Annotated in this window: 44 protein-coding genes and 1 pseudogene (1 of these 45 only partly in view); 27 read left to right on the top strand and 18 right to left on the bottom strand. The window is 65.5% G+C overall.

Annotation, left to right across the window (positions count from 1 at the left end):
* Window positions 1-164: 164 nt before the first annotated feature.
* Together LXM88_RS31570 and LXM88_RS31565 are read right to left on the bottom strand one after the other, a co-directional pair.
* Window positions 165-1,037, bottom strand: coding sequence for a nucleotidyl transferase AbiEii/AbiGii toxin family protein (locus LXM88_RS31570; protein ID WP_262543353.1), 873 nt, complete (start codon window positions 1,035-1,037; stop codon window positions 165-167).
* Window positions 1,025-2,104, bottom strand: a complete 1,080-nt coding sequence (locus LXM88_RS31565) for a type IV toxin-antitoxin system AbiEi family antitoxin (RefSeq protein WP_262543351.1) — start codon at window positions 2,102-2,104, stop codon at window positions 1,025-1,027. Before LXM88_RS31565 ends, LXM88_RS31570 begins: the two co-directional genes overlap by 13 nt.
* A 510-nt stretch (window positions 2,105-2,614) precedes the next feature.
* On the opposite strand from LXM88_RS31565, the gene blaOXA reads away from it, so the two are divergent.
* Together blaOXA and LXM88_RS31555 are read left to right on the top strand one after the other, a co-directional pair.
* Window positions 2,615-3,436 carry an OXA-1043 family class D beta-lactamase gene (gene blaOXA / locus LXM88_RS31560; RefSeq protein ID WP_412524148.1) on the top strand — a complete coding sequence of 274 codons (822 nt, stop codon included), beginning with the start codon at window positions 2,615-2,617 and terminating at the stop codon, window positions 3,434-3,436.
* The gene (locus LXM88_RS31555; protein WP_262543349.1) at window positions 3,433-4,572 is read left to right on the top strand and encodes an acyltransferase family protein; all 1,140 of its coding nucleotides are present in this window, start codon (window positions 3,433-3,435) and stop codon (window positions 4,570-4,572) included. Before blaOXA ends, LXM88_RS31555 begins: the two co-directional genes overlap by 4 nt.
* Before the next feature lie 153 nt (window positions 4,573-4,725).
* Here LXM88_RS31555 and LXM88_RS31550 read toward each other — a convergent pair whose 3' ends face one another.
* The 5 genes from LXM88_RS31550 to LXM88_RS31530 all read right to left on the bottom strand — a co-directional run bounded on the left by LXM88_RS31550 (window position 4,726) and on the right by LXM88_RS31530 (window position 10,341).
* The gene (locus tag LXM88_RS31550) at window positions 4,726-5,481 is read right to left on the bottom strand and encodes a hypothetical protein (RefSeq protein ID WP_262543348.1); all 756 of its coding nucleotides are present in this window, start codon (window positions 5,479-5,481) and stop codon (window positions 4,726-4,728) included.
* A gap of 37 nt (window positions 5,482-5,518) precedes the next feature.
* Entirely contained in the window at window positions 5,519-6,910 is a 1,392-nt protein-coding gene (locus LXM88_RS31545) for an alkaline phosphatase (protein ID WP_262543346.1), read from the bottom strand.
* A gap of 32 nt (window positions 6,911-6,942) precedes the next feature.
* Window positions 6,943-8,376, bottom strand: coding sequence for an alkaline phosphatase (locus LXM88_RS31540; protein ID WP_262543345.1), 1,434 nt, complete (start codon window positions 8,374-8,376; stop codon window positions 6,943-6,945).
* A 154-nt stretch (window positions 8,377-8,530) separates the two neighbouring features.
* Window positions 8,531-9,121, bottom strand: coding sequence for a class I SAM-dependent methyltransferase (locus LXM88_RS31535; protein ID WP_262543344.1), 591 nt, complete (start codon window positions 9,119-9,121; stop codon window positions 8,531-8,533).
* Window positions 9,122-9,357: 236 nt separating this feature from the next.
* Window positions 9,358-10,341: an aldo/keto reductase gene (locus LXM88_RS31530; protein ID WP_262543343.1), complete on the bottom strand. Its 984-nt coding sequence runs from the start codon at window positions 10,339-10,341 to the stop codon at window positions 9,358-9,360.
* Between the two features lie 120 nt (window positions 10,342-10,461).
* Between LXM88_RS31530 and LXM88_RS31525 the strand changes: the two genes are divergently transcribed.
* Complete coding sequence (locus LXM88_RS31525) at window positions 10,462-11,379, top strand: LysR family transcriptional regulator (RefSeq protein ID WP_262543342.1); 918 nt, start codon at window positions 10,462-10,464, stop codon at window positions 11,377-11,379.
* Between the two features lie 133 nt (window positions 11,380-11,512).
* On the opposite strand, the gene LXM88_RS31520 is transcribed toward LXM88_RS31525, so the two are convergent.
* Window positions 11,513-12,040, bottom strand: coding sequence for an Lrp/AsnC family transcriptional regulator (locus LXM88_RS31520; RefSeq protein WP_047901851.1), 528 nt, complete (start codon window positions 12,038-12,040; stop codon window positions 11,513-11,515).
* Window positions 12,041-12,187: 147 nt separating this feature from the next.
* On the opposite strand from LXM88_RS31520, the gene mdeB reads away from it, so the two are divergent.
* Window positions 12,188-14,911: an alpha-ketoglutarate dehydrogenase gene (gene mdeB, locus LXM88_RS31515; RefSeq protein WP_262543339.1), complete on the top strand. Its 2,724-nt coding sequence runs from the start codon at window positions 12,188-12,190 to the stop codon at window positions 14,909-14,911.
* Between the two features lie 146 nt (window positions 14,912-15,057).
* Here mdeB and LXM88_RS31510 read toward each other — a convergent pair whose 3' ends face one another.
* A complete protein-coding gene (locus LXM88_RS31510) occupies window positions 15,058-15,558 on the bottom strand; it encodes an Lrp/AsnC family transcriptional regulator (protein ID WP_262543338.1) in 501 nt (166 codons plus the stop codon).
* 197 nt (window positions 15,559-15,755) lie between these two features.
* Here LXM88_RS31510 and LXM88_RS31505 point away from each other — a divergent pair, with 197 nt between their 5' ends.
* From LXM88_RS31505 to LXM88_RS31415, 19 genes and pseudogenes are all read left to right on the top strand, one after another.
* A complete protein-coding gene (locus LXM88_RS31505; protein WP_262543336.1) occupies window positions 15,756-16,772 on the top strand; it encodes a 1-aminocyclopropane-1-carboxylate deaminase in 1,017 nt (338 codons plus the stop codon).
* A gap of 610 nt (window positions 16,773-17,382) precedes the next feature.
* Window positions 17,383-18,795 carry an undecaprenyl-phosphate glucose phosphotransferase gene (locus LXM88_RS31500; RefSeq protein WP_262543335.1) on the top strand — a complete coding sequence of 471 codons (1,413 nt, stop codon included), beginning with the start codon at window positions 17,383-17,385 and terminating at the stop codon, window positions 18,793-18,795.
* Window positions 18,796-18,847: 52 nt separating this feature from the next.
* Window positions 18,848-19,999 (top strand): polysaccharide biosynthesis/export family protein, encoded by a 1,152-nt coding sequence (locus LXM88_RS31495; protein ID WP_412524147.1) that lies wholly within the window; start codon window positions 18,848-18,850, stop codon window positions 19,997-19,999.
* Window positions 19,996-20,493 carry a low molecular weight protein-tyrosine-phosphatase gene (locus LXM88_RS31490; RefSeq protein ID WP_262543334.1) on the top strand — a complete coding sequence of 166 codons (498 nt, stop codon included), beginning with the start codon at window positions 19,996-19,998 and terminating at the stop codon, window positions 20,491-20,493. The genes LXM88_RS31495 and LXM88_RS31490 overlap by 4 nt, the downstream gene beginning before the upstream one ends.
* A complete protein-coding gene (locus LXM88_RS31485; protein WP_262543333.1) occupies window positions 20,490-22,787 on the top strand; it encodes a polysaccharide biosynthesis tyrosine autokinase in 2,298 nt (765 codons plus the stop codon). The genes LXM88_RS31490 and LXM88_RS31485 overlap by 4 nt, the downstream gene beginning before the upstream one ends.
* Window positions 22,784-24,031, top strand: a complete 1,248-nt coding sequence (locus LXM88_RS31480) for a glycosyltransferase family 4 protein (RefSeq protein WP_262543332.1) — start codon at window positions 22,784-22,786, stop codon at window positions 24,029-24,031. The genes LXM88_RS31485 and LXM88_RS31480 overlap by 4 nt, the downstream gene beginning before the upstream one ends.
* Window positions 24,028-25,200, top strand: coding sequence for a polysaccharide pyruvyl transferase family protein (locus LXM88_RS31475; RefSeq protein WP_262543331.1), 1,173 nt, complete (start codon window positions 24,028-24,030; stop codon window positions 25,198-25,200). Before LXM88_RS31480 ends, LXM88_RS31475 begins: the two co-directional genes overlap by 4 nt.
* Window positions 25,194-26,486 (top strand): lipopolysaccharide biosynthesis protein, encoded by a 1,293-nt coding sequence (locus LXM88_RS31470; protein WP_262543330.1) that lies wholly within the window; start codon window positions 25,194-25,196, stop codon window positions 26,484-26,486. Before LXM88_RS31475 ends, LXM88_RS31470 begins: the two co-directional genes overlap by 7 nt.
* Entirely contained in the window at window positions 26,476-27,606 is a 1,131-nt protein-coding gene (locus LXM88_RS31465) for a hypothetical protein (RefSeq protein ID WP_262543329.1), read from the top strand. Before LXM88_RS31470 ends, LXM88_RS31465 begins: the two co-directional genes overlap by 11 nt.
* Window positions 27,599-28,636 (top strand): acyltransferase family protein, encoded by a 1,038-nt coding sequence (locus tag LXM88_RS31460; RefSeq protein WP_262543328.1) that lies wholly within the window; start codon window positions 27,599-27,601, stop codon window positions 28,634-28,636. Before LXM88_RS31465 ends, LXM88_RS31460 begins: the two co-directional genes overlap by 8 nt.
* 710 nt (window positions 28,637-29,346) lie before the next feature.
* Entirely contained in the window at window positions 29,347-29,919 is a 573-nt protein-coding gene (locus tag LXM88_RS31455; RefSeq protein ID WP_262543327.1) for a fimbrial protein, read from the top strand.
* A 113-nt stretch (window positions 29,920-30,032) separates the two neighbouring features.
* Window positions 30,033-30,773: pseudogene (locus LXM88_RS31450) on the top strand (fimbrial biogenesis chaperone).
* Window positions 30,774-30,904: 131 nt separating this feature from the next.
* Entirely contained in the window at window positions 30,905-33,622 is a 2,718-nt protein-coding gene (locus LXM88_RS31445; RefSeq protein ID WP_262543326.1) for a fimbria/pilus outer membrane usher protein, read from the top strand.
* An 83-nt stretch (window positions 33,623-33,705) separates the two neighbouring features.
* On the top strand, window positions 33,706-34,830 hold the full coding sequence (locus LXM88_RS31440; protein WP_262543325.1) for a fimbrial protein: 1,125 nt from the start codon (window positions 33,706-33,708) through the stop codon (window positions 34,828-34,830).
* Window positions 34,831-35,088: 258 nt separating this feature from the next.
* The gene (locus LXM88_RS31435; protein WP_262543324.1) at window positions 35,089-35,868 is read left to right on the top strand and encodes an acyltransferase family protein; all 780 of its coding nucleotides are present in this window, start codon (window positions 35,089-35,091) and stop codon (window positions 35,866-35,868) included.
* Between the two features lie 316 nt (window positions 35,869-36,184).
* The gene (locus LXM88_RS31430) at window positions 36,185-36,781 is read left to right on the top strand and encodes a fimbrial protein (protein WP_262543323.1); all 597 of its coding nucleotides are present in this window, start codon (window positions 36,185-36,187) and stop codon (window positions 36,779-36,781) included.
* 22 nt (window positions 36,782-36,803) lie between these two features.
* Window positions 36,804-37,571 (top strand): fimbrial biogenesis chaperone, encoded by a 768-nt coding sequence (locus tag LXM88_RS31425; RefSeq protein ID WP_262543322.1) that lies wholly within the window; start codon window positions 36,804-36,806, stop codon window positions 37,569-37,571.
* Between the two features lie 117 nt (window positions 37,572-37,688).
* Window positions 37,689-40,178 (top strand): fimbria/pilus outer membrane usher protein, encoded by a 2,490-nt coding sequence (locus LXM88_RS31420; protein ID WP_262543321.1) that lies wholly within the window; start codon window positions 37,689-37,691, stop codon window positions 40,176-40,178.
* 162 nt (window positions 40,179-40,340) lie between these two features.
* Complete coding sequence (locus LXM88_RS31415) at window positions 40,341-41,375, top strand: fimbrial protein (protein WP_262543320.1); 1,035 nt, start codon at window positions 40,341-40,343, stop codon at window positions 41,373-41,375.
* A gap of 239 nt (window positions 41,376-41,614) precedes the next feature.
* Here LXM88_RS31415 and LXM88_RS31410 read toward each other — a convergent pair whose 3' ends face one another.
* From LXM88_RS31410 to LXM88_RS31380, 7 genes are all read right to left on the bottom strand, one after another.
* Window positions 41,615-44,665, bottom strand: a complete 3,051-nt coding sequence (locus LXM88_RS31410; RefSeq protein WP_262543319.1) for a hybrid sensor histidine kinase/response regulator — start codon at window positions 44,663-44,665, stop codon at window positions 41,615-41,617.
* A 174-nt stretch (window positions 44,666-44,839) separates the two neighbouring features.
* The gene (locus LXM88_RS31405) at window positions 44,840-45,514 is read right to left on the bottom strand and encodes a response regulator (RefSeq protein WP_262543318.1); all 675 of its coding nucleotides are present in this window, start codon (window positions 45,512-45,514) and stop codon (window positions 44,840-44,842) included.
* 404 nt (window positions 45,515-45,918) lie between these two features.
* Window positions 45,919-46,191 (bottom strand): hypothetical protein, encoded by a 273-nt coding sequence (locus LXM88_RS31400; protein WP_412524146.1) that lies wholly within the window; start codon window positions 46,189-46,191, stop codon window positions 45,919-45,921.
* 25 nt (window positions 46,192-46,216) lie between these two features.
* Entirely contained in the window at window positions 46,217-49,279 is a 3,063-nt protein-coding gene (locus LXM88_RS31395; protein ID WP_262543317.1) for an ATP-binding protein, read from the bottom strand.
* A 364-nt stretch (window positions 49,280-49,643) separates the two neighbouring features.
* Window positions 49,644-50,666: a hypothetical protein gene (locus tag LXM88_RS31390; protein WP_262543316.1), complete on the bottom strand. Its 1,023-nt coding sequence runs from the start codon at window positions 50,664-50,666 to the stop codon at window positions 49,644-49,646.
* Between the two features lie 115 nt (window positions 50,667-50,781).
* Window positions 50,782-51,609: a penicillin-binding protein activator LpoB gene (locus LXM88_RS31385; protein WP_262543149.1), complete on the bottom strand. Its 828-nt coding sequence runs from the start codon at window positions 51,607-51,609 to the stop codon at window positions 50,782-50,784.
* A gap of 116 nt (window positions 51,610-51,725) precedes the next feature.
* Window positions 51,726-52,313, bottom strand: a complete 588-nt coding sequence (locus LXM88_RS31380) for a tetratricopeptide repeat protein (protein WP_262543148.1) — start codon at window positions 52,311-52,313, stop codon at window positions 51,726-51,728.
* 370 nt (window positions 52,314-52,683) lie between these two features.
* Between LXM88_RS31380 and LXM88_RS31375 the strand changes: the two genes are divergently transcribed.
* From LXM88_RS31375 to atsR, 3 genes are read left to right on the top strand one after another with little or no spacing between them, the layout of a single operon-like run.
* Window positions 52,684-53,556: a response regulator gene (locus LXM88_RS31375; protein ID WP_262543315.1), complete on the top strand. Its 873-nt coding sequence runs from the start codon at window positions 52,684-52,686 to the stop codon at window positions 53,554-53,556.
* A 42-nt stretch (window positions 53,557-53,598) separates the two neighbouring features.
* Entirely contained in the window at window positions 53,599-54,102 is a 504-nt protein-coding gene (locus LXM88_RS31370; RefSeq protein ID WP_262543314.1) for a molybdopterin-dependent oxidoreductase, read from the top strand.
* 1 nt (window position 54,103) lies between these two features.
* Entirely contained in the window at window positions 54,104-55,924 is a 1,821-nt protein-coding gene (atsR, locus tag LXM88_RS31365) for a hybrid sensor histidine kinase/response regulator AtsR (RefSeq protein WP_262543313.1), read from the top strand.
* 78 nt (window positions 55,925-56,002) lie between these two features.
* Here atsR and LXM88_RS31360 read toward each other — a convergent pair whose 3' ends face one another.
* Window positions 56,003-56,422 (bottom strand): secondary thiamine-phosphate synthase enzyme YjbQ, encoded by a 420-nt coding sequence (locus tag LXM88_RS31360; RefSeq protein ID WP_262543312.1) that lies wholly within the window; start codon window positions 56,420-56,422, stop codon window positions 56,003-56,005.
* A 10-nt stretch (window positions 56,423-56,432) separates the two neighbouring features.
* Window positions 56,433-56,759: a thioredoxin family protein gene (locus tag LXM88_RS31355; protein ID WP_262543311.1), complete on the bottom strand. Its 327-nt coding sequence runs from the start codon at window positions 56,757-56,759 to the stop codon at window positions 56,433-56,435.
* A 297-nt stretch (window positions 56,760-57,056) separates the two neighbouring features.
* On the opposite strand from LXM88_RS31355, the gene LXM88_RS31350 reads away from it, so the two are divergent.
* Window positions 57,057-57,671, top strand: the 5' portion of a protein-coding gene (locus LXM88_RS31350) for an RNA-guided endonuclease InsQ/TnpB family protein (protein ID WP_262543309.1). The gene runs 594 nt beyond the window's last position; 615 of the gene's 1,209 nt are visible here — the first part of the coding sequence; the start codon lies at window positions 57,057-57,059; its stop codon lies off the right edge, out of view.

Here is a 57,671-nt window from a genome sequence, read left to right as displayed (position 1 = left end):
GTGTCTTTGCCCGCCCGCAAGCGCAAGCCTGCCGGCGGGCTTTTTCGTGGATGCGGCAATCGTCCGGAATTGCAGCCTGCCGCAAGCAGTAGCCGGCATCTTTCGATCCCGTGCCGAGAGGTTCCAGCAGTGTGCGAAGTTGCGCGTAGTCCATCGAGCACGACTCAGTTTCGCAGCGCCATCGCGCGCAGCAGCGCATCGATCTGCCCGAACGCGTCCTGCTGCCACTGCTCGGGCGTGCGATCACCCAGCGCATGCGTGTCTTCGACGAAGCGCCTCACGCAGGTGGGACCGTATCCGTCGAAGGTATCGAATTTCTCGGCGATGTGCCGAAATCCGCGTTCGCCGCTTGCATGCCCCAGGAGCGGGAGACATTCTTGTGCAAGCGCCTCGATCTCGCCGGGGTAGTTCCGCACGCAGTAGTAGATGTCGTAAGCGTCCTTCTGCTTGTAGCGGCCCGCCAGCGCATGGCCTTTCATCGCTAGCAACGCAGGAATCGAGCACACCGCGATCTCCACGCGGTTCGTCCCGCCGTCCGGCATCGCCCCAGCCACCGCCACGAGTTGATAGAACCGCATCGCCAGGTCTGCACCATCCGCCCGTTGCACGGCGAAGTCGCTGATCAAGGGTGGATGGTTCTTGACGATTTCCGCGTCGCGCGGCATCAAGAAATCGACGACGACATCGATCGCGTCCCCGCCATCTCGCGCGGGAACCTTGCGAACCAATTGGAAGCGCCGAAGCCCCTCGCGCTGGGCGTATCCATGGCCTTGAAGCGCTCCGATCAAGGTCGCGTACTCACCGTCGCCGAGTGCTTCCGCATCCAGCCCGACGTCCACGTCGAGCGTGCCGACGTGGGGCATGTCCTCGTTGGCCAGCAGCAGCCAGGGAACCGCGCCGCCGATGATGGCGAACTTGCCCTTGAAACTGCCGAGGATCTGGCCGATCTCGATCAGCACGGACTTCACGGCCTCGGTCGTGCGGTCGTCGTATTCGGCGGCCGACTGTGGTTCCTGAGATGGTGTTATGTGGACCATGAGAGCCTTTCCTGGCGTAAATGATCGGCGGCCTCGGCGCCGCGTTCACCGGCAATGGAGAGGTCGAGGTAGGTCTGAATCGGACTCGTGCAGACCGCGCCCGGTGCAGGTTCGACTGCGTCGGCGAGCAGACCCAGGTCCTTCGGGACGGTCACAACCACGTTCTCTCCCTTCGATGCGACCGCAAGCTTCAACGCTGTCTGGAGCTTGCTCAGGCCTTCCTTGTCGGCGAAGAAGTAGTGCGTGCCGGTGCGCCCGTACGGAGAAAGCCACTGCGCTGCCGAGAATGATGCGAAGGCCGCACGTACCGGCCCCTCTTCGACGCGCAGTGCGCTTCGGGCAGCATGTTCGAACGCGCTGCCATGCAATGGGGTGTAGAACCGCAACCGCTCACCAGGCGGTGCCGTGTAGCTGTCGCGCCATGCGTCCAGTAGTGCGTCGGGCGCCGAGAGGACGAGGCCACTGTCCGACACACACGCCCACTCCCGATCAATCAAGCCGGTGCGCACGTTGCTGACGTGTCCGAGACTGACGCCGGAGATGTCCGACAACTCCGTGACTCGCCATGCACGGCCGGGCTCGCGCAGCATTACGCGCAGCACTTGCGCAGATTTCGGCTTGAACAGCGACCTGAGTTCGCGTTGTTCGGACACGGGCTTGTCCGCGACCATGCGTTCGATGAACACGCCATCGAAAGCGATTCGGGCGTTTCCCTGCAAGTCGAGATAGCCGACGCCTTTCTCTTCGCACATCTGCTTCACTGTGGGAGAGAGATAGGGGGCGATGAAGACAGGCGTCGCCTCGGGGGCTCGGTGCGCAATGTAATTCCGCAACTCCAGCAGCGCCGAGCGGGCGTACCGCGGTTGCCCGTTGGACTTGTACTCGCAGATGAGTAAGTGCTGCCGACCGTCCACGCGTAGCCGGGCGATCAAGTCCGGCTGCCAATCGCCGGACACGGCTTCGGCATCGATGCCTTCGACCCGAAGGATCGGAATCTTCTCGAGCAACCCGCGTAGCACATCACCAGCAAGAGTTTCGTCTTTCATTGAATGCGGCCCTTTCAGCATTTCTTGAAAATATCACACTCCCTGAAATAGGAAGCACATATTTCACTGAAAATAATAATTTCAGCAAATGCTGAAAGTTACTTATTTACTGAAATTCTTGAGTGAGGGAGCGCCCTAGCTCACGCCCAGATCAACAACCGAGTTCAGCCAGACTGGGCGTCGGTACCAGGCTTGAGCGGATCTCCGACGACTTATCTGCCCCCTATTTAACTCGAACTGATACCGGTAGGAGCGTCGATTTGAGGAGGAGGTGGACACGGCACGATCAGCCTTCTGTTGCCACAACTGTCCGCAGGCGCGCTTCGGCGTGCGCCTTACCCCGGGCAGCAGCGACGTCATGGCGTCGACAAGATCACAGCTTCCGGCAACCACGGCCAGTCGCCTCGCAGCGGATACACTGTGTGCCGCCTCAACGATCCGCTCAGGCAATCACCGTCTATCACCCTGTCCCATTGCCTGCGCCCTGTCCTCATGAACCCGTGGCCGGTCGGCCTGGCGCATCCTGATCCAATGGAGTCCCGCTTGAAACACTGGCCGCGCACTCTGGTTGCATTCACCACCGCCCTCCTGGCCGCTGCATCCGCGCATGCCCGCCCCGTCTGTATCGTGGTCGCCGATGCAACCACCGGCCAGATACTCGTGCAGCAAGGCGATTGTGCGACCCGCGTCACGCCTGCGTCGACGTTTAAAGTCGCGATCAGTCTGATGGGTTTCGATGCGGGCATCCTGAAAGACGAACACACGCCGACGCTCGACTTCCACGCCGGCTACCCCGACTGGGGCGGTGCGCCCTGGCGCGAACCGACCGACCCGGCGCGCTGGATGAAGCTGTCGGTCTTCTGGTATTCGCAGCAGATCACACAGGCGCTCGGGCAAGCGCGCTTCCAGCAGTACACGAGCACATTCGGCTACGGCAACGCGGACGTCACCCGTCAACTGGGCGAATCGAGCGGTGTGATGGGCGCCTGGGTCAATTCGTCATTGCGGATCTCGCCGCTCGAACAAATCGGCTTCATGCGCGGGATCGCGAACCGGACGCTGCCGGTCAGCGCGCACGCGTATGACATGACCGAGCGGATCACGCTGATCGACAGGCAGCCGGACGGCTGGATCGTGCACGGCAAGACCGGCACGGGATCGCCGGGGCTCAAGTACGAAGCGTCGCACGCATACGGCTGGTTCGTCGGCTGGGCGGCGAAGGGGCCGCGCAAGCTCGCGTTCGCGTACCTGATCCAGGACGACAAGCGGCAGGCGCCGAACGCCGGGCTGCGCGCACGCGACACGCTCCTCGACGCGCTGCCGGCGCTCGCCGAACCGGAGCAGCCACGGTGAGCACCATTCCGCGCAACGCGCGGATCGACCTGCTGCGCGGCGTGTCGATCCTGCTCGTCCTGCTGCATCACTTCAACATCGCGTATCCGCTGCGCGACACGGCGCTCGCGCGCGTACTCGGCTGGGACACGGTCCATGCGATCGTGCGCAACGGCAACTATGGCGTGACGATGTTCTTCGCGATCTCGGGCTACCTGATCACGTCGAATGCGCGCCGCCGCTGGGGCAGCCTCGGCGCGCTCGACGTGCGCGCGTTCTACGTGTCGCGCGTCGCGCGCATCGTCCCGTGCCTGCTCCTGCTGCTCGCGCTCGTCAACGGCCTCGCGGCGGCCGGCGTGCCGATCTTCACGAACCACGCGCCGCAGGGCATCGCCGTGTCGTTCTGGCTCGTGAATCTCGCGTCGCTCACGTTCTGGATGAACGTGCTGATCGGTACGTACGGATGGGTCAACTACGCGCTCGGCGTGCTGTGGTCGCTGTCGGTCGAGGAGGTGTTCTACCTGTCGTTTCCGCTGTTGTGCATCGCGCTGCGCCGCGACACGCGGCTGTTCGCGTTCTGGCTGCTGATTGCCGCGATCGGCCCTGTGTACCGCTTCACGCATCCGGGCGACGAAGGCGGATTCCTCTATGCGTACTTCGCGTGTTTCGACGGCATCGCGATCGGCTGCTGCACCGCGTTGCTCGCCGAACGCGCGCGCTGGCAGGTGCTCGCGGCCGCGCCCGTGCAATGGCTCACGGCAGCGGCGATGACGGCGCTGTACCTCGCGTGGCCGATCGCGGAAAGCCATGTGATCGGGGTATCCGCGATGGCGCTCGGCACCGGCGTGCTGCTGATCGGCGCGCATGCGGAACGCGAACGCGCACACGGCCGCGTGCTCGCGCCGCTGCGCTGGAGCGGGCGGCTCAGCTACGAGCTGTATCTGTTCCACCTGATCGTGCTCGGCGCGCTGCGCACGTTCTGGCCGCCGTCTGCCACGCACGGCGACGGCAAGCTGGCGTTGCTCGTCGCGTATCTGGTGCTGTCGGCCGGCTTGAGCGCGCTGATCGCTCGCGGCTATGCGACACCGCTCGACCGCTTCGTCAAACGGATCGCGTCGCGGCCCGCCGCGCGCGTGCCGGACGGCGCGCGCTTCTAGCGCTTCATCGGCAATCGCTGCCGGGCGGCGGCGGGACACAAAAAACCGGCCAGGGCCCCGCCGTATCGCACGACGGTACCGGCCGGCCTGACCGCAAGCCCCGCTTACCCAATGTCGATCGACCGCGCGACCGCGTCGTCGGTCGCGCGTCGGTCAATCCAGATAGTCCGCGTATTCCTTGTGCGCATAGCCGGCAAGCGCCTGCCACGGCAACGGCTCGCGCCGCCCGGCCGGTGCCTGCGTCAGCGTCAGCTTGCGCACGACGCGGCCGTCGGCGCTCCGGTATTCGACCGACAGCGGCGCCTGCAGCCGTTCGCTCCACAGGATCCGGTTCACGCCGCGCGCACCGGGCGACTCGACCGCCTGCTCGTACCAGCGGGTGCCGGGCGCGTCGCCGGGCTTCGCCGCGCCGAGCCGCTTCAGTTGCGACGGCGGCGTCACGTAGTACGCGTTGTCCCACGAGCCGTCGAAGCCCGTGGTTTCGTACTCGGCCGGCGGCACGCTGACGATCGTCCGGTTCGCCGCGTCCACATACTCGATACGCACCGTCTTGCCGTCGTACGTGACGTGCCGTGCAGCCGCCTGGAAGTTGAAGTGCTTGTGTCCGGCATGGGCGGCGGCCGGCTGCACACCGGCGCGCGGCGGGTCCCGGCGCACACGGCCCGCGTCGTGGTCATGGTCGTGATCGTCGTCATGCCCGCCGCCCGCCGCCGCGACGGGCAGCACACGCTCGACCCACACATGCCCGTCGCGCCGAACCATCCGTTCGCGATACATCGTCGTGCGCGTCACGCCGTCGGCCGTCACCGTGCGGCTTTCGTGCAGCAGCACGGCGTCGAGATCCGCCGCCGCAAAAGCGGGGAGCGCGATCAACCCGCAAGCGAGCGCACCGAGAAGCTGGCGTTTCATCGAGGATTCCCGTTCGTCATGAAGGAAGCCGCCGGCATCAGAAACCGAACGCCGAGCGCACGAGACCGAACACCTTCGTGTTGTCGATCGTCCCCTTGAACGCCTTCGCGTCCGCGCCGTCGGCAAACAGCATCACGTCGCCGCCGCCGTGCGTCTCCGAACCCGCGCTACCCATCCGCACGCCGACTTCCTGCAGATACGCTTCGTTCATCGCGGTGGCCGAATCGACCGATGCGCGCACGTTCGGCCGGTTCGCGCCGTTGCCGAACACCAGCGTCGTATAGGTATTGCCGTCGGCATCCTTGCTCGGCTGGCCGTCGCGATAGTTGCGGCTGATGTCGAGAATCGGATTGCCGCGCTTCGAATAGCCGTTGATCGTCATCGTGTGGTCGTGGTCGGCCGTCACGACGATCAGCGTGTTCGACAGGTCGACCTTCGACAGCGCGACGCGGATCGCGTCGTCGAATGCCGCCGTATCCTCGAGCGCGCGCTTCGCGTTGGTGCCGTGCAGCGCGTGATCGATCCGGCCGCCTTCGACCATCAGGAAATAGCCGTTCGAGTTCTTCGACAGCACGTCGATCGCCTTCGACGTCATGTCCGCGAGGCTCGGCTGCGACGGCCCTTCGCCCTTGCCCGCGACGCGGTCCAGCTCGTACTCGAGATGGCTCGTCGAACTGAACAGGCCGACCAGCTTGCCGTTGCCGGCCTGCGCGAGCTGGTCCTTCGTGGCCACGACCGTGTAGCCCTTCGTCTTCATCTCGTCGAGCAGGTTGCGCCCGTCCGCGCGCCCGCGCTTGTTCGCGACCGGATCGAACGGCGTCCAGTGATTGCGGCCGCCGCCCATCAGCACGTCGACGCCGTCGCCGAGCGCCGCGTTGTAGCCGGCTCCGCCCGGCGCCGCCTGCGCGGCGATGTCGTACTGCGCATCGCGATGGCAGATGTGCGAATAGGTCGCGGCGGGCGTCGCGTGCGTGAGCTCGGTCGTCGTGACCGCGCCGACCGCCTTGCCGCGCGCCTTTGCCAGTTCCAGCAGCGTCGCGACCGGCTGGCCGTTGCCCGGCGCGCAGTTGTTGACGGTCTTGTTGCCGTTGACGTCGCTGCCCGGCGCGACCGCGCGCGTGTCGGACGACATCGACAGCACCTCGTTGTTCATCTTCACGCCGGTCATGTACGCGGCCATCGACGGCGCGCTGTCGGTGGTCTGTGCGTCGTTCGAGAAGGTCTTGACGCGCGCGGTGCGTGCCAGCTTCTCCATCGTCAGTTGTCCCGACTCGCCGACCTTGTAGATCCGGCTCGCCGTCACGGTCGTCGGCCCCATGCCGTCGCCGAGAAAGAAAATCACGTTCTTCGCCTGGCCGGCGGCGTGCGCCGGGCCGCATGCGAAACCCACGACGGCCAACGCCGCCGCGATGCACTTGATGGTCGACATCCTGTATTCCCCTGTACCCGTGTTGTCGGCGCTCAAAGCTGCACCGCGTTGCGCACCAGCTCGAAGACCTTGTTGTTCTCGATCACGCCGTGGAACGCATCCGCGCCGCGGCCGATCGCACCGAGGAACACATCCGTGCCGCCGTGCGTCTCGCTGCCCTTGTCCATCCGCACGACCGCCTCCTGGCGATAATCGTCCGCGCCCGTCACCGCGTCGGTGAGCGCGGTGCCCGCGCGGCTGCCCTGCACGCGGTTCTCGCCGTTGCCGAAGCCGATGATCGTGTACGGCGCGCCGTCCGCGTCCTTCGCGACCGCGCCGGTCTGGTAGCTGCGCAGCACGCCCAGCACGCCGGGCTTGCCCGACTCGGTCTTGCCGGTGCGCGCCGCATAGCCGTTCAGCACCAGCGTGTGATCGTGATCGGCCGTGACGACGATCAGCGTGTTCTTCAGATCAGGATCGGTCTTGCGCACCTTGTCGAGCGTCGCCTTGATCGCGTTGTCGAATGCGACCGTGTCCTGCAGCGCGCGCTTCGCATTGGTGTCGTGCAGCGCGTGATCGATCCGGCCGCCTTCGACCATCAGGAAATAACCGTTCGGGTTGTTCTGCAGCACGTCGAGCGCGCGCGTCGCCATGTCGGACAGGCTCGGTTCCTTCGTCGCGCCGCGATCGAGGTCGTAGCTCATGTGGCTCGACGAAAACAGACCGACCAGCTTCCCGCTCTTCGTCGCATCCGCAGCGAGCAGATCGTCGCGGTTCTGCGCGACCGCGTAGCCCTTCGCCTTCAGCTCGTTGACCAGGTTGCGGCCGTCGGTGCGCTTGCCGCCGCCGTCCTTCGGTACGAAGAATTGCGTGCCGCCGCCGAGCACGACGTCGACGCCGTCGCCGAGCGCGCCGTTGTAGCCCGCGCCGCCCGGCACGAGCTGGGCCGCGATGTCGTTCTCGGCATCGCGATGGCACACGTGCGCGTAGGTCGCGGCAGGCGTCGCGTGCGTGACGCGCGTGGTCGTCACGACACCGGTGGCCATCCCTTTCGCCTTCGCGATCTCGAGCAGCGTCGATACCGACCTGCCGTTGTTCGCGCCGCAGTTGCCGGTGAGGCCGGCGGTCGGCTCGAGCGCCTTCGTGTCGGGCGACATCGAAATCACTTCGTTGTTGGTCTTGACGCCAGTCATGTACGCCGACATCGACGGCGCGCTGTCCGTCACCTGCGCGTCGTTGGAATAGGTCTTCACGAACGCGGATTCGGGCAGCGTGTCGATCGTGAGCGCGCCGTCTTCACCGACCGCATAGATGCGCGCGGCCGTCAGCGTCGTCATCCCCATGCCGTCGCCGAGGAAAAAGATCACGTTGCGCGCCGCCGCCTGCACCGGCGCGGGCGTCGAGCTGGTCGGCCCGTCGTCGCTGTTGCATCCGGCAAGCGCAAAGGCGCCGGCACACAGCAGCGCCGCCATTTTGATTCGATTCATGTTGCGGGTTCCCCCCGGTGTTACTGCTTTCGAAATGAAAGGCGATGGTAGGAACCCGATGTGACGGCAATATGAATGGAAATTGGAAGGATCGGTATGGCTTATGAAAGCAAACGGCGCGGCGCCGTGCCCTGGCGCCCAGCGCGCGGCCGCGTCAATCGGCGGGTTCGTTAGCGGCGCTGTGCACGGTCACGATGCGCGCAGGCGGAATATTTGCCCAGACGATACGGCTGCCGCTGGCAACAAATGCCGAATCGCCCAACGGATGACGGCGGGGCGAGCGCAAGTCGTACGTGAATTGAATCATCACGCCGTCGGCCGACAGCACGCGACGGCATTGATCGACGATGGCCGTCACGTCCTCGCGCGGCAGCGTGCGCAACGGCAGGCACGACACGATCGCATCGATCCGCGCGGCGGGCGGCAGCAGCCGTTCGAGCTGCCGCGCATCGCCCCACACGATCGACACATCCGGAAAGCGTCGCCGCAGGTGCTGCACGAACGCCGGCGAACGCTCGACCACGACGAGGCGCCGCGGCGCGACGCCGCGTTCGAGCAACGCCGCGGTGATCGCGCCGGTGCCGCCGCCGAGTTCGACGACCAGCCCGTCGCCGTCCGGCACCGCGTCGGCCATCTCGCGCGCCAGATGCCGCGAACTCGGACACAACGCGCCCACCGCGGCCGGGCGGCCGACCCACTCGCGCACGAACAGTGCCGAGACACGCCACGCGTTCGGCCAGATCATTGGCCGGCCTTGAGCGGTTGCGCCGTCGGCTTCGACGTGCCGATGACTTCGTGGAACAGGGCTACGGCGACACGGGGCCTTTTCACGTGCATCCTCCTGGACGAATCGGTCCGCCGCAGGAAGAGCGACGATCAAATCGATTCTAGGAAACGCAAACTTAAGGCGACGTGAAGATTGTCCCTAGTACGCGGCGGCGCGCACCTGTGCTGCGCGCCCCATGCCCGCCCCGTGCCGGATCAGCGATCGACGCGCTGCTGGAAGGCCGCCGGATAGCGCTCGCCGACGATCCTGATCTGCTGCAGCGCCGCCTCGATCGCGGCGAGATCGTCGGCCGTCAGCACGACGGCGGCCGCGCCCAGGTTCTCGTCGAGCCGATGCAGTTTCGTCGTGCCCGGAATCGGCACGATCCACGGCTTGCGCGCGAGCAGCCACGCGAGCGCGATCTGCGCGCGCGTCGCGCCCTTGTCGGTCGCGATCCGGCCCAGCAGATCGACGAGGCCCGCGTTCGCGTTGCGGTTTTCTTCCGAGAAGCGCGGCACGATATTGCGGAAATCGTTCGCGGCGAACGTCGTGCCCGCATCGATCGCGCCGGTCAGGAAGCCCTTCCCGAGCGGGCTGAACGGCACGAAGCCGATGCCGAGCTCCTCCAGCGTCGGCAGGATCCGTTGTTCCGGCTCGCGCCACCACAGCGAATACTCGCTCTGCAGCGCGGCGACCGGCTGCACCGCGTGCGCGCGGCGAATCGTCTGCTCACCGGCTTCCGACAGCCCGAAATGCGCGACCTTGCCCTCGCGGATCAGGTCCTTGACCGTGCCCGCCACGTCCTCGATCGGCACGTCCGGATCGACGCGATGCTGGTAGAACAGATCGATGCGATCGATCTTGAGCCGTTTCAGCGCCGCGTCGGCCACTTCGCGGATATGCGACGGCCGGCTGTCGACGCCCTTCATCGGCTCGGCGTTCTCGAAACCGAACTTGGTGGCAATCACGACCTGATCGCGAAACGGCGCCACCGCCTCGCCCAACAGTTCCTCGTTGACGAACGGGCCATACGCTTCCGCGGTATCGAAGAACGTGACGCCGCGTTCGAACGCCGCGCGAATCAGCGCGACGCCACTCGCCTTGTCGACGGCGGGGCCGAGGCCGAAACTCAATCCCATGCAGCCGAGCCCGATTGCCGAGACTTCGAGGCCGCTCTTTCCAAGCACGCGCGTTTGCATGAATTTCTCCTGCAGAAAGGTGAAGACGATCGACCGAATGCCGAGGAAACCAGTGTAGGTTGATGGATACTTCTCAACAATCGGCGTACCATTTCATGCGTGATTGAGGAAATCTCATCAATGCGACGCACCGACATCGGCGAACTGACGACCTTCATCACGATCGCGGAACAGCACAGCTTCAGCGGCGCGGCCCGGATTCTCGGCGTGTCGCCGTCGGCGCTGAGCCATACGATCCGCCACCTCGAAGCGCGGCTCGGCGTGCGGCTGTTCAACCGCACGACGCGCTCGGTCGCGCTGACGGAGGCCGGCGAACAGTTGCTGCTGCGCGTGCGGCCCGCGGTGGCCGATCTCGAGGACGCGCTGAACGACGCCGCGACCGCCCGCAACCGGCCGTCCGGCCAGATCCGGATCAGCGCGTCGGAGGCCGGGGCGCGTCCGTTGATCCGGCATGTGCTGCCGGCCTTCGTCGCCCGCTACCCGGACATCCACGTCGAATTCGTCGTCGATTCGCGGCTGATCGACATCGTCGAGCACGGTTTCGACGCCGGCGTCCGCGTTCACGAAGACGTGCCGCGCGACATGATCGCCGTGCGCTTCGGCGGCCCGATGCGCTTCGTCGCGGTGGCCTCGCCCAGCTACCTGACGCGGCACGCGCCGCCGGAAAGCCCGCAGGACCTCTTGCGTCACGCGTGCATCCGCTTCCGCTTCGAAAGCGGCGCGCTCTATCGCTGGGACCTGATGCGCGACGGCAAGCGCGCGAGCGTCGACGTCGACGGGCCGTTGACGCTCGGCAACCAGACCCTGATGGTCGACGCGGCACTGACCGGTATCGGGATCGCGTGGGTCGCGGAAGCGCGCGCCGCCGACCATCTGGCGTCCGGTCGACTGGTGCGCGTGCTGCCCGAGTGGGGCCAGACTTTCGACGGCCTGTGCCTCTACTATCCGGCGAACCGGCATCCGCCGGCCGCGTTGCGGCTGTTCGTCGAGGCTGTACGCGAATGGGCGGCCGCCGCGCGCGAAGCGGCGCTGGATTGACCGATCGGGAATGTACGGCAAGCCGCGCGCGCTACACGCCGCATTGCGCACGGCATCCCATCAGCGCAGGTTGGTTCGCGCCTGTTGTCGCCGTTCCGTCGGAAAGCGGATTGTTTCGCCCGCGACCGTGCGCTCAGCTCCAGTCGGACGCCGACTCGTCCGGATCGACGAGCGTGAGCCCCGCCGCCGGCAGCGGCAGCGCGGTCTTGTAGCGCACCTGTTTCAGCGCGAAGCTCGAGCGGATGTTCGACACGCCGGGAATCGTCGTCAGCCGCTCGATGATGAAGCGTTCGAGCGTACGCATGTCGGGCATCACGACGCGCAGCAGATAGTCGGCGTCGCCCGACATCAGGTAGCACTCCATCACCTCGGGCCGCTGCGAGATCGCCTCCTCGAAGCGCTGCAGCGCGTCCTCGACCTGCTTCTCGAGGCTGACCTGGATGAACACGTTGATCCGCAGGCCGAGCGGCTCGGGATCGAGCAGCGTGACCTGCTGCCTGAACAGCCCGAGCTTTTCGAGCGCGCGCACGCGGTTGAAGCACGGCGTCGTCGACAGGTTCACCGCGCGCGCCAGTTCCGCGTTCGTGATCCGCGCGTTCTGCTGAAGCTGGTTCAGGATGCCGATGTCGATGCGGTCGAGCCGTTTCGGGGAAGTGCTCATGGTCTGACTATTCCTTTTCTCGCGACGATTCCGGAATATTTACACTATCCGGCAGCAAATTCCCAATGAAATCAGACGCATATTCTGCCGATCGGCGCGTAGCATGAGTCCCGTTGATGCGTGCCGCCGGCGCGCGGGGAGACTGGCATGACGGATCTGTCGAACGGTATCGAACACGCGCAGCGCGCGGCCCTCGCGCGCGTCGATGCGGACCCGGAAGAAACCGCCGAATGGCTCGACGCGCTCGACGCGGTGGTCGCGCACGTCGGCCGCGACCGCGCGCAATACCTGTTCGACCGGCTTGCCGAGCATGCGCGCGCGACCGGCCTCGCGTCGCCGCGCACGCCCGTCACGCGTTACCTGAACACGATTCCGCTCGCCGAGCAGCCGCCGTATCCGGGCGACCTCGACCTGGAGGAACGGCTGTCGGCCGCGTTGCGCTGGAACGCGCTCGCGATGGTCGTGCGCGCGAACCGCGCGTACGGCGAACTCGGCGGCCACATCGCGAGTTATGCGTCGGCGTCCGACCTGTTCGAAACCGGCTTCAACCACTTCTTCCGTGCGGCGTCGCCGGCGAACGGCGATGCCGGCGGCGACCTCGTGTACTTCCAGCCGCATTCGTCGCCGGGCGTCTATGCGCGCGCATATCTCGAAGGCTTCCTCACCGAGGATCACCTGAAGCATTACCGCCGCGAAATCGCCGGCCCGGGCCTGTGCTCGTATCCGCACCCGTGGCTGATGCCCGATTTCTGGCAATTCCCGACCGGCTCGATGGGGATCGGCCCGATCAACGCGATCTACCAGGCGCGCTTCATGCGCTACCTGCAGCATCGCGGCCTCGCGAACACCGCGGGCCGCACCGTGTGGGGCTTCTTCGGCGACGGCGAGATGGACGAACCCGAATCGCTCGGTGCGCTGTCGCTCGCCGCGCGCGAGGGGCTCGACAACCTCGTGTTCGTGATCAACTGCAACCTGCAGCGGCTCGACGGCCCGGTGCGCGGCAACGGCCGCGTGATCGACGAACTCGAAGCGCAGTTCGCGGGCGCCGGCTGGAACACGATCAAGGTGCTGTGGGGCTCCGACTGGGATCCGCTGTTCGCGCGCGACCACGCCGGCGCACTCGCTCGCGCGTTCGCCAATACGGTCGACGGGCAGTTCCAGACTTTCTCCGCGAACGACGGCGCATACAACCGCGCGCGCTTCTTCAGCCAGGATCCCGCCCTCGAAGCGCTCGCCGCGCAGCTCACCGACGCGGAGATCGACCGCCTGCGCCGCGGCGGCCACGACGCGCGCAAGCTGCATGCCGCGTATGCGCGTGCGCTCGCGCACCGCGGCCAGCCGACGGTGATCCTCGCGAAGACGATGAAAGGTTACGGGATGGGCACGGCCGGCCAGGGCCGGATGACGACCCATCAGCAGAAGAAGCTCGACGTCGACGATCTGAAGGCGTTCCGCGACCGCTTCCGGTTGCCGCTGTCGGACAGCGACGTCGAGCAACTGAAGTTTTACAAGCCAGCGGAAGACAGCCCGGAAATGCGTTACCTGCATGCCCACCGGGCTGCCCTGGGAGGCTATCTGCCCAGAAGGCGGATAGCGGCATCGAAGGGGCTGACCGTCCCTTCGATGCCGGCCTGGGGAGCGTTCGCGCTGGACGCGGCCGGCCGCGAGATGTCGACGACGATGGCGCTCGTGCGCATGCTCGCCGCATTGATCAAGGATCGCGACCTCGGCTCGCGCGTCGTGCCGATCGTGGCCGACGAAGCGCGCACGTTCGGCATGGCCAGCCTGTTCCGGCAGGTCGGCATCTACTCGCCGCTCGGCCAGCGCTACGAGCCGGAAGATCTCGGCTCGATGCTCTATTACCGCGAGGACACGCGCGGCCAGATCCTCGAGGAAGGTATTTCGGAAGCGGGCGCGATCTCGTCGTGGATCGCCGCCGCGACAGCGTACAGCGTGCACGACCTGCCGATGCTGCCGTTCTACATCTACTACTCGATGTTCGGCTTCCAGCGCATCGGCGACCTGATCTGGGCCGCCGCCGACCAGCGCTCGCGCGGTTTCCTCGTCGGCGCGACGTCCGGGCGCACGACGCTCGGCGGCGAGGGCCTGCAGCACCAGGACGGCAGCAGCCACCTCGCCGCGTCGACGATTCCGAACTGCCGTGCGTACGATCCGGCGTTCGCGTACGAAGTCGCGACGATCGTCGATGCCGGCATGCGCGAGATGGTCGAGCAGCAGCGCGACGTGTTCTATTACGTGACCGTCACGAACGAGAACTACGCGCAGCCGTCCGCGCCGGACGGCGATCCGCACGCGCTGCGCGACGGCATCCTGAAGGGCATCCATCGGCTGCCGGCCGAATCGAATGCGGATGCGCGCGTGCAGTTGCTCGGTGCGGGCGCGATCCTCGGAGAGGTACTCGCCGCGCAACGGATGCTGAAGGACGACTGGGGAATCGACGCGGCCGTGTGGAGCGTCACGAGCTTCTCCGAACTGCAGCGCGACGGGATGGAGGCCGAGCGCCGCACACGTCTTGGTGAGGATACCGACACAATTCCTTACGTCACCGCCGCGCTCGCCGCAACGCGCGGGCCCGTGATCGCCGCGACCGACTATGTGCGCGCGGTGCCCGAACTGATCCGCGCGTACGTGCCGCGCCGCTACGTGACGCTCGGCACCGACGGGTTCGGGCGCAGCGATACGCGCGACGCGCTGCGCGCGTTCTTCGAGGTCGACCGCGCGAGCATCGTGCTCGCCGCGCTGAAGGCGCTTGCCGATGATGGCGAGCTCGACGCAGCGATCGTACGCACCGCGCGCGAACGTCTCGGCAAGACTGTGCAGCAGCCCGGCACGGCGCCTTGGCAACGCTAGGCACGCAAGTCATTTCCGCCACGATGCGCTGCACGGTCAGGCAGCGCCACCCGCCCTCCCCGCTCCCGTCGTTTTCGCCGGTGCGCCGCTGATGCGGCGTGCCCGGCCCGGCCACGCGTCACGCGCCGCTCGTCGCGCGCGCTCCACTACACCGGCAGCGCGTGCGTCGACAGGATCTCCTTGAGCACCATGAACGAGCGCACCTGCCGCACGCCCGGCAGGTAGATCAATTGCTCCGCGTGCAGCCGGTTGAAACTCTCGTTGTCGCGCGTGCGCACCAGCATGAAATAGTCGAACTCGCCGGTCACGACGTGGCATTCGACACATCCCGACACCTTCTGCGCGGCCTTCTCGAACGCGGCGAACGCCTCCGGCGTCGAGCGATCGAGCACGAAGCCGATCACGACGAGCATGCCGGCGCCGAGCGGCTTCGGGTCGAGCAGCGCGACGATCCCGCGAATCATCCCCATCTCCTTGAGCCGCTCGACGCGCCGCAGGCACGCCGGCGCACTCAGCTTCACCTTCGCGGCGAGGCTCACGTTCGAGATCGATGCGTCCTGCTGAAGCTGCCTGAGGATCGCGCGGTCGATGCGATCGAGCGTGGGCGCGGCATCGGGTGCCGCCGTCGATCGGCTGCCTAATTTCATTGCGTCTTCCTCCATTCAAGAGAACTTGTATTGCGCCATTGGCGATTTCAACTTCATCAACGTAGGCCAACGATATTTATTTCGCAAGCTCATTTCTCGTCTGCTTGCCTATCATTTTTCCATCGGATGCCGGCATGCGTGACGGCCCCGAGCGAACCGATTCCCGTGCGACCCAAGACTTTCCGGAGACCGACCCGATGAACCTGCAACGCTTCCCCCGCTATCCGCTGACGTTCGGCCCGACGCCGATCCAGCCGCTCAAGCGCCTGAGTGCGCATCTCGGCGGCAAGGTCGAGCTGTATGCGAAACGCGAGGACTGCAACAGCGGCCTCGCGTTCGGCGGCAACAAGACCCGCAAGCTCGAATACCTGATCCCCGACGCGCTCGCGCAGGGCGCGGACACGCTCGTGTCGATCGGCGGCGTCCAGTCGAACCAGACGCGCCAGGTCGCGGCCGTCGCCGCGCACCTCGGGATGAAATGCGTGCTCGTGCAGGAGCACTGGGTCAACTACGACGATCCCGTGTACGACCGCGTCGGCAACATCCAGCTGTCGCGGATGATGGGCGCCGACGTGCGGCTCGTCGCGGACGGCTTCGACATCGGCATTCGCCGCAGCTGGGAAGAGGCGATGGAAAGCGTGCGGCAGGCGGGCGGCAAGCCGTATCCGATTCCGGCCGGCTGCTCCGAGCATCCGCTCGGCGGGCTCGGCTTCGTCGGCTTCGCTGAAGAAGTGCGCGCACAGGAAGCCCAGCTCGGTTTCAAATTCGACTACATCGTCGTGTGCTCGGTGACGGGCAGCACGCAGGCCGGCATGGTCGTCGGCTTCGCGGCCGACGGGCGCGCGGATCGGGTGATCGGCATCGACGCGTCGGCGACGCCGGAGAAGACGCATGCGCAAATCACGCGCATCGCGCGGCACACGGCTGAAATCGTCGAACTCGGACGCCGCATCGACGAACAGGACGTCGTGCTCGACACGCGTTATGCGGGCCCGGAATACGGGCTGCCGAACGACGGCACGCTCGAAGCGATCCGGCTGTGCGCACGGCTCGAAGGCATGCTGACCGATCCCGTCTATGAAGGGAAATCGATGCACGGGATGATCGACAAGGTGCGGCGCGGCGAATTCGAGCCGGGGTCGAAGGTGCTGTATGCGCATCTGGGCGGGGTGCCGGCGTTGAGCGCTTACGCGGAGATTTTCCGCAACGGGTGACGCGCACCCGCTCGCAGCCCGGCGCGCGCGCCTGCGCACGCCGTCGCGGCACCGGCCCAGTCGACGACCGTTGACGTCGGGCCGGCGCCGCTTTGTCCCATACCCCGCACCCTGCCATCCACCTGCCCACCGTTCGCCGCGCGCCGCTCGGTCGCGTCACGCCCCCCCTTTCCCCCTGCGCATCCAACTACCGCCGCCACCGGGTTCAAGCGGCTTCGCGCGTCTTGACGCACGTCCGTGCCGAACGGGACTCGTCCGCGTCGACACATTGACGCTACGACGCAGTCTTGAATCATTCGTACGCGTACGAGTCTATGAGCGCCTCATTTAGTAGGCGTTCTATTTAAATCGCCCCTCTGCTTGCCGAAAATTGACCGGGTCGAGTCGATTGCAACGTTTCGCAAACATTCGCCCGCAACGGCACGGTTGAAACCGCCGATGCGAGACGCGCGACCGTCCGGCCAATCAAGCAGCGTCATCGTCCAGCGATTGCCCATCCCACGCATTGGAAGCAGCAGCGACACCCGGCCCGGTCCGGGTGCGCCGTGCTGCGCCGCGTCGGGACAACGGCCGACGCTACCCATCCGACAGAACGACAGCAACGGGGCATATGGATACGTCATTCGAAGTCCGGCACACGCAGGTGTCGTCAATCACGGGGGGATCGATCGCACGCGCGTCCGATGTCGCGCTGATCTCGATCGGTGCGCTCGCCGCGGCGTTGGTCCTGCCCGACACGCGAATCGACCGTTCGCCCGAATTGACCGCCGTCGCATGCGCGGCAACGTTCGCCCTGGTGCTGTTCCCCGCATTCGGCATCTACCGGATGCCGCGCGGCCGTTCGAAACGACGCGCCACCGTCCTGACCGCGCTCGCGTGGCTGCTCGCGCAAGCCTGCGCGGCGCTCGTGATGCGCGCGCTGTCGCCCGCGTCGAGCACGCCGTCGAACTGGTATCTGCTCTGGACGGTGACGAGCGGCGTCGCGCTCTGCGTAGCGCGGCTCGTCGCCAGCCGGACGCTCGACCGGATCGGTCGTCCGCCCGAAGGCGGCTACCCGGTCGCGATCGTCGGCACCGGTGCGCATTGCGACGCCGTGCGCGACCGGATCGCCGGGATGCCGTCGGCAGGCTTCCGCGCTGTCGCCACGTTCGACCCCGGCGTCGCATGCCGCGAAGGCCACACCGACGTGCCGCACTTCGATGCGCTGGACGCTTTCGCGCGTCATGTGCGAACGCATGCGATTCCGGAAGTCTGGCTCGCGCTGCCGATCGGCGACGCGCGCACCGTGATGGCCGTGATCGATGCGTTCCGCAACGATCTCGTCAACATCCGGCTCATGCCCGACGTCAGCACCGTGTCGATGTTCGACACCGGCATGGTCGACCTGGTCGGCGCGCCGGCGATCAACCTCGTCGCGTCGCCGTTGTCGTCGCAAGCGCTGCTTCAGAAAGCCGTGTTCGATCGTTTGTTCTCGGCGGCCGTTCTGGTCGGTACGGCGCCGCTGCTAGTCGCGATCGCGGCGGCGGTCCGGCTGTCGTCGAAAGGCCCCGTGCTGTTCCGGCAGCAGCGCCAGGGCGCGAACGGCAACACCTTCACGATCCTCAAGTTCCGCACAATGCGGCTTCACGACGACAGCCGCGAAGTCCGGCAGGCCACACGCGACGATCCCCGCGTGACCCGCATCGGCGCGTTCCTGCGCCGCACGAGCCTCGACGAACTGCCGCAATTCATCAACGTGCTGCGCGGCGAGATGTCCGTCGTCGGGCCGCGCCCGCATGCGCTCCAGCACGACAACCTGTATCAGCCGATCGTCGACGGCTACATCCATCGTTATCGCGTCAAGCCGGGCATCACGGGCTGGGCGCAGGTCAACGGGCTGCGTGGTGAAACCGACTCCATCGAAAAGATGCAGCTCCGTGTCGAGGCCGATCTCCATTACCTGCGCAACTGGTCGTTCTCGCTCGACATGCGCATCGTCGCGGCCACGGTCGTACGCGGCTGGATGCACGGCAACGCGTACTGACACGCACGCGGCACCGGATTCATTTCGCGCCGCCACCTGATAAGGATTACTTATGATAAATCCAAAAGACGTCCGCGCGGAGCATGCCCGCCCGCGCTGCGCGCGCATGCTGCTGGCCATGGCCACGAGCGTCGCGCTGTCGGCCTGTGCACTCGCGCCCGGCATGCGGATGGGCCCGCCCTCCGCTGCGGCCGACACGCAGGCTGGCAGCGGCGCCCCCTCGTTCCGCATCACGCCGATCGATGCCGGCCTGATTCGCGCGCTCGATGCGCAATCGGCCCAGCAACAGTCCGGGCAATCCGACCGCCTCGTCGCACCGCCCGGCCCGTACCGGATCGGCCCCGGCGACGTATTGCAGGTCACCGTGTGGGATCACCCCGAACTCGCCGCTTCGCAAGGCGCCGCGCCGCAGAACGCGCCGCGCGCGGCGGACCCGGCGTCCGGGTTCGTCGTCGATCCGGACGGCAACCTGTCGTTTCCGTTCGCGGGCACCCTGCACGTCGCGGGGTTGACCGCCGACGCCGCGCAAGCCCGGATCGTCGCAGCGCTGTCGCGCGCGTATCGCAACCCGCAGGTGACGCTGCGCGTCGCGTCGTTCCGCTCGCAACAGGTCTACATCGACGGCGAGGTCCGTACGCCGGGCGCGCAGCCCGTCAACGACGTGCCGATGACGCTCTATGAGGCGCTGGGTCGCTCGGGCGGCCTCAGCCCGGCCGCCGACCAGAGCCGCATGACGCTGGTGCGCGGCGGCGTGACCTATCCCCTCGACCTGAGCCGGATGCTCAGGCACGGCCGCAATCCGGCCGACATCGTGCTCGCCGCCGGCGATCTCCTGCACGTGCCGGCCCGCAGCGACTACGGCGCGTACGTGATGGGCGAAGTCAACAAGCCGTCGCTCGCGGTGCCGCAACGCGACGGGCGCCTGACGCTGTCCGACGCGCTGTCGCAGGCCGGCAGCGTAAACGCCGGCACGGCCGACGCGGCGCAGATGTTCGTGATCCGCGGGTCGGGCACGGACAGCCCGCAGGTGTTCCATCTCGATGCGCGCTCGCCGGTGTCGATGGTGCTCGCGAACGAATTCGAACTGCGGCCGAAGGACATCGTCTACGTCGACGGCAGCGGCCTCGTGCGCTTCAGCCGCGTGCTCAGCCTGCTGCTGCCGGGCGTCAACACCAGCGCCACCGCGGCGCTCGCCGTCAAATGAGCGCGGTCGCCACGCTGCTCGTCGTGTGCATCGGCAACGTGTGCCGCAGCCCAATGGCCGAAGCGCTGTTCCGCGCGCGACTGCCGGGCGTCGACGTGCAATCGGCCGGCCTCGGCGCACGTGACGGCCAGCCGGCCGATCCGCATGCGGTCGACCTGATGCGCGAGCGCGGCCTCGACATCGCCGCGCACCGCGCGCGCCGCCTGCCGCCCGGGCTCGCCACGCGCACCGACCTGATCCTGACGATGAACCTCGACCAGCAACGCTCGCTCGAGCGCCGCCTGCCGGCGCTGCGTGGCCGCGTGTTCCTGCTTGGCATGCCCGATCCGCGTGACGGCCGCACACGCGGCTTCGACGTATCGGACCCGTACCTCGGCCCGCGCGCGTCTTTCGAACACAGCCTGCGGCACATCGAGCGCGGTGTCGCCGCATGGTGCGCACGCATCGCGCCGGCCGCCCCTTCCACGCTTGTCCTTTCCGATTCGACCCGATGACAACCCCATCTTCCCACGAGCGTCCGCACGACCGCGACGCCGAGCTCGATCTTGCAGGCGCGATCGACCTGCTCCTTTCCCGGCGCCGGCTGATCGCCGTCGTCACCGCCGCCTGCGTGGTCGCCGGCACGCTGTATGCGTTCCTCGCCCCACGGCAGTACCAGGCCGACATCATGGTGCAGGTCGAGGACAGCGGCGATTCGTCGGCCGCGAAGAGTGTGCTCGGCGACGTGTCGTCACTGTTCGACATCAAGTCGAGCGCCGCGGCCGAAGCGCAGATTCTCGCGTCGCGGCTCGTCGTCACGCGCGCGGTCGACGAGTTGCGCAGCTATATCGTCGCACAGCCGAAGCGCTTCCCGGTCGTCGGCGAATTCGTGTCGCGCTTCAACACCGGAGTCTCAAGCCCTGGCCTGCTGGGTCTCGGCGGTTACGCATGGGGCGAGGAAAGCGCCGAACTCGCGCGCTTCGACGTACCGAAGCCGCTCGAGGGCGAGCGCTTCGAACTCTCGCTGCTCGACGCGTGGCGCTACCGGCTGACGGGTGCCGCGCTGCGCGAGCCGGTCACGGGTACGTTCGGTCACCCGGAGACGTTCGCGACCGCCTACGGCCCGATCGCCATCGAAGTCACCCGCATCGACGCATATCCCGACACCCGCTTCACGCTCGTGCGCGAATCGCGCGCCGGCACGATCGATGCGCTGCGTCGCGGGCTCGACGTCCAGGAAAAGATCAAGCAATCGGGCGTGATCGTCGCGACGCTGCGCGGCGCCGACCCGCAGCGCGTGCAAGCGCAGCTGCAAGCCGTCGCAAACCACTACGTGCGCCAGCACATCGAGCGCAAGTCCGCCGATGCCGCGCAATCGCTCGCGTTCCTCAATGCGCAGCTGCCGGTGCTCAAGAAGCAGCTGCAGGATGCGGAACAGCGCTACACGAACATGCGCAACGCGAACGGCGCCATCGACCTCGACGAAGAGGCGAAGCTGATCCTGCAGCAATCGGCCGACGCGAAGACGCGCCGGCTCGAACTGCAGCAGAAGCGCGACGCGATGGGCGCGCGCTTCGCGCCGGGCCATCCGGACATGATTGCGCTCGACGCGCAGATCGCGACGCTCGCGCGCGAGCAGCAGTCGTTCGAACAGCAGGTCAGACGTTTGCCCAACCTGCAGCAGACTGCCTTGCGCCTGATGCTCGACGTGAAGGTCGATACCGATCTCTACACGGCGCTGCTCGCCAACGCGCAGCAGCTCGAGCTCGTCAAGGCAGGCAAGACCGGCAGCGTGCGGCTCGTCGACACGCCGGTCGCGCCCGAGGAGCCGGTACGCCCGAACCGGCCCGTCGTGATCGTGGCCGCCGCGCTGCTCGGTCTCGCGCTCGGCGTCGCGCTCGCGTTCGTGCGCGACACCTTGTTCGGCGGTGTCCGCAGCGCCGACGAGATCGAGCGGCCGCTCGGTATCGACGTCTATGCGACCGTTCCGGAATCGGCCAGCCAGCGGCAGGTCGCACGACGCATCGCGCAGAACCTGCCGGGGCCGCACCTGCTGAGCGTGCACCATCCGCACGATCCGGCGGTCGAAAGCCTGCGGAGCCTGCGCACCGCGCTCCGCTTCGCGATGCAGCGTGCGCGCAACAACGTGCTGCTGCTGACCGGCCCGGTGCCCGGTGCCGGCAAGTCGTTCGTCGCGTCGAATTTCGCGGCGCTGCTGGCCGCCAACGGCGAGCGTGTGCTGCTCGTCGACGGCGACCTGCGCCGCGGCTACCTGCACGACCCGCTCGGCGTCGGCCGTGAGCCGGGTTTTGCCGAGCTGCTGTCGGGTGCGGCCGAGCCGGATGCGGCGATCCGCCGCGACGTGATCCCCAACCTCGACTTCATTCCGACCGGCGCGATCCCCGCGCATCCGGCGGAACTGCTCGTCGACGATCGCGTCGGCGCGCTGCTCGATACGCTGTCGGCCCGCTACGACCTCGTCGTGATCGACGCCGCGCCGATCCTCGCCGTCACCGACGCCGTCATGCTCGGCCGCCATGCGGGCACCGTGCTGCTCGCGGCCCGCGCGGCATCGACCCGCGTCGCCGAACTCGACGAAGCGATCCGGCGCCTCGCGCACAACGGCGTCGAAGCCAGCGGCGTGCTGCTCAACGGCGTCGATCCGCGCTCGGGTCGCTATGGCTCGCGTTACGGTGCGTATCGCTACACGGAGTATCGCTATGCGCCATCGCGCTGCGGTGTCGCGGTGTCGATCGGACAGTCGCTGCGCGCGTTCGCCGCACGCTTCCGGCGAGGCGCGCAGCGATGAACGATACCCGTCATCTCGAACGTCCGGCCGCCCGCGAAGCCGCGCGCATCGCGGCACGCCCCGCCGCAGGTACGCCCGTGACGCTCCGTGCGAGCCGCACGCCGCCGCTGCGTGTCGCGCTCGTCGTCGAAGCGGCGGGCGGCGGCGTGGCCGTCCATCTCGCCGACCTGATCGACGGGCTGAGCAGGGCCGGCGGCGTCGAACTGCACCTGATCGTGCCGCGCGGGCCGCGCTTCGACGGTACGATCCTCGACGCACGCGTGCTGTCGCTGTGCGCGAGCGTGCACCACGTGCCGATGCGGCGCGCGGTCGGCTGGCGCGACGCGCTGGCCGTCGCGCACGTGTATCGCTGCCTGCTGCGCATTCGGCCCGACATCGTGCACAGCCACAGTTCGAAAGCCGGCGCGATCGCGCGCCTGTGCGTCGGGCCGTGGCGACACGTGTACACGCCGCACGCGATCTACACGCTCAACCCGACCCTGAGCGGCCTGCAACGTCGCGTGTACGGCACGATCGAGGCGCTGCTCGGCCACTTCCGCTCGCATCGGATCGTCGCCGTCTCGCGCGACGAAGCGTGGCATCTGCACGACGCGCTCGGCATCCCCGCGCATCGCGTCGCGACGATCGTCAACGGCGTCCCGGCAACCGCGACGCTGCCGCGCCGCGACGCACGGCTGGCGCTCGGCCTGCCGAACGACGCGATCGTCGTCGGTTTCGTCGGGCGACTCAGCCACCAGAAAGGCGTCGATCGGCTCGTGCGGATCGCGCGCGGCGTCTATCGCCAGTGCGGCCTCGACGTGCGCTTCATTGCGATCGGCCCGGGCGACTTCCCGGCCACGGCCGGCCCCGAGGCCGACGACGTGCCGCCCAATCTTCACATCGCCGGCCCGGTCGAGCGCGCCAGCCGCTATTTCTCCGCCTTCGATCTGTTCGTGCTGCCGAGCCGCTATGAAGGGTTTCCGTACGTCTGCCTCGAGGCGATGGCCGCGCGTGTGCCCATCGTCGCGTCACGCGTCGCGGGCGTGACCGAACTGGTCGACACGCACGGCATCGGCGCCGTCGTGCCGAACGACGACGACACGACGCAATTCGCCCGCACCGTCGTCGCGCTCGCCCGCGACGCGGAACGGCGCCTCGCCATGCGCAGGCACTGCGCGGCGACGCTCGAGCATTTCTCCGCCGCGACGATGGTCCGGCGCACGCACGACCTGTACCGCGCACTCGTTCAAGGACACCTCGCATGACTTCCTCCCCCCACGTCGCGCTGTTGCACGCGTACAGCGCCAGCAACGCCGGCGACGGCCTGCTGGTCGACCTGTCCGTCTCGCTGCTGCGGGAAGCCTTCGGCGACGCCACGCGCGTGTCGATCGTCGCCGCCGATCCCGCGTCGTTTCCCGGCCACGACGACGTGCGCCCGGCCCCCGTGCTCGCCGATGGCGGCTGGCGCCGGCTGGCCGCCGCTGCCGGCGCCGCGCTGCCCGTACGCACGAACGGCGGGCTGCGCCCGCTCGGCGACCTGCTCGAGCAGGCCGACCTGATCGTCGGCGTCGGCGGCGGCTACCTGCGCGCGCGCAATCCGCTCGAGGCGCTCAAGCTCGAAGCCGGGCACCTGCTGCAGATGCGCGCCGCGCACGCGTCGGGCAAGCCGGTCGTGTATCTGCCGCAAAGTATCGGGCCCACGCTGTCGGCAGGCCCGGTCGGCGCGCACCTGCGCTCGCTGCTTGCCGCGTTCGATACGGTGTTCGTTCGCGACGATCGCTCCGCAGCCTTCCTCGCCGCGAATCCGAATACTCGGCGCGCCCCCGATCTCGCCGTGCTCGATTTCGAGCATCGCCATGACGCGATCCTGCCGCGCGCAGCAGGCGCGAATCAAGGCGTGCGGCACGTCGCGTTCGTACTGCGTCGCGCACCCGCATGGTCCGCCGCGCAACGCGCGCGCTACGACGCATCGATCCGGCAGCTCGTCAAACTGGCGAGCGCATCGTGCCGGGTGAGCTTCGCGGTACAGAGCACCGGGCGCGGCAACGACGATCTTGCGTACTACCACCGCCTCGGCATCCGCGACGCACTGGTGCCGCTCCGGGCGCTACTCGAGCATGACCGGCCCGACGTCACGGTATCGGTGCGGCTGCACGGCGCGCTCGAATCGATCCTGCATGGCGTGCCGGCATTCCACGTCAGCTACGAGCGCAAAGGCTTCGGCGCCTATGCAGACATGCAGCTCGGCGACTGGGTCGTCAACGGCGCGAACTTCGATCCCGCGTCCGTCGCCGCCACGATCTTCGCGCCCGGCGCGACGGCCGCATTCTGGGGCGCCGCGCAAACCGGCTTCGCCCACATTCGCGCGGCACGCGTGCGCGTGATCGATGCACTGCGCGCCGCGCTCGATACCGACAAGGGCGAACGATGCTGACACGCCTGCTCCTGCGGTTCTCGGCGCTCGGCCTCAAATTCGCGCTCGCGATCGTCGTCGCGCGCGCGCTCGGCTTCGACGCGATCGCCGCGTACGGGCTGGCGGTCGCCGCGTCGGTGATCGCATCGAAAGTGCTGGGCCTCGGCTTCGGCCCCGAACTCAACCGGCGCCTGAGCAAGGCCAACCCGCTACCGGCGATCGACCATGCGCGCCGGCTGTGCGTCGCCTATGGCGCGCTCTACCTGCTGCTCGCCGCCGCGCTTGCCATCGCGACGCTGAACGAAACCGCTGCCGCGCTGCTCGCGCGCTTCGGGCTGCCGGTGTCGCTTGCGTGGAGCGTGCTGCTCGTCGCGCTGTCCGAGCACGCGGCATTCGAGGCGAACGGATGGCTGTTCTCGCTGCACCGGCCGCGTGCCGCGTCGCTGCTGCTGTTCGTCCGCACCGGCGCGTGGGCCGGTATCGCGTGCGCGGGGTTGCTCGCGGGCATCGTGCAATCGATCGAAACGGTGTTCGCGATCTGGGTCATGACCAACGTACTCGTCGTGATTGCGTGCCTGCGCCGGATCGATGCGTTCGCACACCGCGTCCGTGGCATCCGTTTCCCCGGAAGCGCGGCCGATTCGGGTGGCATATTCCCGGTCTGGTTTCACGGGCTGCCCTTCTACGCGGCCGGCGTGCTCCTCGTGGTGCTGCAATACGCGGAACGCTTCATCGCCGGCGGCCAGGTGAGCGCCGACGCACTCGGCCAGTACGTGTTCGCATGGTCGATCGCCAACGCCGTGCAGACGGTCGCGTTCGCGACGGTCGTCGCGACGGCCGGCCCGCGCTTCGTGCGTACGCTGGCCGCCACGCCCGGCGAGTTCTTGCGCCAGGTCCGCCATGCGGCGGCGGCCAGCACGGCCGTGACGCTGCTCGCATCGACCGCCATCGCTGTCGTGTACCGCGACCTGTTCGCCTTCGCGCACGAGCTGGCGGACGCCGGCCACGCCGCGCTGCTCGCGGTCCTGCTCGGGTCGTTCGTCTTGCGCGCGGTGGCAGACGTACTGTGGGCCGCCGCGATCGCACTGCGTGGTGGCGGCTTCGTACTGGCCGCGTTGACGGCGATCGCGCTGCTGTATCTGCCGGTTGCATCGCAACTGATTGCACGCGACGGCATCATGGGCGCCGCGCTCGCCCATCTGGCGACAAGCGTCGTGGTCGCCGCGATGCTCGCGCTGAGCGTCGCACGACTTGCGCGCCGGCATCGACACATCCTGCCCGCCACGGAGCCGCATCATGCTGGATAGGCTGCTTTGTACGGGCCCGCGGCTCAGCCGCGGCCTGATACGCGCCGTCGCCGCGCTGACCGTGCTGGCTTACTGGGGCATCTATGCGAAAGCCGGCGCGTTCCTGCCCGAGTTCGTCTTTCGCGATGCGGAGAAGATCCAGAGCCAGATCGGGGGCGCCAGCACCTACGAAGGTACGTCGTTCGACGCGGTCGCGCGGCTCTACGCCGCGCTCGGCGCAACCGGCACGCATCTGTTCGTCGCTTCGGTCGGCGCGCTCTGCATCGGGTACATGCTCGGCCAGGGCAGGCGCGTCGGCTCGATGGCGGCCTGCATGGTGCTGCTGGCGCCGTGCGTGTTCTTCAACCTGTTCGTCGCGAGCAAGGACACGCTCGTCGTGCTGATGGCCATCGTGCTCGCGCGGATCGCGCAGCGCCACGCCGTGCTCGTTGCGATCGCGGCCGCCGTCGTGCTGTACAGCGCCTATTCAGCCTTTGTACGCAGCTATTTCGCGCTGATTCCCGCGATCGCGCTCGGCGTGCTGCTGTTCCGGCAGGGTGCATGGCCGCGCAGGATCGTGTTGATACTTGCCGTGCTGCTGGCGCTCTTCCTGCTGCCTAACGATGTGTATTACCTGCTGCAGCATCCGCGCGACATGGCGGCGGACTATCTCGCCCATGGCTCCCCGTTCGGCGCGCGCACCAGTTTCCGCAACCCTGCCGAGCCAGTGTCGTTCGTCGCGTTCTGCGTCAACTACCTGTATGCGGTGCTACGCCTGAATCTGCCGGTGCTGTTTTCACCGGGGCCGAAGGAAATCGCGATGCAGGTGTTCGTGTGGATCGCGCTGGCCGCCGTGTGGCGCCGCGCGCGGGGCGATGGCAGTCCCGCCCGTGAAGTGCTCGCCGCCCTCGTCATCGGGCATGTCGCCGTGTCGATGCTGTTCGAGCCCGATCTGGGCAGCTATACGCGCCATTTGTCGAGCGTGTCGCTGCTGTGTGCGATGCAGTTCGTGGGGGCGTCGCGTGCGGCGCATCGGCCGGGGCGGAGATCCGGTACGTCCGGCGCATCCGACGTCGCCGCCGGCCATCACGACCGTCCGGCAGTGTCGCGAGCAGTCCCGTCGGGAGATCGCCATGCGTGACGATGTGCGCCAACGCGCGTTCTTCCCCAATATCCAGGCTGCCCGCGCATTCGCGGCACTCGCGGTAGTCGCGTATCACATGCACGTGCTGCCGTTCGGCCAGGCCGGCGTCGACGTCTTCTTCGTGATCAGCGGGTTCATCATGTCGTGGGTCGCGCCGGACGAAGGCCGTGCGTTCTTCCGCAAGCGCCTGGTCCGGATCGTGCCGCTCTACTGGGTCACGACGCTCGGCATCTACACGATCGCCGTGCTGCGTCCGCACTGGCTGAACACCACGACGGCCGCGCCCGAATACCTCGTCAAATCGCTGCTGTTCGTGCCTTACGTCAAGGAGAACGGTCATTGGGGGCCGCTGAACCTGAACGGCTGGACCCTCGAGTACGAGATGCTGTTCTATCTCGTCGTTGCTGCAAGCCTCGGGTTTGTCCGCTCGCGCCACGCGACTGCATTCGCAGCGCTGATGCTCGCGTTGCTTTGCCTGTGGGCAGCAATCGACGGCACGCCCGGCACCGTCGTCCACCATCTCGGGCAACCGTTCGTGCTGGAGTTCGGACTTGGCGTCCTCGCGTATCGGGCGTTGCAAACCGGCATCGCCCAGCGAATCGCCGTACCGGTATGGGCGTTAGCCGCAGCAGCAGCCGTCGCGGCCATTCCGTTGTCCCATGCGATGTTCGGCACGCCCCAAGCGTTCACGCGTATCGCGCTGTGGGGGATACCGGCGTGCGTGCTGATCGTCTCGTTGGTCGCGCTCGACATGCGGAACCGGTCGCTCTCGAACCGCATCGTCGCTTCGCTCGGCGGCGCCAGTTATTCGATTTATCTGATTCACCCGTATGTCATCGGCGTCGCCGACAAAATCGTCGGGTTGCGCGCGAATCTTCAGACGGAGGCAGGTGTCGCGAATACGTGCGCGATCCTTGGCGTGGTCTGCTTGTCCGGCTATGTCTGCCATATCTGGATTGAGCGCCCCATGGTGACGGCATCGAATCGATGGCTCCGGCTGTCGCGTACCCGGATGCGCTCCCCTTGACCGCACATGAAATCCTGCAATTTTGCGCGCTCTTTGCCTGCCCTGTTCCCGGCGGATATGGCCCCGAAAACCGCTGCCAGGAATCGGCGACGCACGGCGGACGCTCATGACGCCTGCCGCACCGCCGCTGCGGTTCTGTTGCATTTCAATTGTTAAAAAAGGGGACAAAAGCAAAAAATTTAGTACTTGTCCCATGTTTTTGACGCAGGAATTGAACGTTGTCCAATTTTCTGCCCGCCACTCGCTTGGGATAATAACAACCAAGGCAGGAATAAATCGGATTCGTCCGAATATCAATCCAACGCCAACGGTCGGACGACACAAATCCAATGTCACCGATTATTCGCAACTCGGCAGAACAGGTTAGAAGGTGAATTTCCCGTATCAGCACGTTACAGCTGCTGAGCACTAGTAATTTCAGGCATTAACAGCGGAAATCCACTTTCATATTGCATCGATCAAATTAATTCATGGCATCGGGAATTTTTCCGCCGCCCTGGTCGAATTCGCATCACGAATAATGTCACAACTATTTCGGATAACGTATTGATATAGCGCGACACCACCCCCACCCATTAACCGCTCTCTTTCAAGCAGGAGGTGATTAAAAAAACAACGCATGACCGCTCCCAGTAAATCCCGGCATGGCGCGTTCGCCACCACGAACAAACCCCGCCGAAAATCCCTCGCTAAACACTGGTAATTTCGCAATGAAAAAAATCGCAATGATGATGTCGGTCGCGGGTCTGTCGATCGCGGCAATGAACGCCGCGCACGCATCGGACGGCACGATCAATTTCACGGGCTCCGTGGTCGCGTCGACCTGCAAGATCAATGAAGGCGTCAACGACCTGGCCGTTACGCTGCCGAAGGCAGCGACCAACCAGCTCGCGGCAGCAGGCGCGACGGCCGGCCGTACGCCGTTCAAGCTGACGCTGACCGGCTGCACGACGGACAAGGAAGAAGGTGGCACGCCGATCCCGGCGCCGGTGAACAAGGTGTCGGTGGCGTTCGAACCGGGCCCGAACGTGAACCTCTCAACCGGCCGCCTGACGCTGACGGGCGCCGATGCAGCAAAGAACGTCGAAATCGGCATCCTGAACGACAAGTACGAGCCGATCAAGGTCGGTGCCGAAAGCTCGGCGCAGAACTCGCAGATCGTCGACATCGACACCACGGCCGGCACCGCGACGCTGCAGTACTCGGCGCAGTACGTCGCGACGGGCGAAGCGACCGGCGGCTCGGCGAACTCGTTCGTCACCTACTCGCTGATCTATCCCTAAGCACTCGATGTATTGAGTGAGCGAACCGCCCCCTGATGGGGGCAGGTTCGCGAACGGGCCGGAGCAGATCATCCCGCTACTGATTCGCACTGCAGAATAAAAAGGAATCGACTATGAAACGCAAAAATTCGTATCGAATGCTGGCACTGCTGATGACCGGTCTGTTCTGCATGACCGCGCAGGCGAGCGTGACGCTATCCGGCACCCGTGTCGTATTCCCGGGCACCGACTAGGAAGTCACCATCCAGCTGACCAACGACGGCAAGTCGCCGGCCCTCGTCCAGACATGGCTCGACAAGGGCGACGAGCGCGCTTCGCCGGACCAGATCGACGTGCCGTTCGTGATCACGCCGACGGTCTTCCGGCTCGAGGCCAACAAGGGCCAGACGTTGCGAATCATCCACACCGGCGAGGCGCTGCCTGCCGACAAGGAGTCGCTGTTCTGGCTGAACGTGCTCGACGTTCCGCCGAAGGTAACGGCCGGCGACGACCGCAATCGCCTGCAGATCGCCTTTCGCACGCGCGTGAAGCTGATGTACCGGCCGGCCGGCCTGCCGGGCAATCCAGCCGACGCACCGCGCCAACTCAAATGGAAGATTGCGGCCGAATCGGGCCACGGGTGGGTTCTGAAGGCAACGAACCCCACGCCGTACGTCGTCAATCTCGGCGGCATCGCGCTGCACGCAAATGGCAAGACGCTGGACGCCGGCGTCGGCTATGTACGCCCCGGCGAAACGGCTTCGTTCCCTGTCAAGGGCGCATCCGAAGCGAACCTCGCCGGCGGCACGGTCGTGTACAGCAGCTTCGACGACTGGGGCGGCAATCAGGCCAATGAGGCCGCCGTTTCGCAATGAAATGACGCGGTCGGACAAAAAGCGTCGCGCGAGCAAGAGCGCCGACGTCGAGTAATGCCATCCCCGTGCGATCGATTCCGTCCCTCGTGATTCGAGAACACAAGCAAACATTCACAAAGAAGGATTGAGCGATGGAGAAGCGGCAATCGAACGTACCGATGCAGATCGAACCGAGGCTGAAGCCGGTCTGCGCGCTGCTTCTCACGATCATCGCGGGTTGGCAGGCACAGGCGCACGCGACCGAAGCCGAACCCGCACCGCTGCAACTCGCGCAGGCGGACACCGGGGCAACGCATGGCGCGCCTGGTCAATCGGGATCGATGCTGGTCGCGCAGACGGAGTTCGCGCAGGTCGAATTCGAAGGCGGGTTCCTGAACAACGGACACGGCGCATTCGACGTGTCGCGCTACGAGCGCCGCAACGTGGTGCCGGTCGGCATGTACAAGCCCGACATTTATGTCGACGGCAACTGGGTCGGACGCACCGAAATACAGTTCAAGAAAGCGCCGGGTACGGTCGACGCGCAACCGTGTTTCGACAAGGTGCTGTTCGAGCGCATCGGCGTCGATCTGTCGAAGCTGCCGCAGGACGTGCGCGCGACGCTCGACGAAGGCGGCGCATGCATGCGCGTCGGCCAGGCCATTCCGGAAGCGTCGGTCAGCTACGACTTCAACGAACAGCGGCTCGACCTGAGCATCCCGCAGATCTCGATGCGGCGGCAGGCGCGCGGCTACGTGAGCCCCGATCAGTGGAGCGAAGGCGTGCCGGTCGCGATGCTCGGCTATGACGCAAGCGTCTACCATGCGCGCATCAGCGGCGAGTCGGCAAGCACGCAGGGCTATGTCGGTGTCAACGGCGGCGTCAATCTCGGGCGCTGGCACTTCCGGCACAACGGCTCGTTCAACTGGGACGATCGCGGCAGCAGAAGGTACGAGAACCTCACGACTTACGTACAGCGCGATCTGCCCGCGTGGTCGTCGCAGCTGATCGCCGGCGACGCATACACGTCCGGCGACTTGTTCGACTCGACGTCGTTCCGCGGCGTGCGCGTGTACACCGACGACCGCATGCTGCCCGAATCGCAGCGCGGCTACGCGCCGGTCGTGCGCGGCGTCGCGAACACCCACGCGAAAGTCACGATCGAGCAGAACGGCATGAAGCTGTACGAAACGACCGTCGCGCCGGGCGCATTCGTCATCGACGACCTGTATCCGACCGGCTATGGCGGCGATCTCAAGGTCAACGTGACCGAGGCAGACGGCTCGGTGCACTCGTTTTCCGTGCCGTACGCGGCGGTGCCGCTGTCGCTGCGCCCGGGGCAAAACCGCTACAGCTTCACGACCGGCGTCGTACGCAATCTGCAAAACACGACACCGTATTTCGTCCAGGCGACGTGGCAACGTGGCCTCACGAACCTGCTGACCGGCTATGGCGGCGTGACGTTCGCACAGGGCTATCTGTCGGCGATGGCCGGCGCCGTGCTGAACACGTCGTTGGGTGCGGTCGGCGTGGACGTCACGCACGCGAGCACGTCGATCCCGCGCGAGCGGCGTTATTCCGGGCAGAGCTTCCGGATCAGCTATTCGAAATCCTTACCCACGACAGGCACGAACATTGCGATCGCCGCCTATCGCTATTCGACGGACGGCTATTTCGCGCTGAACGACGCGATGCGCGCACGCGATCAGGCGAAACTCGACGTCGCGTCGACCGACGTGTACCGGCAGCGCAATCGCGCGTCGCTAACGCTGAGCCAGTCGCTTGGCGCGCGCGGCGGCAGCCTGAACGCGACGGCATCGGCGTCCACGTACTGGAATCGCAGCGGGTCGGACGTCAACTTCACGATCGGCTACAGCAACACGTTCCGCAACGTCGCGTACAACGTATCGGCAACGCGCCAGCGCGACGCATGGGGCACGTCGAGCACGATGTACTACGCGAGCCTGTCGATTCCGCTCGGCAAGACACGGCCCGCCACGGTAGCGACGAGCTTCAGCCGCGATACGCGCGGCTCGACGCAGGCGCAAACGAGCCTGTCGGGCGCGCTTGGCGACGACAACAACGTGTCGTACGGCCTGAACGTCAATCACGCCAATTCGTCGGGCAGTTCGCAGACGAACGGCGGCGCAAACGTGATGGTTCGCGGCCCGTTCGCCGAGTTGTCCGGCAGCGCCAGCGCTAGTGCCGACTACCAGCAGTTCTCGGCCGGCGTGCGCGGCGCGGTCGTCGCGCATGGCGGCGGCGTCACGCTGTCGCAGTCGCTGTCGGAGACGTTCGCGATCGTCGAGGCGCCGAATGCGGAAGGCGCACGCGTGACCAACGCGTCCGGCGTGCGAATCGATCGGCGTGGTTACGCGGTCGTGCCGTACCTGACGCCGTATTCGATGAACGACGTCAGCATCGATCCGAAGGGGTTGTCGACCGATGTCGAGCTGAAGGAAACGAGCCAGCGCATCGCGCCACTCGCAGGCGCGGTACCGAAGCTGACATTCAAGACCGAATACGGTCGCTCGGCGTTGATCCGCGTGCGGCAGGCAGACGGTTCGCCGGTGCCGTTCGGCGCGGCCGTAACCGATGCAAGCGGCAAGGACGTCGGCACGGTCGGCCAGGGCGGCAAGCTCTTCGCACGCGGGCTCGAGGATCAGGGCGAACTGACGGTGCAGTGGGAAGCGAACCGCAGCAAGTCGGTGTGCGGGCTTTCGTATTCGCTGCCGGTGCGCAAACGCACCGCAACGTATCAACCGCTACAGAGTCTTGATCTACCGTGCATGCCGGGAGACGCACCGGATTATGCGCCCGTCGTGTCGAAAGGCACGGGGTCCGTCGCACAGGTTCAGTTGAAGCGGTGACGACGCAGTCAGTTAGCGATTCGACTCGAGGGAGTGCGGGCGCTGGCTTCAATCTCACCTGCATGTGCTTAAAAAGGATACGTATGAAACAGATGATCGGCGCTCAAGATATAAACACATGTCATGACACAGGACATGTATCGCCTCGCTCCTCGACAGTAATGCAATTCGTGCATTGCTTGATGCTGTTCGCACTGATCTGGTCGGGACAAGCATTTGCCGTATGCGGCGCGTCAAGCTCGGGCTGGGGCCCGTACGCCAGCCTCCCCAAATCCATCAGCGTGACTCAAGACGAACTCGCCTTGGGAAAGCAATTTCCATCGTCAACCTCTGCAAACACCACCGGAATTGTAGTTACGGGTACCACGGACTCGTGTGCGTTCGATGAATTGGTTATTACCCCGCTCGGAAATCCAATTCCGAATGTAACGTACGATTCGGGCAACAATAAAACGGCGGCCGTTTTCGAGACAGGAATACCAGGGATCGGATATTCGTTGTTTATTTCAAGTACACGAGGCGGCATCCTGGAATCTACTCCAGTAGAATCCGGCGAGACATCCATGAAACTCAGCAGCACCGTAGAAAATCTGAATTTTTACGTTACAGAGATTTTCGTTACAGCCGGCGGCTTAATTACTGGCTCTCATCGCTCTACAGCAAAAAAACTTTTCAATGTCAGGCTGAAACATAAGGGGCAATACGTAACCGAGAGTGTCGGTGCATTGGATTTTTACCCGGCTTCGATAACAGTAACGGCAAGGGCATGCAAGGTCACTTCCGGGGCAAACAATACGGTCACCTTGCCCGTTCTGCTTGCGTCGAGTCTGAAAGCGGTCGGCGATGTTGCTTCCGCAAGGTCGGCGCCGTTCTCGATCGATCTGCGATGCGATGCGAACCTGAGCGTCTATGCGACGCTGACCGATGCGACGGACCCTACGAACATCGGCAATGCGCTTAAGCTCGGCAAGAGTTCGACGGCGGCAGGCGTGGGTATCCAGATCATGAAGAAAGGTACCGCCGATCCACTGAAGTTCGGGCCGGATTCATCGGCAAAAGGCAATAAGAACCAGTGGTTGGTCAGCAAATCGAGCGGCGCCAACAGCGCGATCTCGGTGCCTTTCGAAGCGAGATATGTCAAGACTGCGCCGGAGATACGGACTGGTAGCGTAAGTGCGCTCAGTACGATCACGTTTTCGTACCAGTGAATTCGCAGTGAGCCGATCGAACCGGCCAAGTAAAGTCAGGTCGTCGCGACTAAGTCGGCGCGCTCTGCATCGGGTACATGCTCGGCCAGGGCAGGCGCGCTGGTTCGATGGCGGCCTGCATGGTGCTGCTGGCGCCGTGCGTGTTCTTCAACCTGTTCGTCGCGAGCAAGGACACGCTCGGCCGCCGTCGTACTGTATAGCGCGTACGCAACCTAAGTGCGCAGCTATTTCGCGCTGATTCCCACGATCGCATTCGGCGTGCTGCGCCCGCATTGGTTGAACACCACGACGGCTGCACCCGAATATCTCGTCAAGTCGCTGCTGTTCGTGCCTTACGTCAAGGAGAACGGTCATTGGGGGCCGCTGAACCTGAACGGCTGGACCCTCGAGTACGAGATGCTGTTCTATCTCGCCGTTGCTGCAAGCCTCGTGCTTGTTCGCGCCTGCCGCGCGACGGCGTTCGCCGCGCTGATGCTCGCGTCGCTAAGCGTGTGGGTCGCAATCGACGGCACGCCCGGCGCCGTCGTCCATCACCTCGGGCAACCGTTCGTGCTGGAGTTCGGACTCGGCGTTCTGGCGTATCAGGTATTGCAAACCGGCATCGCCCGGCGAATCGCGGCACCGGTGTGGGCGCTCATCGCAGCGGCCGCCGTCGCGGCCATTCCGCTGTTACATGCGGTGTTCGGCGTGCCTCAAGCGTTCATGCGCATCGCGATATGGGGCATGCCGTCGCGCGTGCCGATCGTTTCTCTGGTCGCGCTCGACATGCGGAACCGGTCGCTCTCGAGCCGGATCGTCGCTTCGCTCGGCGGCGCCAGCTATTCGATCTACCTGATCCACCCGTATGTGATAGGGGTCGCCGAGAAGATCACCGGCGCGCGTGCGAACTTTCAGACGTGGACTGGCATCGCGACTGCATGCGCGACGCTCGGCGTGGTCCGCGTATCCGGATATGCGTGCCATATCCGGATAGAACGACCGATGGTGTCGGTATTGAACCGATGGCTTCTGCCGCCCTCGCGATCGCACAATCGCTGATGGCCCCGGAGGCCATCCCCGCGGGCAAAGCGCACGCCGCATCATCGCCACTCATGCGTCGGAACGCCGCGGACATGACCGCTCTCGCGTCCCAATCACCGGATGCTTGCGATCCGGACAGGCCAACAACGTCAAATCCATTTAATCATTCGCAATTAGTCGCTGCATCCGTCGCGAAAAAATTGGAAATCGTACGAATCAACTGACACGGGAAATTTTATTCGTACTCGTCCTATAAGAGAGTTTTGATGGCCCCGATAAAATTTTCCTGACTCTTCAAAGAGTTAATTCACCTAAATCTCGAATGGAGAAAATCGTGGCTTTCAACAAGAAAATTCTCGCACTGGCAGCATTCGCAAGCATGTTCGCAGCCGGCTCGGCCATGGCGGCTGACGGCACGCTCAACTTCACCGGCAAGATCACGGCGGCCTCGTGCTCGATCTCGGGCGGCGCAGGCTCCACGGTGACGGGCGAAAAGGGCGACCAGAACATCGCGGTCAACCTCGGCACCGTCAGCGCCGACGCACTCGGCGGCACCGCAGGTAACGGCATCGCGGCCGGCACGGCGATCAACCTGAGCCTGGATTGCGGCAACACCGCAACGGATCTGACCACGGTCAAGGTGAAGTTCGATCCGCTGGCCGGTTCGGGCACCGATGCGAAGAACAACAAGCTGCTCAAGACGACGGGCACCGCCAAGGGCGTCGGCATCGGCATCTACAACACCGACAACAAGCTGCTTGACCTGGCGGCCAACGAAACGTTCGACGCACCGCTGGTCAAGGGCGGCACCGCCGAGGCCCCGGTCTACACCGCATCGCTGAACATGCGCGCCGGCTACGTCGCGAACGGCGAGACGATCGATGCAGGTACCGCGAACGGCACGCTGCCGTTCACGCTCACGTACGAGTAAGTCGTCCCAACCAGGCAGCAGGATGGCGATTCATGCCATCTCGCTGCCACGCCCGGATTCAGATTCCGACATGAAAAAAAAGCTCATTGCCGGGCTGGTCGCGGCCAGCTCCCTGCTGTCCTTTTCCGCTCCTTCCCATGCCGGTATTTCGCTGTCCGGCACCCGGGTGGTCTACACCGCGAAAAGCAAGGAAGCGTCGATCCTCGTCAAGAACCAGGCGAAAGATGACGTGATGATCCAGTCGTGGCTGGAAGCGCCGAACAACGCGCGCAGTGATCTTCCATTCGCCATCACGCCGTCCCTCAGCCGCCTCGGCGGCAACAAGCAGCAATTGCTGCGCATCTTCTACTCGGGCGAGGGCTTGGCGACCGATCGCGAATCGATCTTCTGGCTCAACGTGCAGGAAATTCCGCAGAAACCGAAGGATGACAACTCGCTGCAGATCGCGGTTCGTCAGCGCATCAAGCTCTTCTATCGGCCCGCCGATCTTCCCGGCAAACCGGAAGATGCGCCCGGCCAGTTGAAGTGGCACTGGGCAGGCAACGACGGCAAACCGGGAATGGAAGTCGTCAACGACACGCCGTACTTCGTGTCCATCGTGCGGGCGAGCCTCCATATCGGCTCGAATGCCTACACGGTAGCCCCGGAAATGATTGCACCGAAATCGACGCAACGCGTCACCGTCAAGGATTTCTCCGGTCGGTCGGTCGCGGCGGACGCGAAAGTCGAATTCGATTCGATCAACGATTTCGGCGCGACCGTCAGCACCGAAGCGGTCATCTCGAAGTAACCGGGCTGAAGCACGTCGCCGTCTCGATCGAGCAGCACGCACATTCCGTTCTACTAACTTATAAGAGGGCGCGCATTCCTGACACATCGGCAGGTGGGAAACGCTCGCGAACAAGGCATGAATACAACCGTAAAGAAAATTGCAGCGGCTTGCCAGGGAACGTACTGCCTGATGGCGCTCGGTGCGATCGTCATGCCTGCCGCCGTCGAGGCGGCGGAGTTCAACGACATGTTCCTGAAGAAGGGCGAAGCGCCTGTCGAGCTCAAGTACTTCGAGCAGGGCAGCGCGGTTCCACCTGGAACGTACGATGTCGACGTGTCGCTGAACCAGCGGAGCGCGAAGCGCGCATCCGTCGCCTTTACGGCTGACGCTTCGGGCGAAGTCAAGCCGGTCATCACGTACGGGCTGCTCAAGTCGCTCGGCGTGGACACGAATCGCCTCGAACGCGAACACAAGCTGGAATCCGGCCTTGCGGACGACTCGCAGGTGAACCTCGCCGATCTCGTCGAAGGCGCGTCGTCGGATTTCGACGTCGGCATGCTGACGCTCAACGTGAGCATTCCGCAAGCCTACGTGCCGGGCCAGTCGCGCGGCTACGTCGACCCGTCGCACTGGAACGAGGGCGTCGCCGCGGCCTACACGAACTATCAGGCGACCTTCAGCCACGACACCAACTCCGGATATCGCAGCGACTACTACTACCTCGGCTTGCGCAACGGCCTCAACGTCGGCGCATGGCGGCTTCGCAACGAATCGTCGCTGACGGGGCGCCGCGGCACGGCATCGAGCTTCACGGCCAACCGCACCTATGTCGAGCGCGATCTGCAGCGCATCAAGGGCCGGCTGGCGCTGGGCGAAGTGTATTCGTCCAGCGAGATCTTCGACAGCGTGCGCTTTCTTGGCGTTCAGGTGAGTTCCGACACGGGGATGCTGCCGGACAACGAGGTCGGCTATGCACCGGTCGTGCGCGGCATCGCGCAGAGCAACGCCGTCGTGGAGATTCGCCAGAACGGCTATGTGATTTACTCGACGTCCGTCACGCCGGGCGCGTTCGAACTGCGCGACATCTACCCGAGCGGCTCGAACGGCGACCTCGAGGTCCGGATCATCGAGTCCGATGGCAGCGTGCGCACCTACCGGCAGTCGTATTCGTACCTGCCGGTGATGATCCGCCGCGGCACGATGCGCTACGCGTTCTCCGCGGGCCAGTACCGCGGCTACGGTCAATCGCGTCCCAAATTCGCGCAAGGCTCGGTGGTCTACGGCGTGTCGGACAACCTGACCGGCTACGGCGGCCTCATCGGCGCCGAGCGTTATGCCGCGATCGCGCTTGGCGTCGGCTACAACTCGCCGCTCGGCGGCGTATCGTTCGACGTCACGCACAGTCAGTCGAATGCGCCGGGGCGCAAGGCGAGTGGTCAGAGCTTCCGCTTCCTGTACTCGAAAACGCTGACGGCAACCGACACGACGCTCACGATGGTCGGCTATCGCTATTCGACCGACGGATATCGCACGCTCAGCCAGCACGTCGACGATCTCGATCGCATCCAGGGCACCGGCCTGCAACGCCAGAAGAGCCGCATCGACCTGAACATCAACCAGTCCCTCGGCAGCAACGGATCGGTGTACGCGAGCATCGGCGAAACGAGCTACTGGAATCGTGGCGGCTCGAGCCGCAACATCCAGCTCGGCTATAGCGGCTCGGTGAAGAATCTCAGTTACAGCGTTGCGGTCGCGCGCACACAGGATACCGGGGTGTTCGGGCGCTCCGATACGCAGTTCACTGCATCGGTCAGCATTCCGTTCGGCGGCGGTTCGCGCTCGCATCGCGCGTTCGCAAATACGGTCGCTTCGACGGGCGGCGACGTGAACGTCCAGGCAGGCGTCAGCGGCTTCCTGAACGACCAGAACACGGTCAATTATTCGGTTCAGGGCAACTACGCGAAGGACGCCGGCGGGTCCGGCGGCGCAAGCCTCGGCTGGGACACGCCGCTGGTCAAGCTGAGCTCGAACTACAACCAGTCCGGACACGGCAAGCACGTGGACCTCGGCGCATCGGGTTCGATCGTCGCGCACCGCGGCGGCATTACGCTCGGCCAGACCGTAGGCGAAACCTTTGCGATCGCCGAGGTTCCGGGCGTGAGCGGCGCGCGTTTCTCGACGTCGACGAGCATCAGCACCGATCGGCGCGGTTATGCGGTTTTGCCGTACGTGCAGCCGTATCGCTACAACTGGGTCAACGTCGATACGGAAAGCCTCGGCTTCGATACCGAACTGGTCGACAACTCGAAGTCGGTCGTGCCGACGCGAGGTGCGATCGTGACCGCGCGTTTCGCTGCGGAAACCGGCCGCCGGATCCAGTTCGACGTGAAGACGGCAAACGGCGGCAAGGTGCCGTTCGGCGCAACCGCGTACAGCGCAGACGGGAAGATGCTCGGCATGGTCGACAGCGATTCGCGCGTGCTCGTGTTTGGCGTACAGGATCAGGGACGCTTGTCCATTCGCTGGAGCGAAGGGACGTGTGAAGGCAACTATGTGTTGCCGCCGAAGGGCAAGGCACTCGCCTATGAGCGGGTCTCAATGAGCTGCCGCATGGCGGGAGGCTAAGTGGCACCGAGACGAATCGCATCCAAGACGACGTGTGTGCCGTAACCGGGCACACCGCGATCACGGGTCGAGCAATGACCGAGTCAGCCTGCCGCACGAAACACCTTAGTCGTTCGCCCTCCGTGCCAGCGGCACCCAATCAATCGAAAATGGATACGCAACATGAACTTGAAAAAACTCTCGATCAGTTTGGTGGTAGCGCTCTTGCCGATGCTCTACCACGGTACGGCACTGGCGGCAGAATGGACGGGCTGCAAAATCTACGACAAAGGCAGTTCAACCGGCACGACGGAACCCCGTGTATTCACACTTTCCGCCTACAATGCGCCTATGTTCGATCCCGAATCACCGAACGGCACCGTCGTCGCATCTCAGGAAGTAGGATTTATTGGCGACTCGAACGGCGAAATCCGGTGCTCGGGTTATTTCGAACGTGTCTCGCATGGCCAAGTCGGAGTAACAACCGACCCGATCTACCATACAATGCCAACGTCCGTGCAAGGTATCGGCGTCCGGATGAAGTTTTCATCAGGCATCACCAGCTGGTGGCCAATGTCATTTGCGCTCACGAGTAATACCGCGTATTTCGTCCTCAGCGACACGACGAAACTCGTGATCGAACTTGTCAAAACTGGACGGGTCACCGCTGGTGGCTCGATTACCGGAGAACTTGCAAGATCCTGGGTAACAAAGCTAGGAAGTTCAAACGAGATTTTTCAGTATGCAATATACAAAATCGGCGGCTCGATCCAGATCAAGCCAACCGTGCCCACCTGCGCGGTCACGACGAAAACGGTCAACGTCCCGTTCGGCGAAGTGAGCATGACCGACACAGCTGGCGGACCCGAAAAGTCATTCAAGATCGGCCTGAAGTGCTCCGGCGGCACGGGCACGGCGAAGACTCGGATGTACATCACGTTGACGGATGCAACCAAATCCGCCAATCGGAGCAATATCCTGAATCTGACGAGTAATTCGACCGCGGAAGGCGTGGGTATCCAGATAAAAAATGGTTCGACGCTTGTCTCGTATGGTCCCGATTCGAGCGCGACGGGCAACCCGAATCAATGGTTCGTCAAGGAAACCGGCAACGCAGAGGTCGAGATTCCGCTCACTGCGCGTTACGTCAGGACAGGCGCCAAACTCAAGAGTGGCTCCGCCGACGCCATTGCCACCTTCACGATGAGCTATCAGTAATCCGGTGCCGTGCGAGGTCTCACGCCACGCACGGCCACCGTTCGCGCATCACGCGGTAGACGCATTCACGCCACCGCTCAATTCCCCCGCCTCCGCGGTGTCTCGCATGCGAGCACACGCAACCTGTTGATAGGCCGCCTTCCCCTGCCTGCTTGCCGTCAGTCGCATGGCCGACGTCAAACCGTTCCGCGGCATGCCAGGCAGTCCGCAACGGACAACGCTACCTGCGCACGCCCGCATCACAGCCCCGGCTGAACCAGTCGCTGCAATGCCAATCCGATCTCATCCCGGAAACCTGGCCAACGCGCGCTGAGGGCATCTAACCCGCCCTCGCCCAAGACAGCCTCCATCTCCGCACACGCATCGCGCGCGTCTCCATCACCCGCCATCGCGAACCCGCCCCGCATCGAATGCAATTCGACCTTGATCGAATCGATCTTGCTTTCCGGCAGCGCCGCATCGATCACCGCCAGTGAGCGCAGCGTCGCCTTGCGCAACGTCTGCCGCATCTCGTCGGTCACGACCGGCGGCCCGTCATGCGCCGCAGACGCAAGTGCATGCATATCGCCCGCCAGCACTCGTCGCCCGCCATGCCGCCGCAATACCGCTTCGAGCGTCGCGATCGACAACGGCTTCAACACGACCTCCACCGCGCCCGCCCGCTCACAGCGCCGGCGATCCTCATCCGTCGCGTGTGCAGTCATCGCGATCACCGGCACGGTCGCGCCCTGCTCCCGCAGAAAATTCGTCAGCGCGAACCCGTCCAGTTCCGGCATGCCGAGATCCGTCAGCACGACGTCGAACGGATGCTCGAAGAACGCGCGCATTGCCTCCACACCGTTGGAGACGATCGTCGCGTCGTAACGCAGCGCATCGAGCTGGTCGCGCAGCAACGCGCGGCTGGCGGGATGATCCTCGGCGACCAGCACACGCAGCGGCTCCTCGTCGTCGTCCCGGGCCGGCGGGCCGGCTTCGGCAGCCGCCGTCGCTCGGAGCACGTCATCCGCTTCCGATGCCGATCCATAGCCGCGCACCGCATCCGCGAACGCCGGCAGTTCCGGCGTGTCAATCCGCCACCCAGGCGGCGCATCGGCCAACGGCAACGCGGCCACGAACGTCGTGCCCTCGCCGGGACGGCTGTCAACGCTCAACTCGCCGCCCATCAGCGTGACGATGCGCTTGCACAGCGGCAACCCGAGCCCCGTGCCGCCAAAACGACGATAGACCGATGCATCGGTCTGGATATAAACATCGAACAGCGTCGGCATGCTGTCGTCGGGAATGCCGATGCCCGTATCGCGAACGACGATCTCGACACGCCGCCCAGCCGGCGCCAGCCGTGCTTCGACGGTCACGCCGCCGTGCTTCGTGAACTTGATCGCATTGCTGACGAGGTTCGACACCAGTTGCCGCAGCCGGGTCGGGTCGCCCACGTAACCGTCGGCCAGATCCGGCGCGACACGGCACGCGAGCTCGAGGTTTTTCGCATCCGCGAGCGGTTGGAAAATCGTCGCCACGTCGTTCAAGACACCGCGCAGATCGAACGGGATGCTTTCGAGCACCATCTGGTTCGACTCGGCCTTCGACAGATCTAGCACGTCGTTGATCACGCGCAGCAACGCATCCGACGACGACGCGACCGTATTCAACCGCCGCCGCTCCGCCGACGGCAGCGACGCGCGCGCCATCAGTTCGAGATTGCCGATGATCGCATTGAGCGGCGTGCGGATCTCGTGGCTCATCGTCGCGAGGAACGTCGACTTGGCCTTGTTCGCGTCCTCGGCGGCCACGCGCGCTTCACGGAGCGTCTCTTCTACTTCCTTGCGCGCGGTGATGTCGATCAGCGTACACAGCAGCACGTCGATGCCGCGGTATTTGGCACGCACCATGTGCGCATCGAGATACACGGTGCCGTGCTCCGCGCGCTCGACCGCGAATTCGTGCGTGACGAGCTCGCACGCACCGTCGTCGCGCACCTCGTCGCGATAGACCTGCCACAGTCTTTTGCCGAGCGGCGGCCCCGATACGGCCTTGTCGTACGCTGTCATCGCGTCGTTGCGCACGATCGCGTCGCCATCGGCGAGCGACAGCAGCGCAAGCCCGGCCGGCGCGGTGCGAATCAGCGTGCGGTTCAGCGCCTCGCTTTCGATCAGGCGCACCGCGCGCCGATTGGCGGGGCGCAGCGCGCGTCGATCGAACATCACGATCGCGGTCCACAGCACCGCGATACCAAACAGCGCCAGCGCGCACGTGATGCCGATCCGTGCGGCATTGGCAAGCGCCACGCTTTGCCACGTGTAGCTCTTGATCAACACGAGGTCGGACCCGCCCAGACGGTCGCCCAGCACGAAGCGGCCGCCGATGCGGTGCGGGACGGTCGGGATGGGGCTTCGATTCAGCACGCGTTGCAGCGTTCGCGGGACGAGCGTGCTGTCGTGTGGCCGCCCGAACACGATATGGCCGCTCGTATCGACGAGCACGTTCTCCTCGTCAGGCGTCTGCGGGGTCATGACGCGGTCGAGCTCGGGACGGCCGTTGAAGACGAGCCACGCGAACGGCTTTCCGTCCACGTCGCGCAACTGTTGCACAATACGGGTCACGGGCCTGCCGAGCAGTGGATCGTCGCGCGTCTCGATCATGACGCCGCTGCCGGTATTCACCGGTTCGAGCCGGCGCATCAGCGCCTTCAGATCCGCCCCGGCCAGCCGCGCCGGCGCCCGCCCGGCGAGTTCGGCGCCGAACAGCATCAGATAGTCGCCGTCGATGCCGATCAGGTAGGCCGTGAAATTCGGCGCAATCGTAAGCGGCGACGGTGCGGATGCGTATTTGCCCAGCCGGTAGAGCGCGCCGATATAGCGCAGGTACGCGCCGGGCGGCTGCCCCGGCGTGATGTCGGCGAACACGGCAACCCCTGGCTTGCCGTACCGATCGGGCATGAGCAGCCTTCCGCCGTTGTCGACGAGCCGCTCCGCGACGGCCGGCGGCACGACATCGGGGGAGCGGTTGGCCTCGGTGACGTTGTCGGCAAGACGTACCGACAACACCTTCGTTACCTGCAGTTCGCCGTACATTTGCGCTGCTTCCCGCAGGAACGACGAGCGCATCTGCTCGACGTAGTCGCCGACGGCCAGCCGCACGACGAACAGCGCGCACAACAGGATGAACACGGTGGTTGCCACGCCGCCGCCGTACAGCAGCGCGTGCTGCTGGCGCCGGACCCGGACCGGGTCGAACGGCTTGCCGCCGACGGCGGCAGCCTGCGCGGCCAGCCTTTTCAGTTTGTCGGGCATACGATTCGCTGTGGTTTCACTGTCGTCGAACGTGAGCCGGTATTCGCCCGTGCCGACGGCGGCATGCCGCGGGCGCAACCGTCACGCATCGAACATGCGCGCAAGACCCGCATCGGCAACGCGCCGCCCGCCCGGCGCGCCCGCCAGTGGCCCGTACCGAGCCGTGTGTGCAGGTCAGTCACGCGCGGCGGGTGCGTCCGGAGCGGACGGATCCTGAATGTCGCCTTCGTCCGCATACCGGATCAGGTCCGCGTCGCGAACGATTCCCAGCTTCTTCATCGCGCTCGACTTCTGGGAACTGATGGTCTGCTTGCTGCGATGCAGCTGCGTGGCGATCTCGCCCACCGTATAGCCCGCGCCGAAGAGCCGGACCACCTCGATCTCGCGCGTGGTCAGCGCGCGGGCGACGGGCAGGGAATCGCCGTCCTGCAGCAGCTGCTTGACGAACGGCGACATGTAGTTCGCGCCGACGTAGGCCGCATGCACGGCGCCGATCAGGTGCGACAGCGCATCCGACTTGCTCAGGATGCACTGCACGCCCTGCTTGTGAATCGCACGCAGCACGCTCGGGTTGTCGATCATCGTGATCGTCACGATACGCAGCGCGGGGTAACGACGCTGCAGGAACGACAGCAGCACGAGACCGTCGCCGTATTTGCCGCCGGGCATCACGTAATCGAGCACGAGCACGTCGCTCGGTTGCGCGTCGAGCGCCGCAACCAGATCCGTCGAGTTCGAAACGGCGCCCGCGAGCTTGATCGTGCTGTTGCCTTGCAGCGCCTGCGACATCCCGAGCGCCGATGCCGGATGATCGTCCGCCACCATCACGCGCACTGAGAATTCGTCCATGTACCTGTTTCTCCCCGAGGCTTTCGTTCACGCATCCGGCTCGCGCCGCGGCAGGCGCGCGCTCGCGTTGTCGGCCGATAGTCAGCCGCGTTCGGCTCGCCGGACGACAATGACTTAATTTTAAGATAAATCCGGCTTCGTTTAGCGGTCGGGCGCAACCGTCCGCGCGCCGCGCATCTTGCACGCCAATGGGCAGGCGCGCTTCGGCGCCGCGCTCTCGCGGCTCGCGCAGCGGCCGAATCGAATCCGGGCGCCGTGGACATCCGCCGTGCGACCTGCAACGTACACGGCGACGGCGGCGCTGGCGATCCGGCCCGAATCGATCTTACCCGCGTATCGTACGCCGGGCAGCGTGACGGGCAAGCGCGGCGTGATCCCGATGCACGTCTGCCCTACATCACGCGCTACCGGTGCGTCGACTCGCGAGGTTCGTCATGCTGGCTGCCTTCCTGTTGCATTTTCCATTCGTTGATCGCGCGCCGCCGCTGGGCCGGCGACATCAGCAGATACTCGTTCATCATCGTCAGAAACTCCCTCCGTGATTTTTCGGACAGTGTCGCGAATTCGATCAACAGTGCGAATATCTTCCCCAAGTGACGCACGGCCTTCCCCTCCGGTGTGATTTGAAATCCGCCGCGCAACAGGCGCCGGTCCCCTGCCTTTGTTATCTCGGACATGCGTTGCTGAATTCACTGTTGCCGGTTACCTGCCATGCAATGCCGTCTCGCGATCGGCTGTCCTGCTTGCCGTGCCGCACCGTTGCCACGCGGGCGCGAGCGCGCCGTGCAGGTGCGCGAGCGTCACGGGTTTCGTCAGCACGCGCCGCACGCCCGCCGCGATGCAACGGCGCATGCCTTCGGGTGTCATATACGACGTGACGACCAGCACGTCACACGCGGCGGCGCGGCCGCACGCAGCTTCAGCCAGTTCGTGCGCGGGCAGGTCGGGCAAGTCGCCACCGATCAGCAGCACGTCCCAGCCTCCTCCGGCCAGCAATTCAAGCGCCGCGCGCCCGGACCCAACCTCGGCCACCGTGCAGCCGAGCGCATGCAGTTGCTCGCGGAATATGGATCCGTCGACGGCTTCGTCGCGGGCGACCAGCACGCGCAATGCACGGGCGACGAACGGCTGCGGGCGTAAGGGCCCGGTGCGTCGCTGGCTGCGCATCGCGACACGCAACGGCTCGCCAGCGAATGAAGGGACAATCGCCGTTTCGCGGGGACACGATTCGATGCACGTCAGCGCGGCGCGCAGGCCGCCGAGCGAATAACTCGATACGCGCACCGTACCGCCCGCGCGGTGCGGTTCGAGCGGGCCGTCGCGCGTCGCGAGAATCAGCGGCGCACAGCCGCGCAGGCTGCCCAGTTCCCCATGCGACCAGGTGTCGGGATCGCCGAGCAACACGACCGGGCCCGCCAGTTCGCCCGACAGGCTCGACGGACTGTCGTACACGTCGACGTTGAATCCCCACGCATGCAGATGCGGCAACGCGAATTCGTGCCACTCGGGATCCGCGGCAACGAGCGTCAGCGCGCATGCGTGCGCACCGCGCGGCCGGTCAGGCGCGGCGATATCGGTGCCGAGCGGCACACGCATCGTGAAGCAACTGCCGATGCCCGGCTCGCTCGTGACCTCGATGCTGCCGCCCATCGCCGCGACGAGCCGGTCGCACAGCGCGAGCCCGAGCCCCGTGCCGCCATAACGCCGCATGATCGACGTATCCACCTGCGAGAACGCCTTGAACAGCTTGCGCCGATCCTCGACGGCAATGCCGATTCCGGTGTCCTCGACCGCGATCGACAACGCCGGCGCATCGTGACCGCCGGCGGCAACGGTGACACGCACGGTCACGTGGCCCGCATCCGTAAACTTGATCGCGTTGTTCAGCAGGTTGCCGAGTACTTGCGCGAGCCGCGTCGGATCGCCGCGCATCCGCTGCGTGCTGCAGGCGTCGACCTCGCAGAACAGTTGCACGCCCTTCGCTTTCGCGATCGGCGCATATGCGCTCAACTCGCGCGCGACCGTCGCGATCACGTCGAACTCGATCGACTCGACCCGCATCGCGCCGGCCTCGATCTTCGAGAAATCTAGAATGTCGTTGACGAGCGCGAGCAGGCTCGCTGCCGACGTGCGCAGCGTGCCGACCCGGCCATGCTGTACCGCATCGAGCGCCGAGCGCTCGAGCAGCTCGAGGTTGCCGAGGATCACGTTCAGCGGCGTGCGGATCTCGTGGCTCGTCGCCGCGAGGAACGACGATTTCGCCGCGTTGGCCGAATCGGCCGCGCGCACGGCCTCTTCGAGCCGCTGCGTGAGCTGCCGCTTCGCGGTCGTGTCGGCGACCGCGGCGATCAGCACGTCCGCGCCCTGGTAACGCGCGCCGCACGCAATGAATTCGAAGTGCAGGTGTGCGGCCTCGTCGCCGCCGAGCAGCAGATCGTCGTGCAGCACGCCGCTCGCATCGCCGCTCGCGACATGCGCCTGCCAAGCGGCAGCCACCTGGTTCGACAGCGCGTGATAATCGCCGCCGAGCCGCGCGACCATGTCCGTCAACGCGGGGCTCGCGAGCAGGAAATGCCCGTCGTCGCGCGCGATCAGCCCGAGCCCGATCGGCGCCATCTCGATCACGCTGCGGCACAGCGCCTCGCTGTCGAACACGCGCTGCGAGCGCGCGTAGAGCGGCGCGAACTCGCTCCGGTAAAAGCGCAGCAGCAACCCCCACATGACCGCGAGCGTCAGCAGCGTCGCCGCCACCAGCGTGCCGGCCGAACGCGCGACACCGGTCGCGATGTCGGCCCACGACAACGCGTACGTGAGCGTCCAGCCCGTCGATTCGAGCTTGCCGTGAAACAGCAGGAAGCCGTCGCGGAACACCGGCGAGCCCGACGACGCGCCGCCCCGCCACCGAGCCAGCTCCAGCAGGCGCGCCGCGCGGCCGGCGTCGCCGACGGCGGAATCCATCGCGACGAGCCGGCCGTCGGCGGTTGTGATGGTGAACGCGCCCTCGGGACGATAGTCGGCCAGCCACGACAGCAGGTACTCGGGCGGGTATTCAGTCACGAGCACCGCAAACGTTTTACCGTTGTCGTGCGCCTCGGCCGCGATCCGGATACGTGGCTGCCCCGATACGGGATCGGTGAACGGCGCGAGCCAGCGCACGTGCGGGCGGGCATCGACGACATCCGGATACGCGCGCTCGAAATCGATGCGCAGCGCGTCCAGCACGCGTGCGCGAGCGTCGGGCGACACCAGCGCGGGATCGTCGCGGTTCCGGTTCGGCACCAGCCCGAACATGCCCGTGCGCGTGCTGTAGTGGTAGCCCTCCAGCGTGCGCCCGCGATTGATCGAGCTCGCCGCGCAGATGCGCGACAGCAGCACCGACAGCGACAGGTAGCGCGCCACCTCGGCGCGGTCGCCGGTCTGCCCGGGCACGCCGAGCACGAGCGACGGATGCGGCCGGATCGCGACGCGCTCGTCGTCGCGGAAGAAGGCATCGACAGCCGATGCGGGTGCGCTATTGGCCTCGCGCCAGATCAGCTGCGCATTCGCGACGCCGTTGCGGAACGACGTCTCGCTCACCTGGATCTCGTTGAGCGTCTGCTCCAGCCCGTTCAGGTAGTTGCGCCGTTCGCCCTCGACATGGCCCGAGACGATCGCCACCATCCCGAGACCGCATGCGATCAGGACCAGGACTGTAACGACGATGCCGCCACCGAACACCGAAATGCTCAGGTAGCGGCGCAGGGATTGAAGCGAACTCTGCGGCATGACGCGCGGCGGGGGCCGCGACCTCGAACAATGCCGATTCGGATCGCAGGACCTCGCCGGAACTCACCATGGAAAAGATGGAATGAATTCCGACGATGCCAAACGCGTATTCGAGCGTCCACCCCGAATGAACCATTTCGTACACGTCAAGTGTCATTGAATCGAGATTTAGAACTTGACCTAGATTCGATGCCGTGAAGGGTCGCAACAGGACGCGTCCCGGCTGCGTGTCGAAACATGCGACGCGCGGCCGGGAGGGGAAGGAATGAGGAAAAAAGCGGGGGCGAGCCCGAAAGCGGCGGGCCCCCGCGGAGACGCCGCGCGAGCGGCGAGGCACATGGACAACCGGCGAGCAACGGCCGGTTCAGTTCTGCGTAAGCGGGTTGAGCGTCGTGCACAGGAAGCCCGTGCAGTTCGTCGGCTTGAAGTAGAACGACGCCATCACCGGGCTGGTCGTACCGAGCGCGAGATCGCTCAGATACGCGGAGCCCTGCGCGCCGTACGTGTTCGACTGCTGGACGAAGGCGGCGCCGGTCCCCTGGATCGCGGCCGACTGGTACGTGAAGGTCGGCGACTGCGTCTGGTCCTTCACGTAGACCCACGAGATCGTGCTGCCGAACAGCATTCCGCCCTTCGCGCGATAGCCCTTTGCGCCTTCGCTGTTGGCCTGCGCGATGAAATCGCTGACGGTCGTCGTCGGCACCAGCGCATCGTACGTATAGGTCGCGCTCGACGCGTTGTTCTTCATGTACACGTTCGCCTGCACCGATCCGATCACCATCGGGCCCAGGAACCAGTAGCCCGACTGGCCCTGGCCATTCGCCTGCGTGAGGAATGCATTCGGGTCGGCCGGCAAGCCCGTCGTCGTGTACGTGTAGGTGGCCGACGAGCCGCCATCCTTGCGATAGAGATAACCGTACGTGAGCGGCCCTTCGTATCGGTAGCCGCTTGCGCCTTGCGTGTTGGCCTGACTGACGAAACCCGGCATGTCGGCCGGCGTCGCCTGCAGCTGGTACGTGTACGTCTGCACGGTGCCGTCGCTCACGAAAATCGAGCGCGACCCGCCGCTGGATGCGTTGTAGAAATAGTCGCCGAGATAGCGGTAGCCCTTCGCGCCTTCGCTGTTGAGCAGCGTCAGGAAGCTCGCCTGATCCGCCGCGGTCGGCTGTGCGTCGTAGCGCAGCGTCAGCGTGCTGCCGCCCGAGCCGCCGGTGCCGCCGGTTCCAGTGCCGCCGGTACCGCCCGACCCCGTGCCGCCAGTGCCGCCGGTTCCGCCGTTATTGCTCGTGCCCGATCCGCCGCCGGACGCTGCGGGCGAGGAAGCGTCATCGCCGCCGCAAGCCGTCAGCGCCAGACAAGTCAAAACGATCAATGCAGCGGCTTTCATCGGGATCACCTCGGCACGAAAAGGATGAACGAAGCCGGTACACGCGGATCACGCCGCGCGCACGGACCGTCGGGAATCAGGAATCGGCCGGCGGCACGCCGCCGCCCCTTGAACGTCAGTTGACCTGCAGCTGGCCACCGCGACCGAGGCCGCCCTTGACGTCTTGCGCCTTGTAGCTACGCAGTGCGACGACCATCTTGTTGAATGCGTCGATGAACGCAACGACCGTCGCCTTGCCTTCCGGCGTCGACGAGAAGCCGGCAAGCGCGCCGCCCACGCCGCCGCCGAAGCCGCCCAGCGCCGCGCCGTAGTTGGTCGCCGTCGAGCTGCCCTCCGACGCCGCGATCTGCACCGCCGAGCGCACGTCGAACAGCGTCAGCGTCACGACCGACGCCTTCGTCTGCAGATGGCCGGCCACCGCCGCCACTGCGCCGTTGCCGATCAGCCCGCCGATCATGCTGCCGATGCCGCCGATCGGCGAATCGTTGATGACGATCTGCGGCTCCATGTAGTAGTCGGCCGCGACACGCTGGCCCTTCTGCTGCTTCGAGCCCGCGCGGTATTCGCCCGAGCCGCGCTGCAGCTGCGTGATGCGCGACAGGCGCGCGTCGCTCTTCTGGTTGCCGATCGACGTGATCACGAAGCAGTTCGACTGCTGGACCGCCAGGCGCAGCAGCGGGTCGATCGTCGTCATCTTGGTCGCGCTGCCGAACGGGCCCCACCAGTCGGCGTTGCGGCCGTCGTCCACGGCGATCGTGCCGAGCGGCGACGCGCAGCGCTGCAGCCCCGAATCGGCGCCCGCGCTCGTGCCGCCTGCCGCGGCGCCCGTCACGCCGGCGTTCTGGCCGCCGGGTGTCACCACGCCGCCGCACCCCGCGACGGACGCGCCAAGCGCTGCGACCAGCGCACCTTGAGTAAGACGATGGGAAAGATTGGTCTTCATGTCGTTATCGATCGATAGAGTCGTTGTTCGGCTTATGTGTTCGTGCGAACTGCGTAAGCCCCCCGGCGTAGCGCGATGGTGGTCTCCCCGCTGCCGCCCCGTTGCTTCCGCCCGGGTCAGTAGTACCAGTACGTCTGATTCCAGACGCCGTAGTACGGATAGCCCGAGTACCAGTAGCCGTAATAGACGTCACGCCATTGCGTGCGCCATTTCCAGTCTTCTTCGTCTTCTTTCTTCGCCTTGCGCGCGAGCTCGAGCAGCTTCTTCGATTCCTTGTCGCCGCGGCTGGCCGCGATCGACAGCCACTTGTCCGCTTCGCGCGGATCGGAGCCCATCTCCTCGAGGCCGAACAGGTAGAAACCGCCGAGCGCCTTCTGCGCCTGCAAGTTGCCGCGCTCGGCGGCGTCGCGCATCCACTTGAGTGCCTGGTAGCTGTCCTGGCGCACGCCGTCGCCGCGGAAATAACGCAGGCCGAGATCGTAGGCCGCCTTCGGCTGGGCCTTCGCGGCCTGCTTCAGCGCGACGATGCGCGGGTCTTCGCGATCTTCCGCATCGTCCTTCTTTTGGTAGGAGACCTGATCTTTAGGACGATAGGAACAGCCGGTGTCGTCGCAGATCCGCACCGTGTTGCTGGTCACGGACGGGTCCTGCGCGCACGCGGCCAACAGCAACAGCAGCCCCGGTGCGAGTAAACGGCGGTACATTGGTACTTTCCTCAAGTTTTATTTGCGCCGCAATTCTTCGAGCTTTTCACCCCCGTGAGCTCGCACCCGGCTGCGCGCGGCGCAGCGGATACAATCCGCCGACGCCGACACGCTATCCAAGGCTCTCTCAGGTTCTCTCAGGTTCTCTCTTCGAATCGTTCCGTCACCGCTTCCTTGCCGTCGCTTTTCGCCCTACCGGTTATCGCCGGTATCGATCCCCAAACATGACGCGACAAACAAAGGTGACGTGGTGAGCAATAATAATGGAGAAAAATGGCATGTCAAGGTCCTTCGCTTTTTCGAAGTTTGCGTGACGCGTCACCTTTGATATGCTCGTCCTCGCCCAAAACCCCCTGGAGACCCCATCGAGATGTCCAACAGCGAGCAGGCCAACGTCGATCTGATCACCGCCAACAAGGTGCGCGACCTCCTGAACCGGAACGGCATCCCGCCGCGCAGTCACAACACGACGATCGCGAATGTGCTTGGCCTCAGTTTCTCGGTCGTCACGCGCAAGATGAAAGGCCTGATCCCGTGGAACCTGTCGCAGTTGCAGGACATCGCGACGCACTTCGGCGTGCCGCCCGCGATCCTGCTCGACGACAAGGGCGCGCAGCCGGCCGCCGCCGAGATGGTCGACGCGACGCTCGTGATCGAATCGCGGCGCTTTCGCTGCCGCGCTGCGATCTCGGCGAAAGCGAGCAGCCAGATCGAAACGGATTTCGTCGCGCTGCAGTGGCAAGGCGAATGGATTGTTACGGAACGTCAACATGCCCGTGAAGGGCGCACGTATCCGGTCGACGTCGTCGAGTTGCGCTCGACCCAGCCGAACGTGTATGCGGCGCGGATCGCCGTGGTCGACGATTCGCAGGACGTCGCCGAAACGGTATGTGAATATTTCATCGAAAAAGGCGTGAACGCGATCCCGTACTTCGACGGCGCGACGTTCCGCAAGGCGCTGGAGGTCGAGGATTTCGACGGCTACATCCTCGACTGGATGCTGGGCGACCAGACGGCCGCCGAGCTCGTGCGCGGCATCCGTTCGAGCGAGAATAGCGGCGCGCCGATCTTCCTGCTGACCGGCAAGATCTCGACCGGCGAAGCCAGCGAGGACGAAATCGCGCACATCGTGTCGCACTACAACGCGCGCTGCGAAGAGAAGCCGGTGCGCCTGCCGATCCTGTTCGCCGAAGTGGCGCGCGAACTGAAGATCACGCTGCCGGCCGTGGCCGCCGCGAACTGAGACCACAACGACACATCACAACTACACGACCGAGGGAAACACATGCGAGTTTCGACCATCTGGACCAAGAGCCTGCTGACCGCCTGCCTGCTCGGCATGGCCGCCGCGGCATGGGCCGCTTCGTCGTTTACGTTCACCGTCGACGGCAAGATCGACAAGAGCAACCAGCAGGGCAAGACGGCGTATGTGTTTTCCGAGCAAGCGCTGATGGCGCTGCCGCAGCACACGATCGTCACGTCGACGAGCTGGACGCCGAAGGCGACCTTCACCGGCCCGCGCCTGTCCGACGTGCTGAAGATCGTCGGCGCGCACGGCACGCAGATCGAGTTCCGCTGCATCGACGAATACACGTTCACGATCCCCGTGTCCGACGCCAACCGGTACGGCGTGATCCTCGCGCGAACGATGAACGGCAGGGTGCTCGGCAACGACAACTACGGCCCGCTGTGGATCATGTATCCGCGCGACCAGTATCCCGACGAGCTGAAGACGCCGCTCGGCGAAGCGAAGTTCGCATGGCAGATCATCGGCCTGACCGTGAAGTGAAATGACGCGGCGGCGGCGGAAAAACAGAAAGATCATCCTGGTCCTCGGGTCGCTGTGGATCGCGGGATTCGCCGCGTGGGCGTTCCTGCTGTGGGACCTGCTGGCGACATCGGTCAACGAGGGCGTGCTCGAAGGGCCGCGCGAAGGCGTGTTCTGGACGGCCGCGCAATACCGGAACGTCTATACGCGGTTCGACCGGCAACTGATCCTCTATGCGACGCACGAGGACGACGACTTCGATCACGTGCAGATGCAGCTCGACAGCCTGTCGGTGTCGTTCGGGTTCCTGCAGCGGCCGTCCGAAGTGTCCCAATACTGGCTGCGGATCCCGCGCGCGCGCAACGAGATCGACGCGCTCGGTGAATTCATGGCGCGCCTGAAGCGCGACGTGCCGCTGCTGCGCAACTCGCCGAAGCACGCGCAGCAGGTGATCGACGACGTCAATGCGTACTGGCCGAAGGTCAACGGCCTCGCGAACTACTTCCGCGCGATCGAGATGGCGCAGCGCGATTTCACGTTCCATCAGCTGAAGGAAAAGCAGCGCGCGATCCTGATCCTCGGCATCGTGCTCGGCGTGATCCTGTGTGCACTGTTCCTGCTGCTGTTCTATACGATGCGCACGCGCGACGACCTGCTCGAACGGCAGGACGCGGCGCTCGATGCGGAGCGCAAGGCGTCCGATCGCGCGTTCGAGATGATCGAGGCGAAGAACGCGTTCCTCGGGATGGTCAGCCACGAGCTGCGCACGCCGCTGCAGGCGATCTGCGGGTCGATCGAGATCCTGCTCGCGCGCCCGCAATCCGACGCGAACCTGAAGACGATCCGGCGGCTGCAGAATTCCGCGCTGTCGCTCGAAGCGCTCGTCAAGGACCTGACCGACTACATCAAGCTGCGCTCGACGAAACGCCTCGCCGAACTGGACACCGTCGGCATCGCGCCGCTGCTCGCCGAGGTGATCGAACCGCTGCGCGAGAAGATCGCGGCCAAGCGGATCGCGGTCACGCAGCAGGTCGAGCCGCACGACCTCGCGATCCGCTCGGACCGCAAGCTGCTGCGGCAGGTGCTGTCGAACCTGATCGAGAATTCCGTCAAGTACACGCTCGGCGGGTCGATCGGCGTGTCGATCACGCTCGTCGACGCGCCAGCCGGCCAGCAATTGAAGATCGCCGTGCGCGACACCGGCGCCGGCATCGCGAAACAGCATCTGTCGAAAATCTTCGAGCCGTTCTATCGTGCGAACGACGCGGTCGGGCTGCACGTGGACGGGATCGGCATGGGGCTCGCCGTCGTGCGCGAAATCGTCACGACGCTGCGCGGGCATGTGGACGTGCGCAGTGTGGTCGGCGAAGGCAGCGAATTCGTCGTGACGCTGCCGGCCGAGGTGCCCGATACCGCGCTGGCCGGCAATGCGGCCGGCGACACGCCCGCCCTGCCGCACGCGATCGCGCACCGCGACCGGCGCGCGCTGGTGGTCGACGACAACGACAACGCGCGCGAAACGCTCGGCGCGATGCTGTCGGCGCTCGGCATCGATGCCGATCTGTGCGGCACCGGGCAGGAAGGCGTCGCGCGCTTCAGCGCGAGCCGCTACGACATCGTGGTGCTCGATCTCGAACTGCCGGACCTGAGCGGCTTCGAAGTCGCACGGCGCATTCGCGCGGTCGCGCAGCCCGACGACGACGGCCGGCATCCGGCAATCCTCGGCGTCAGCGCGTATGAATCGACCGCGCTGCGCGAGAACAAGCAGGTATTCGACGAATTCCTGCCGAAGCCCGTCCACCTGCGTGAGCTCGGCGCGCTCGTCGAGAAGCTGCTCGCCTGAGACGGCGCACCCGGCGTCGCATGCCGGCGCTACGTCACGCGTTACCGCCGGGTCACGCGTTGCCGCCCATGTTCCCGTTCATTCGCCGATCAGATGCAACACGATGTCGCGCCGGTGCGCCGCGCGACGATGCTCGAACAGGTAGATCCCCTGCCAGGTGCCGAGCACCATGCGCCCGTGCTCGACCGGAATCGACAGCTGCACCTGCGTGAGTGCGGTGCGCAGGTGTGCGGGCATGTCGTCCGCGCCTTCGGTGTCGTGCTCGTAGCGCGTGGCGTCCTCGGGCGCGAGCGTCGCGAAGTAGCGTTCGAGATCGCGCCGCACGGACGGATCGGCGTTCTCCTGGATCAGCAGCGACGCCGACGTATGACGGCAGAACACCGTGAGCAGCCCGGTGCGGATCGCCTGCTGGTCGACGAACGCACGCACCTGCGGCGTGAATTCGATGAGGCCGCTGCCGCGCGTGTCGACGCCGATGTGCGTGATGGCCTGTTGCATCGCCATGACCTCAGGCCAGCGCCGCGAAACCGTCGGCTTCGATCTGCTTCGCGTCGGCGGGGCGCACGACGCGTGCGACTTCGACGCCGTCGCGCAGGAACACGAGCGTCGGCCACAGCTTCACGCGGAACGAGCGGCCGAGCGGGCGGCCCGGGCCGTCCTCGATCTTCAGGTGGCGCACGGCGGGATGCGCGGCGAACGACGCGACGATCGCGGGCTGCGCGCTCGCGCAGATGCCGCACCAGTTCGTGCCGAATTCGATGACGGTGGCGCCGCCCAGTGCGTCGACTTCCGCGCGCGTCGGCGCGTTGGCGGTGTAGCGTTGCTCGGTGTCCATCGGGCCCTCGTGTGCATTTGCGAAACAGGGCCGCGCGTGCGCGCGTGGCGCGGCAGGCGCGGCCGGTGATTGCCTACTGTAGCGGAAAAGCGCGCGCGCTGCCGGCGGGGTCGTGCCGGCACGGAAACGATCGTCGAGCAAATGGACACGACATAGACAAGTGCGGCACAGCGGTCAGTTTCGCCGCTGTGCATTCGAGCACCAGACTCATCAGTTGCGCCCTTACTCCCTTCCATTCATTGCGAGAGGGAAAGGAATGCCGTTGACAGACAGCATTCCGGCGTTAGAGTGATCAGCATGATCCTTGTCTACCGATACCGCGTGAAGTCGCTCAATGGCCTGCTTAACAAGCAGAGCCGTGCGGTGAATTACGTCTGGAACTTCTGCAATGACACGCAGAAGCACGCGCTCAAGTGGAGCAAGAAGTGGCCGACGGGTTTCGACCTGAACGTGCTGACAACTGGCAGCAGCAAGGAACTCGGCATCCATTCCGGGACGGTTAACGCAACCTGCGAGCAATACGCGAAGTCGCGCGGCCAATGCCGACGCCCTTACCTGCGCTATCGCGGCAGGAAGTCTCTTGGCTGGGTGCCTCTGAAAGGTCGGGACCTGAAGCGTGAACGTGATGCGTTTCGCTTTGCCGGCAATACGTTCCGCGTGTTCAACAGTCGGCCACTTCCCGAAGGGAAAATCAAGGACGGAACCTGCTTCGCGCAGGATGCGCGCGGCAACTGGTTCCTCAACGTCGTGATCGAGATGCCCGATGTGCCGGCGCGCCCGATCCGTTCCGGTGTCGGTATCGATCTTGGCCTGAAAGACTTCGCCACACTTTCGACCGGTCAGAAGCTACCCAACGACCGGTTCGGTCGGCTGGCGGCGGACAAGCTTGCGAAAGCCCAACGGGCGCGGAAA

It is taken from the genome of Burkholderia sp. S-53, assembly GCF_025560745.1.
In the GTDB taxonomy this organism is placed as follows: Bacteria; Pseudomonadota; Gammaproteobacteria; order Burkholderiales; family Burkholderiaceae; genus Burkholderia; species Burkholderia pyrrocinia.
The sequence above is the reverse complement of the archived record's forward strand: the minus strand, read 5'-3'. Positions and strand labels throughout refer to the sequence as shown.

Bases quoted from the DNA above. Each gene is read 5' to 3' on its own strand.
- LXM88_RS31570 (WP_262543353.1), bottom strand. From the start codon at position 1,037: ATGGTCCACATAACACCATCTCAGGAACCACAGTCGGCCGCCGAATAC.
- LXM88_RS31380 (WP_262543148.1), bottom strand. From the start codon at position 52,313: ATGTACCGCCGTTTACTCGCACCGGGGCTGCTGTTGCTGTTGGCCGCG.
- LXM88_RS31475 (WP_262543331.1), top strand. From the start codon at position 24,028: ATGACTTCCTCCCCCCACGTCGCGCTGTTGCACGCGTACAGCGCCAGC.
- LXM88_RS31355 (WP_262543311.1), bottom strand. From the start codon at position 56,759: ATGGACACCGAGCAACGCTACACCGCCAACGCGCCGACGCGCGCGGAA.
- LXM88_RS31455 (WP_262543327.1), top strand. From the start codon at position 29,347: ATGAAAAAAATCGCAATGATGATGTCGGTCGCGGGTCTGTCGATCGCG.
- LXM88_RS31400 (WP_412524146.1), bottom strand. From the start codon at position 46,191: ATGTCCGAGATAACAAAGGCAGGGGACCGGCGCCTGTTGCGCGGCGGA.
- LXM88_RS31390 (WP_262543316.1), bottom strand. From the start codon at position 50,666: ATGAAAGCCGCTGCATTGATCGTTTTGACTTGTCTGGCGCTGACGGCT.
- LXM88_RS31445 (WP_262543326.1), top strand. From the start codon at position 30,905: ATGGAGAAGCGGCAATCGAACGTACCGATGCAGATCGAACCGAGGCTG.
- LXM88_RS31485 (WP_262543333.1), top strand. From the start codon at position 20,490: ATGACAACCCCATCTTCCCACGAGCGTCCGCACGACCGCGACGCCGAG.
- LXM88_RS31540 (WP_262543345.1), bottom strand. From the start codon at position 8,376: ATGAATCGAATCAAAATGGCGGCGCTGCTGTGTGCCGGCGCCTTTGCG.
- LXM88_RS31565 (WP_262543351.1), bottom strand. From the start codon at position 2,104: ATGCTGAAAGGGCCGCATTCAATGAAAGACGAAACTCTTGCTGGTGAT.
- LXM88_RS31415 (WP_262543320.1), top strand. From the start codon at position 40,341: ATGAACTTGAAAAAACTCTCGATCAGTTTGGTGGTAGCGCTCTTGCCG.
- blaOXA (WP_412524148.1), top strand. From the start codon at position 2,615: ATGGAGTCCCGCTTGAAACACTGGCCGCGCACTCTGGTTGCATTCACC.
- LXM88_RS31465 (WP_262543329.1), top strand. From the start codon at position 26,476: ATGCTGGATAGGCTGCTTTGTACGGGCCCGCGGCTCAGCCGCGGCCTG.
- LXM88_RS31460 (WP_262543328.1), top strand. From the start codon at position 27,599: ATGCGTGACGATGTGCGCCAACGCGCGTTCTTCCCCAATATCCAGGCT.
- LXM88_RS31495 (WP_412524147.1), top strand. From the start codon at position 18,848: ATGATAAATCCAAAAGACGTCCGCGCGGAGCATGCCCGCCCGCGCTGC.
- LXM88_RS31550 (WP_262543348.1), bottom strand. From the start codon at position 5,481: ATGAAACGCCAGCTTCTCGGTGCGCTCGCTTGCGGGTTGATCGCGCTC.
- LXM88_RS31360 (WP_262543312.1), bottom strand. From the start codon at position 56,422: ATGCAACAGGCCATCACGCACATCGGCGTCGACACGCGCGGCAGCGGC.
- mdeB (WP_262543339.1), top strand. From the start codon at position 12,188: ATGACGGATCTGTCGAACGGTATCGAACACGCGCAGCGCGCGGCCCTC.
- LXM88_RS31535 (WP_262543344.1), bottom strand. From the start codon at position 9,121: ATGATCTGGCCGAACGCGTGGCGTGTCTCGGCACTGTTCGTGCGCGAG.
- LXM88_RS31480 (WP_262543332.1), top strand. From the start codon at position 22,784: ATGAACGATACCCGTCATCTCGAACGTCCGGCCGCCCGCGAAGCCGCG.
- LXM88_RS31405 (WP_262543318.1), bottom strand. From the start codon at position 45,514: ATGGACGAATTCTCAGTGCGCGTGATGGTGGCGGACGATCATCCGGCA.
- LXM88_RS31500 (WP_262543335.1), top strand. From the start codon at position 17,383: ATGGATACGTCATTCGAAGTCCGGCACACGCAGGTGTCGTCAATCACG.
- LXM88_RS31425 (WP_262543322.1), top strand. From the start codon at position 36,804: ATGGCGATTCATGCCATCTCGCTGCCACGCCCGGATTCAGATTCCGAC.
- LXM88_RS31410 (WP_262543319.1), bottom strand. From the start codon at position 44,665: ATGCCCGACAAACTGAAAAGGCTGGCCGCGCAGGCTGCCGCCGTCGGC.
- LXM88_RS31370 (WP_262543314.1), top strand. From the start codon at position 53,599: ATGCGAGTTTCGACCATCTGGACCAAGAGCCTGCTGACCGCCTGCCTG.
- LXM88_RS31545 (WP_262543346.1), bottom strand. From the start codon at position 6,910: ATGTCGACCATCAAGTGCATCGCGGCGGCGTTGGCCGTCGTGGGTTTC.
- LXM88_RS31395 (WP_262543317.1), bottom strand. From the start codon at position 49,279: ATGCCGCAGAGTTCGCTTCAATCCCTGCGCCGCTACCTGAGCATTTCG.
- LXM88_RS31385 (WP_262543149.1), bottom strand. From the start codon at position 51,609: ATGAAGACCAATCTTTCCCATCGTCTTACTCAAGGTGCGCTGGTCGCA.
- LXM88_RS31440 (WP_262543325.1), top strand. From the start codon at position 33,706: ATGAAACAGATGATCGGCGCTCAAGATATAAACACATGTCATGACACA.
- LXM88_RS31490 (WP_262543334.1), top strand. From the start codon at position 19,996: ATGAGCGCGGTCGCCACGCTGCTCGTCGTGTGCATCGGCAACGTGTGC.
- LXM88_RS31420 (WP_262543321.1), top strand. From the start codon at position 37,689: ATGAATACAACCGTAAAGAAAATTGCAGCGGCTTGCCAGGGAACGTAC.
- LXM88_RS31505 (WP_262543336.1), top strand. From the start codon at position 15,756: ATGAACCTGCAACGCTTCCCCCGCTATCCGCTGACGTTCGGCCCGACG.
- atsR (WP_262543313.1), top strand. From the start codon at position 54,104: ATGACGCGGCGGCGGCGGAAAAACAGAAAGATCATCCTGGTCCTCGGG.
- LXM88_RS31520 (WP_047901851.1), bottom strand. From the start codon at position 12,040: ATGAGCACTTCCCCGAAACGGCTCGACCGCATCGACATCGGCATCCTG.
- LXM88_RS31470 (WP_262543330.1), top strand. From the start codon at position 25,194: ATGCTGACACGCCTGCTCCTGCGGTTCTCGGCGCTCGGCCTCAAATTC.
- LXM88_RS31525 (WP_262543342.1), top strand. From the start codon at position 10,462: ATGCGACGCACCGACATCGGCGAACTGACGACCTTCATCACGATCGCG.
- LXM88_RS31530 (WP_262543343.1), bottom strand. From the start codon at position 10,341: ATGCAAACGCGCGTGCTTGGAAAGAGCGGCCTCGAAGTCTCGGCAATC.
- LXM88_RS31510 (WP_262543338.1), bottom strand. From the start codon at position 15,558: ATGAAATTAGGCAGCCGATCGACGGCGGCACCCGATGCCGCGCCCACG.
- LXM88_RS31375 (WP_262543315.1), top strand. From the start codon at position 52,684: ATGTCCAACAGCGAGCAGGCCAACGTCGATCTGATCACCGCCAACAAG.